Source organism: Pseudomonas sp. BAV 4579 (assembly GCF_009765395.1).
In the GTDB taxonomy this organism is placed as follows: Bacteria; Pseudomonadota; Gammaproteobacteria; order Pseudomonadales; family Pseudomonadaceae; genus Chryseomonas; species Chryseomonas aestiva.
Genome location: NZ_WHOV01000082.1, coordinates 1 through 55,855, shown reverse-complemented (window position 1 = coordinate 55,855; position 55,855 = coordinate 1). Strand labels below are relative to the sequence as shown.

General features: G+C 66.1%; 53 protein-coding genes (1 of these 53 cut by a window edge). 8 read left to right on the top strand and 45 right to left on the bottom strand.

The window, feature by feature from the left end; translation table 11 throughout:
• Positions 1-587: the 5' portion of an ABC transporter permease gene (locus tag GSQ95_RS16610; RefSeq protein WP_133861065.1), read on the bottom strand. The gene continues 154 nt to the left of window position 1, outside the view; 587 of the gene's 741 nt are visible here — the first part of the coding sequence; the start codon lies at positions 585-587; the stop codon falls past the left edge of the window.
• Positions 588-689: 102 nt separating this feature from the next.
• Positions 690-1,469, bottom strand: coding sequence for a transporter substrate-binding domain-containing protein (locus GSQ95_RS16605; protein ID WP_007158910.1), 780 nt, complete (start codon positions 1,467-1,469; stop codon positions 690-692).
• 500 nt (positions 1,470-1,969) lie between these two features.
• Here GSQ95_RS16605 and GSQ95_RS16600 point away from each other — a divergent pair, with 500 nt between their 5' ends.
• On the top strand, positions 1,970-2,440 hold the full coding sequence (locus GSQ95_RS16600) for a hypothetical protein (protein ID WP_158894163.1): 471 nt from the start codon (positions 1,970-1,972) through the stop codon (positions 2,438-2,440).
• Here the strand turns inward: GSQ95_RS16600 and GSQ95_RS16595 are convergent.
• From GSQ95_RS16595 to GSQ95_RS16465, 28 genes are all read right to left on the bottom strand, one after another.
• Positions 2,380-3,096, bottom strand: a complete 717-nt coding sequence (locus GSQ95_RS16595; protein ID WP_256664614.1) for an FUSC family protein — start codon at positions 3,094-3,096, stop codon at positions 2,380-2,382. The two genes, GSQ95_RS16600 and GSQ95_RS16595, sit on opposite strands and share 61 nt — an antisense overlap.
• The gene (locus GSQ95_RS26560) at positions 3,068-3,472 is read right to left on the bottom strand and encodes a hypothetical protein (protein WP_256664613.1); all 405 of its coding nucleotides are present in this window, start codon (positions 3,470-3,472) and stop codon (positions 3,068-3,070) included. The genes GSQ95_RS16595 and GSQ95_RS26560 overlap by 29 nt, the downstream gene beginning before the upstream one ends.
• Positions 3,473-3,474: 2 nt before the next feature.
• The gene (locus GSQ95_RS16590) at positions 3,475-5,196 is read right to left on the bottom strand and encodes an ATP-dependent DNA ligase (protein ID WP_158894165.1); all 1,722 of its coding nucleotides are present in this window, start codon (positions 5,194-5,196) and stop codon (positions 3,475-3,477) included.
• Positions 5,193-6,212, bottom strand: coding sequence for a ligase-associated DNA damage response exonuclease (locus GSQ95_RS16585; protein WP_158894167.1), 1,020 nt, complete (start codon positions 6,210-6,212; stop codon positions 5,193-5,195). Before GSQ95_RS16585 ends, GSQ95_RS16590 begins: the two co-directional genes overlap by 4 nt.
• Positions 6,213-6,272: 60 nt before the next feature.
• The gene (cobA, locus tag GSQ95_RS16580; RefSeq protein ID WP_158894169.1) at positions 6,273-7,019 is read right to left on the bottom strand and encodes a uroporphyrinogen-III C-methyltransferase; all 747 of its coding nucleotides are present in this window, start codon (positions 7,017-7,019) and stop codon (positions 6,273-6,275) included.
• 253 nt (positions 7,020-7,272) lie between these two features.
• Positions 7,273-8,943 carry a bifunctional protein-serine/threonine kinase/phosphatase gene (locus GSQ95_RS16575; RefSeq protein WP_158894171.1) on the bottom strand — a complete coding sequence of 557 codons (1,671 nt, stop codon included), beginning with the start codon at positions 8,941-8,943 and terminating at the stop codon, positions 7,273-7,275.
• A 73-nt stretch (positions 8,944-9,016) separates the two neighbouring features.
• Positions 9,017-11,050, bottom strand: a complete 2,034-nt coding sequence (locus GSQ95_RS16570) for a M13 family metallopeptidase (RefSeq protein WP_178118445.1) — start codon at positions 11,048-11,050, stop codon at positions 9,017-9,019.
• Positions 11,051-11,209: 159 nt separating this feature from the next.
• Positions 11,210-12,661, bottom strand: a complete 1,452-nt coding sequence (gene nuoN, locus GSQ95_RS16565; protein WP_158894174.1) for an NADH-quinone oxidoreductase subunit NuoN — start codon at positions 12,659-12,661, stop codon at positions 11,210-11,212.
• A 7-nt stretch (positions 12,662-12,668) separates the two neighbouring features.
• Positions 12,669-14,201, bottom strand: a complete 1,533-nt coding sequence (gene nuoM / locus GSQ95_RS16560) for an NADH-quinone oxidoreductase subunit M (RefSeq protein ID WP_158894177.1) — start codon at positions 14,199-14,201, stop codon at positions 12,669-12,671.
• Between the two features lie 27 nt (positions 14,202-14,228).
• The gene (gene nuoL, locus GSQ95_RS16555) at positions 14,229-16,076 is read right to left on the bottom strand and encodes an NADH-quinone oxidoreductase subunit L (protein WP_158894180.1); all 1,848 of its coding nucleotides are present in this window, start codon (positions 16,074-16,076) and stop codon (positions 14,229-14,231) included.
• The gene (gene nuoK, locus GSQ95_RS16550) at positions 16,073-16,381 is read right to left on the bottom strand and encodes an NADH-quinone oxidoreductase subunit NuoK (RefSeq protein WP_007158894.1); all 309 of its coding nucleotides are present in this window, start codon (positions 16,379-16,381) and stop codon (positions 16,073-16,075) included. The genes nuoL and nuoK overlap by 4 nt, the downstream gene beginning before the upstream one ends.
• 25 nt (positions 16,382-16,406) lie before the next feature.
• Positions 16,407-16,919, bottom strand: coding sequence for an NADH-quinone oxidoreductase subunit J (gene nuoJ / locus GSQ95_RS16545; protein ID WP_158894183.1), 513 nt, complete (start codon positions 16,917-16,919; stop codon positions 16,407-16,409).
• 9 nt (positions 16,920-16,928) lie between these two features.
• The gene (gene nuoI / locus GSQ95_RS16540) at positions 16,929-17,477 is read right to left on the bottom strand and encodes an NADH-quinone oxidoreductase subunit NuoI (RefSeq protein WP_017642306.1); all 549 of its coding nucleotides are present in this window, start codon (positions 17,475-17,477) and stop codon (positions 16,929-16,931) included.
• A gap of 10 nt (positions 17,478-17,487) precedes the next feature.
• Positions 17,488-18,498 carry an NADH-quinone oxidoreductase subunit NuoH gene (nuoH, locus tag GSQ95_RS16535; protein WP_133861053.1) on the bottom strand — a complete coding sequence of 337 codons (1,011 nt, stop codon included), beginning with the start codon at positions 18,496-18,498 and terminating at the stop codon, positions 17,488-17,490.
• A complete protein-coding gene (nuoG, locus tag GSQ95_RS16530; protein WP_158894186.1) occupies positions 18,495-21,212 on the bottom strand; it encodes an NADH-quinone oxidoreductase subunit NuoG in 2,718 nt (905 codons plus the stop codon). The genes nuoH and nuoG overlap by 4 nt, the downstream gene beginning before the upstream one ends.
• Positions 21,213-21,352: 140 nt before the next feature.
• Entirely contained in the window at positions 21,353-22,702 is a 1,350-nt protein-coding gene (gene nuoF, locus GSQ95_RS16525; protein WP_158894190.1) for an NADH-quinone oxidoreductase subunit NuoF, read from the bottom strand.
• On the bottom strand, positions 22,699-23,199 hold the full coding sequence (gene nuoE / locus GSQ95_RS16520; protein ID WP_017642310.1) for an NADH-quinone oxidoreductase subunit NuoE: 501 nt from the start codon (positions 23,197-23,199) through the stop codon (positions 22,699-22,701). The genes nuoF and nuoE overlap by 4 nt, the downstream gene beginning before the upstream one ends.
• Positions 23,200-23,201: 2 nt before the next feature.
• On the bottom strand, positions 23,202-24,986 hold the full coding sequence (gene nuoC / locus GSQ95_RS16515) for an NADH-quinone oxidoreductase subunit C/D (RefSeq protein ID WP_158894193.1): 1,785 nt from the start codon (positions 24,984-24,986) through the stop codon (positions 23,202-23,204).
• Positions 24,987-25,037: 51 nt separating this feature from the next.
• A complete protein-coding gene (locus GSQ95_RS16510) occupies positions 25,038-25,712 on the bottom strand; it encodes an NADH-quinone oxidoreductase subunit B family protein (protein ID WP_158894196.1) in 675 nt (224 codons plus the stop codon).
• A gap of 10 nt (positions 25,713-25,722) precedes the next feature.
• Positions 25,723-26,136, bottom strand: a complete 414-nt coding sequence (locus GSQ95_RS16505) for an NADH-quinone oxidoreductase subunit A (protein ID WP_007158885.1) — start codon at positions 26,134-26,136, stop codon at positions 25,723-25,725.
• Between the two features lie 257 nt (positions 26,137-26,393).
• Entirely contained in the window at positions 26,394-27,155 is a 762-nt protein-coding gene (locus GSQ95_RS16500) for a secretin N-terminal domain-containing protein (RefSeq protein ID WP_158894199.1), read from the bottom strand.
• Positions 27,152-27,682, bottom strand: a complete 531-nt coding sequence (locus GSQ95_RS16495; protein WP_158894202.1) for a hypothetical protein — start codon at positions 27,680-27,682, stop codon at positions 27,152-27,154. The genes GSQ95_RS16500 and GSQ95_RS16495 overlap by 4 nt, the downstream gene beginning before the upstream one ends.
• 12 nt (positions 27,683-27,694) lie before the next feature.
• Entirely contained in the window at positions 27,695-28,873 is a 1,179-nt protein-coding gene (locus tag GSQ95_RS16490; RefSeq protein ID WP_158894205.1) for a cupin domain-containing protein, read from the bottom strand.
• Positions 28,874-28,931: 58 nt separating this feature from the next.
• Positions 28,932-30,302 carry an adenylosuccinate lyase gene (purB, locus tag GSQ95_RS16485; protein WP_158894207.1) on the bottom strand — a complete coding sequence of 457 codons (1,371 nt, stop codon included), beginning with the start codon at positions 30,300-30,302 and terminating at the stop codon, positions 28,932-28,934.
• A gap of 86 nt (positions 30,303-30,388) precedes the next feature.
• Entirely contained in the window at positions 30,389-31,009 is a 621-nt protein-coding gene (gene hflD / locus GSQ95_RS16480) for a high frequency lysogenization protein HflD (protein ID WP_158894210.1), read from the bottom strand.
• Positions 31,006-32,115 (bottom strand): tRNA 2-thiouridine(34) synthase MnmA, encoded by a 1,110-nt coding sequence (mnmA, locus tag GSQ95_RS16475; RefSeq protein WP_158894213.1) that lies wholly within the window; start codon positions 32,113-32,115, stop codon positions 31,006-31,008. Before mnmA ends, hflD begins: the two co-directional genes overlap by 4 nt.
• A gap of 1 nt (position 32,116) precedes the next feature.
• Positions 32,117-32,569 carry an NUDIX hydrolase gene (locus GSQ95_RS16470; RefSeq protein WP_158894216.1) on the bottom strand — a complete coding sequence of 151 codons (453 nt, stop codon included), beginning with the start codon at positions 32,567-32,569 and terminating at the stop codon, positions 32,117-32,119.
• A gap of 128 nt (positions 32,570-32,697) precedes the next feature.
• On the bottom strand, positions 32,698-34,929 hold the full coding sequence (locus GSQ95_RS16465; protein ID WP_158894219.1) for an NADP-dependent isocitrate dehydrogenase: 2,232 nt from the start codon (positions 34,927-34,929) through the stop codon (positions 32,698-32,700).
• A 423-nt stretch (positions 34,930-35,352) separates the two neighbouring features.
• Here GSQ95_RS16465 and GSQ95_RS16460 point away from each other — a divergent pair, with 423 nt between their 5' ends.
• Positions 35,353-35,562 (top strand): hypothetical protein, encoded by a 210-nt coding sequence (locus tag GSQ95_RS16460; RefSeq protein ID WP_158894222.1) that lies wholly within the window; start codon positions 35,353-35,355, stop codon positions 35,560-35,562.
• A gap of 96 nt (positions 35,563-35,658) precedes the next feature.
• Here the strand turns inward: GSQ95_RS16460 and GSQ95_RS16455 are convergent, their stop codons facing one another.
• From GSQ95_RS16455 to queD, 3 genes are all read right to left on the bottom strand, one after another.
• The gene (locus GSQ95_RS16455) at positions 35,659-35,841 is read right to left on the bottom strand and encodes a hypothetical protein (protein WP_158894225.1); all 183 of its coding nucleotides are present in this window, start codon (positions 35,839-35,841) and stop codon (positions 35,659-35,661) included.
• Between the two features lie 141 nt (positions 35,842-35,982).
• Positions 35,983-37,449 (bottom strand): inorganic phosphate transporter, encoded by a 1,467-nt coding sequence (locus tag GSQ95_RS16450; protein ID WP_133861038.1) that lies wholly within the window; start codon positions 37,447-37,449, stop codon positions 35,983-35,985.
• Between the two features lie 82 nt (positions 37,450-37,531).
• Positions 37,532-37,888 carry a 6-carboxytetrahydropterin synthase QueD gene (queD, locus tag GSQ95_RS16445; RefSeq protein ID WP_158894228.1) on the bottom strand — a complete coding sequence of 119 codons (357 nt, stop codon included), beginning with the start codon at positions 37,886-37,888 and terminating at the stop codon, positions 37,532-37,534.
• A 172-nt stretch (positions 37,889-38,060) separates the two neighbouring features.
• Between queD and GSQ95_RS16440 the strand changes: the two genes are divergently transcribed.
• Positions 38,061-38,678: a hypothetical protein gene (locus tag GSQ95_RS16440; protein WP_158894231.1), complete on the top strand. Its 618-nt coding sequence runs from the start codon at positions 38,061-38,063 to the stop codon at positions 38,676-38,678.
• On the opposite strand, the gene GSQ95_RS16435 is transcribed toward GSQ95_RS16440, so the two are convergent.
• From GSQ95_RS16435 to GSQ95_RS16425, 3 genes are all read right to left on the bottom strand, one after another.
• Entirely contained in the window at positions 38,633-40,504 is a 1,872-nt protein-coding gene (locus GSQ95_RS16435; protein ID WP_158894233.1) for an ABC transporter ATP-binding protein, read from the bottom strand. The genes GSQ95_RS16440 and GSQ95_RS16435 overlap by 46 nt on opposite strands.
• Before the next feature lie 94 nt (positions 40,505-40,598).
• Positions 40,599-41,153, bottom strand: a complete 555-nt coding sequence (locus tag GSQ95_RS16430) for a peptidylprolyl isomerase (RefSeq protein WP_222613601.1) — start codon at positions 41,151-41,153, stop codon at positions 40,599-40,601.
• A gap of 62 nt (positions 41,154-41,215) precedes the next feature.
• Positions 41,216-42,106, bottom strand: coding sequence for a LysR family transcriptional regulator (locus GSQ95_RS16425; protein WP_158894236.1), 891 nt, complete (start codon positions 42,104-42,106; stop codon positions 41,216-41,218).
• Positions 42,107-42,278: 172 nt separating this feature from the next.
• On the opposite strand from GSQ95_RS16425, the gene GSQ95_RS16420 reads away from it, so the two are divergent.
• The 3 genes from GSQ95_RS16420 to rarD all read left to right on the top strand — a co-directional run bounded on the left by GSQ95_RS16420 (position 42,279) and on the right by rarD (position 44,700).
• Positions 42,279-42,869, top strand: coding sequence for a DUF3060 domain-containing protein (locus tag GSQ95_RS16420; RefSeq protein ID WP_158894239.1), 591 nt, complete (start codon positions 42,279-42,281; stop codon positions 42,867-42,869).
• Positions 42,870-42,943: 74 nt separating this feature from the next.
• The gene (locus GSQ95_RS16415; protein WP_158894242.1) at positions 42,944-43,795 is read left to right on the top strand and encodes an EamA family transporter; all 852 of its coding nucleotides are present in this window, start codon (positions 42,944-42,946) and stop codon (positions 43,793-43,795) included.
• Positions 43,792-44,700 carry an EamA family transporter RarD gene (gene rarD / locus GSQ95_RS16410; protein WP_158894244.1) on the top strand — a complete coding sequence of 303 codons (909 nt, stop codon included), beginning with the start codon at positions 43,792-43,794 and terminating at the stop codon, positions 44,698-44,700. Before GSQ95_RS16415 ends, rarD begins: the two co-directional genes overlap by 4 nt.
• Here rarD and GSQ95_RS16405 read toward each other — a convergent pair.
• Genes GSQ95_RS16405 through puuE form a run of 4 tightly spaced genes read right to left on the bottom strand, consistent with a single transcriptional unit; the run spans position 44,697 to position 47,642 of the window.
• On the bottom strand, positions 44,697-45,197 hold the full coding sequence (locus tag GSQ95_RS16405; protein WP_158894246.1) for an ureidoglycolate lyase: 501 nt from the start codon (positions 45,195-45,197) through the stop codon (positions 44,697-44,699). The two genes, rarD and GSQ95_RS16405, sit on opposite strands and share 4 nt — an antisense overlap.
• Positions 45,194-46,201: an allantoicase gene (gene alc, locus GSQ95_RS16400; protein ID WP_158894248.1), complete on the bottom strand. Its 1,008-nt coding sequence runs from the start codon at positions 46,199-46,201 to the stop codon at positions 45,194-45,196. Before alc ends, GSQ95_RS16405 begins: the two co-directional genes overlap by 4 nt.
• Positions 46,202-46,224: 23 nt before the next feature.
• Entirely contained in the window at positions 46,225-46,737 is a 513-nt protein-coding gene (uraD, locus tag GSQ95_RS16395) for a 2-oxo-4-hydroxy-4-carboxy-5-ureidoimidazoline decarboxylase (RefSeq protein ID WP_158973855.1), read from the bottom strand.
• The gene (puuE, locus tag GSQ95_RS16390) at positions 46,734-47,642 is read right to left on the bottom strand and encodes an allantoinase PuuE (RefSeq protein WP_158896593.1); all 909 of its coding nucleotides are present in this window, start codon (positions 47,640-47,642) and stop codon (positions 46,734-46,736) included. Before puuE ends, uraD begins: the two co-directional genes overlap by 4 nt.
• A 216-nt stretch (positions 47,643-47,858) precedes the next feature.
• On the opposite strand from puuE, the gene uraH reads away from it, so the two are divergent.
• Positions 47,859-48,230 (top strand): hydroxyisourate hydrolase, encoded by a 372-nt coding sequence (gene uraH / locus GSQ95_RS16385; protein WP_158896594.1) that lies wholly within the window; start codon positions 47,859-47,861, stop codon positions 48,228-48,230.
• Positions 48,231-48,299: 69 nt separating this feature from the next.
• Here the strand turns inward: uraH and GSQ95_RS16380 are convergent, their stop codons facing one another.
• Both GSQ95_RS16380 and GSQ95_RS16375 read right to left on the bottom strand, forming a co-directional pair.
• Positions 48,300-49,346: an SGNH/GDSL hydrolase family protein gene (locus tag GSQ95_RS16380; protein WP_158896595.1), complete on the bottom strand. Its 1,047-nt coding sequence runs from the start codon at positions 49,344-49,346 to the stop codon at positions 48,300-48,302.
• A 206-nt stretch (positions 49,347-49,552) separates the two neighbouring features.
• The gene (locus GSQ95_RS16375) at positions 49,553-49,876 is read right to left on the bottom strand and encodes a helix-turn-helix transcriptional regulator (protein WP_158896596.1); all 324 of its coding nucleotides are present in this window, start codon (positions 49,874-49,876) and stop codon (positions 49,553-49,555) included.
• 92 nt (positions 49,877-49,968) lie between these two features.
• On the opposite strand from GSQ95_RS16375, the gene GSQ95_RS16370 reads away from it, so the two are divergent.
• Positions 49,969-51,066 (top strand): NADH:flavin oxidoreductase/NADH oxidase, encoded by a 1,098-nt coding sequence (locus GSQ95_RS16370; protein ID WP_158896597.1) that lies wholly within the window; start codon positions 49,969-49,971, stop codon positions 51,064-51,066.
• 213 nt (positions 51,067-51,279) lie between these two features.
• Here the strand turns inward: GSQ95_RS16370 and guaD are convergent, their stop codons facing one another.
• From guaD to xdhB, 3 genes are read right to left on the bottom strand one after another with little or no spacing between them, the layout of a single operon-like run.
• On the bottom strand, positions 51,280-52,584 hold the full coding sequence (gene guaD / locus GSQ95_RS16365; RefSeq protein ID WP_158896598.1) for a guanine deaminase: 1,305 nt from the start codon (positions 52,582-52,584) through the stop codon (positions 51,280-51,282).
• Positions 52,585-52,608: 24 nt separating this feature from the next.
• Positions 52,609-53,433 (bottom strand): xanthine dehydrogenase accessory protein XdhC, encoded by an 825-nt coding sequence (xdhC, locus tag GSQ95_RS16360; RefSeq protein WP_158896599.1) that lies wholly within the window; start codon positions 53,431-53,433, stop codon positions 52,609-52,611.
• Positions 53,430-55,829: a xanthine dehydrogenase molybdopterin binding subunit gene (gene xdhB / locus GSQ95_RS16355; RefSeq protein WP_158896600.1), complete on the bottom strand. Its 2,400-nt coding sequence runs from the start codon at positions 55,827-55,829 to the stop codon at positions 53,430-53,432. Before xdhB ends, xdhC begins: the two co-directional genes overlap by 4 nt.
• Positions 55,830-55,855 lie beyond the last annotated feature (26 nt).

Genomic DNA, 55,855 nt, shown 5'->3' with positions numbered 1-55,855 from the left:
CGGACCAGATCGGCCAGGCCGATGATGGAGACCAGCGCGGTGGCCTTGAGCAGCACCTGCCAGTTGTTGCCGATGCCGGGCAGGGCGAATCTCATCATCTGCGGAAAGGTGATCAGGGTGAAGGTCTGCCAGCGGCTCAGCCCGTAGGCCAGGGCGGCCTCGCCCTGACCGCGCGGCACGGCGAGGATGGCGCCGCGAAAGGTCTCGGTGAAGTAGGCGCCGTAGATGAAGCCGAGGGTGGCGATACCGGCGGCCATGGGATCGATGTCGATGTAATCCCAGCCCATGTAGTCGGTGAGGGCGCCCAGCCAGTTCTGCAGGCTGTAGAAGATCAGCAGCATCAGCACCAGATCGGGCACGCCACGGATCAGGGTGGTGTAGCTCTGGGCAATGAAGCGCAGGGGCGCGAGGCGCGACAGCTTGGCCGAGGCGCCGAGCAGGCCGAGGATGACCGCCACGATCAGCGCGAAGCCGGCGAGCTTGAGGGTCGTCAGGGTGCCTTCCAGGATCAGCGGGCCGTAGCCGTGCAGGCTGAGCGTGCCCAGTCCGATGGACTGCAAGAAGGAGTCGAAGGAATTCTGCTGCATGCGTCTTGGGAAAATCGCCTGGTGAGGCCGCTGGCGCGGTGGGCGCCGGCGGTCATACGTAAAACGCCCCCGGTGGCACCGGAGGCGTTTGCCGAACCGACCTTACTTGGGATCGTAGAGGTTCAGGTCGCCGAAGTACTTCTTCTGGATCTTGTCGTAGGTGCCGTCGGCGTGGATGGCCGCGATACCCTTGTTGACGAAGGTCTTGAACTCATCGTTGCCCTTGCGGATACCGATGGCGGTATCGGCCGGCAGCAACTCGTCATGGATGGCGGTGTTGGTGTAGCCCTTGCCCTGGGGCGACTTCATGAAGCCACCTTCGGCCTGCAGCATGTCCTGCATGGCGACGTCGATACGACCGGACACCAGGTCGGCATAGACCTGATCCTGGTTCTGGTAGCTCTGGACGTTGACGCCGTTGGGCGCCAGCTTCTGCTTGGCGAAGGTTTCCTGGATGGTGCCCTGCTGCACGCCCACGGTCTTGCCCTTCAGGCTTTCCGCGGTGGCCTGCAGGTTGGCGCCTTCCTTGGTGACCATGGAGGAGGGGCCCGACCACAGCAGGTCGGAGAAGTCGATCTGTTCGGCACGCGCCGGGGTCTTGGTCAGCGAGGACAGGATGCCGTCGAACTTGCGCGCGCGCAGGCCGGGAATCAGGCCGTCGAAGTCACTCACCACCCACTTGCACTTCACCTCCAGCTTTTCGCAGATGGCGTTGCCCAGTTCGATGTCGAAGCCGACGAAGCTGCCATCGGCGGCTTGGGATTCGAAGGGCGGATAGGTGGTATCCACACCGAAGCGGATCTCTTTCCATTCCTTGGCCATCGCCGAACCGGCGGCCAGACACAGGGCGAGCGCAGAGAGAGTCAGCCAGCTTTTTTTCATGTCGGATCCTAGTGCGAATGTGGATGAAATCATGGCGCCAGTACGACGCCCGTGCCCTCGCGGGAGCAATAAGCTTACCAGTCGGCGAAGATCGTCCCAAATCTGTACGCGGTTGCCGCGTTGGTTACATCCTGTAGCAGCCGACCCCGCCGAGCGGCGCGCATTATGCACCGGAAAGGCGCGGCTTTCCTGCCCGGCGCGGACGAACGCACCGCTTTGGGTCTAAAAAATACGCCTGCGCCAAAGGTGGGCAGAAAGGTAGCAGAAGGTCCGCTTCGCTAAGACATCGTATCTGTTCGGTAGGAGTCACGGAGTGCAGCTGTGTGCAAAGGAAACGGGAGCGAAGCCAGATGAGCGGTGGCGAAAAGAAGATGACCCCCCGCAGGATTCCGGCGCCGAGCGGCTACCGATGCTGCCATGTCCGCGCGTGGGTAAGGGTAAGCGGCCTGCCCGGCTGCCATAAGGCACTGGGCTAGCCGGTGGCGCGGAGCCTGGGCAGGTTGCTGGCGCTGGTCCTCCTGGCCGCGCTCTATGGGGCGCTGCATGACCAGCTCAGCTACGGCCTGGGTCCGGATTACTTCGATTGCCTGAAATTTCCGCAATTCGGGCTGCTCGATAGCGAGCTGGCGCCCCGCTGGCGTGTGGCCCGGGTCGGCCTCCAGGCCGGCGCGGCGGCAGGACTGCCCCTGGGCCTGGCGCTGCTCTGGCTGGCGCGGGGACGTCCTGTCGGTGAACGCTATCTGTGGCGCGGCAGCGCGGCCGTGCTGCTCGGGGCGCTGGGTTGCGCCGTGCTGGGCCTGGGCCTGGGCCTGGGCTGGCTTGCCCTGGAGCTGGGCAGCGTCCTGCGGGTGCCGGACTGCGTGCTGGACCGCAGAGGATTCCTGCTGGCGGCCTGGATGCACGATGGCAGCTACCTGGGCGCCCTGTTGGCTTTGCTGGTGTTTGCCTGGCGCAACCGGCGGCGCCGCTGAAACCGCGCGAGGATTCGCGCGACGCCGGCTTCCAGCGCCAGAAAGAGCAGGGCGACCGTACCGCCGAGCAGGGTGCTGCCGATCCGCTCACGGGCGATGCTCGCCTCGGGGGCGCCGGCCAGGGCGACCATCAGCACCGTGGTGCCGGTGATGAACAGCGTCTGCAGCGAATAGCGACCGTCCTGCAGCAGATAGGCGCCCGCCGCACACAGCAGGCAGGCAGCGGCCAGGACGGCGGGCGTGTTGTCGAGCCAGATCACCGTGCCCGCCAGCAGGCAACCGGCCAGGGTGCCGCCCAGCCGACCCAGACCGCGCCGCCAGGTATCGCCCAGCCGCGGCTTGAGCACCAGCAGGGCGGTCATCGGCGCCCAGTAGCCGTGGCCGTAATCGAGCAGGCCGGTCAGGGTCTGGCAGAGGGCGACCACGGCGGCGGCATAGAAGCCGTAGCGGCCGAGCCGAAATCTGTCTTCGAACAGCACCACCACCTCCCTGAGATGGGCCTTGAGGGAACCGGTGCGCAGCCGCCATTGGGAGCGATAGAGGGCCTTTTGTACGAGGGCGAAGAACAGCAGTTGCAGCAGTCCGCCGCCGAGCACCAGGCCACCCCGCAGCAGGGCCTGGTGGAGATCACCGGGAAAGCCGCCGGCTACCAGCATGGCCACCGTCCACTGCTGGGTGATCCACCAGGGTCCATTGCCCACGGCGAACAGCCAGGCGCAGCAGGGCGCCTGCCAGGACCAGCGCCAGCAGCTGCTGACCCAGTAGGGAGCCGACCACGGCGGAAAAGGCCATGCCCAGCGCCGCCACCAGCATGGGCGCCAGGGGCTCGGCGGCAAAGCTCTTGTAGGCACCGAAGCCGACGGTGTAGGCGCCGCCCAGGGCCACCACGCAGGGGAGCCAGGCCCCGGTCCACCAGCCGGTGAGCAGGATCGCCGCCAGGGCCGGCAGGCAGGCGAGCGCCAGGGCCCAGCGCGCTTCCCGCGGCGCGCCCAGGGCGCCATCGGTCACCGGCGGCGCGGTCTGGCCGGCCATCGCTAGGCCAGCAGATTCTGCAGGATGTCGAGGGTGTCGGCTTCGGCCACCGGCTTGTCGTGGCGCCAGCGCAGCATCCGCGGGAAGCGCACGGCGACGCCGCTCTTGTGGCGCTTGGACAAGGCGATGCCCTCGAAACCCAGCTCGAATACCAGGGTCGGCTCGACGCTGCGTACCGGACCGAATTTCTCCACGGTGGTGCGCCGGACGATGGCGTCCACCTTGCGCATCTCTTCGTCGGTGAGGCCGGAGTAGGCCTTGGCGAAGGGCACCAGGGTGCGTTCGCTGCTCTCCGGCGGACCGTCCCAGACAGCGAAGGTGTAGTCGGAATAGAGACTGGCACGCCGCCCATGGCCGCGCTGGGCGTAGATGAGCACCGCATCCACCGAGAAGGGATCGACCTTCCATTTCCACCAGGTGCCCATGTCCTTGGTACGACCGACGCCATAGAGCGAATCCTGGGCCTTGAGCATCATGCCCTCGACGCCCAGGGTACGGGAGGCCTCGCGCTGGCGGGCGAGATCCTGCCAGTCTTTGCCGTGTAGCAGCGGCGAGGGGCGCAGCAGCGGACTGGCGCAGCGTGCCACCACCCGCTCCAGTTCGGCGCGACGCTCGCGTTGCGGCTGGCTGCGCAGGTCATGGCCCTGCCATTCCAGCAGGTCGTAGGCGAGCAGGATGACCGGTACGTCTTCGAGGATCTTCTTGCCCAGGGTCTTGCGTCCGATACGTTGCTGCAGCAGGACGAAGGGCTGCACGCCGAAGGGGATGGGCGCGGCCGGATCGCGGCCGTCCTGCTGCTCGCTCACCTCCTCGCTGCTGAGCAGGGCGTCGGGCGCGGCGTCTTCCTTCCAGACCACGATCTCGCCGTCGATGACGGTGCCATCGGGTAGCGATTCCGCGAGGGGATGCAGTTCGGGAAAGCGATCGGTGACCAGATCCTCACCCCGCGACCAGATCCACAGCCGACCGTCACGCTTGACCAGCTGGGCGCGGATGCCGTCCCACTTCCATTCCACCCGCCAGTCCTCGGCCGGGCCCAGTTGCGCCTCGAACTGCTCCACCGGCAGTTGCAGAGCGTGGGCGAGAAAGAAGGGATAGGGTTGACCACCACGCTGCGCATGTTCGTCCGGGCTTTCCGGAGCGACCAGGCGGGCATAGCCCTCGGCGGTGGGACGATGGGACAGATCGGTGTAGCCCACCAGGCGCTGGGCGACGCGCTTGGGGTCCAGGTCCGCCAGGGTGGCCAGGGCGCGGGTCACCAGCAGCTTGGACACACCGACGCGGAATTCGCCGGTGATCAGCTTGATGCAGACCATCAGGCTCTGCCGATCCAGCTGGTCCCAGAGTGGCGGCAGGCGCTCGGCCAGTTCCTCCGGTGGCAGGCCGCGCAGGGGCAGCAGGTACTCCTCCAGCCAGAAGGCCAGGCCCTCGGCATTGGCGGCATCGGCGGTGGGAATCAGCAATGCCATGGTTTCGGCCAGGTCGCCCACCGCCTGGTAGCTTTCTTCGAACAGCCACTCGGGCAGTCCGGAGAGGGCCATGGTCAACTCGCGAAGTTGCCGGGTCGGCACCAGCCGCCGTGGTCGTCCGCCGGCCAGGAAGTACACCGCCCAGGCGGCATCGGCGGCCGGGGCGCTGCCGAAGTAGTCCACCAGCGCCGCGAGCTTGGCATTGCTGGAGGTGGTGGCGTCGAGACGCCCATAGAGTTCGGCGAAGGCCTTCATGCCTGGGCCTCCGCGGCGACGGGGGTATCGTCTTCCTCACCGTATTCGGTGGTGAAGCCCTGGGCGTCCAGCCCCTGGTCGCGCAGGTAGCGCACCAGGGTGGCGACCGAGCCATGGGTGACCATCACGCGCTCGGCGCCGGTCTGCTCGATGGCCCACAGCAGGCCCGGCCAGTCGGCGTGGTCGGAGAGCACGAAGCCGCGATCCACCCCGCGCCGCCGGCGGGTGCCGCGCAGCATCATCCAGCCGCTGGCGAAGGCGTCGCTGTGCTCGCCGAAGCGGCGGATCCAGGTGCTGTCGCCGGCGGAGGGCGGGGCGATGATCAGCGCCTGGCGCAACGTGGGATCGCTCTTCTTGAAGTCGCCGGCGTAGTGGGTCTCGGGAATGCGAATGCCGGCTTCGCGATAGACCCGGTTGAGCGGCTCCACCGCGCCATGGGCGAGGATGGGACCGATCTCCGGATCCAGTCCGTGCAGCAGGCGTTGCGCCTTGCCGAAGGCGTAGCTGTAGAGCACGCTGGCCAGCCCCTGGGCCTGGTTGGCGCGCCACCAGGCGTTGACCTCGGCGAAGATCTCCGCCTGGGGGCGCCAGCGATAGATCGGCAGGCCAAAGGTGGATTCGGTGATGAAGGTGTGACAGCGCACCGGCTCGAAGGGGGTGCAGGTGCCATCGGGTTCGACCTTGTAGTCCCCCGAGGCCACCCAGACCTCGCCACGGTATTCCAGGCGCACCTGGGCCGAGCCCAGCACATGGCCGGCCGGGTGGAAGCTCAGCCTGACCCCGTGGTGATCGATGACCTCGCCGTATTCCAGGGTCTGGAGGTTGATGTCGGCACCCAGTCGGGCGCGCAGGATGCCGGCGCTGCCGGAGGTGGCGAGATAGTGGCCGTTGCCTACCCGGGCGTGGTCGCCGTGGCCATGGGTGATGACCGAACGCTCCACCGGATGCCAGGGATCGATGTAGAAGTCGCCGGGCGGGCAATAGAGGCCGTCCGGTCGGGCGATGACGAGGTCCATGGGCGCCGCTCTGCTGGGGAATACCCATAGGAACGGCGGCCGGGCTCCGGAGTTCGCCGCTCAGGCCCGGGCGGCGAAGCTCAAGGCCTGTTGCAGGGCGGCCTGGCCGACTACCTCGCCGATCACCAGGATCGCCGGGCTGCGCAGCTGGAAGAGGGCGGCGTCCACCTGCAGGTCCTGCAGGGTCGAGCGGCACTCGCGCTGGCTGGGCAGGGAGGCGTTCTCGATCATGGCCACCGGGGTGGTCAGCGCGAGACCGCCGTCCAGCAGGCCCTGCTGGATCTCGGCCAGGCGGGCCACGCCCATGTAGACCACCAGGGTGGTGCCGGTGGCGGCCAGGGCGGCCCAGTTGGGCGCCGTGTCGTCCTGGGTATGGGCGGTGACCAGGGTCACGCCACGGGCCACGCCTCTCAGGGTCAGGGAGATGCCGCAGGCGGTGGCACCGGCCAGGCCGGCGGTGATGCCGTTGACGATCTCGCTGGCGACGCCACGGGCGGCCAGCCATTCGGCCTCCTCGCCGGCGCGACCGAAGATGCAGGGATCGCCGCCCTTGAGCCGGGCCACGCAACGGCCCTGGCGGGCATAGCGCAGCATCAGTCGATGGATGAAGGCCTGGGGCGTGGAGCGGCAGCCGCCGCGCTTGCCGACGCGGATCACCCGGGCGGTAGGGCAGTGTTCGAGCACCGCCGGATTGACCAGGTCATCGATCATCACCACCTCGGCTTCCCCCAGGGCGCGCACCGCCTTGAGGGTCAGCAGCTCGGGATCGCCGGGGCCAGCACCGATCAACCAGACTTTCCCGCTCATGTAGTGACCTCTCGTTTCCAGGGTGGCGACTGTAACGCAAAAAAAAGGCGCCCCGCTGCAAGCAGCTGGGACGCCTTTGTCCGGAAGGGTCTTTCCTCGCCGTTGAAGAAAGACCTATGTGTAATGTGGAATTGCAGACTTCATGCCAAGGCGCGGATCCGTCCTTTCCACCGGTTTACCGCTGGAAAGGGGCGGCTGGCTGCCCCTTTTGGGCGCAGCGTGCTGCAAAGCAGGGCATGGCGCCGCGACGTCTTCAGTGCCGATAGAGCCAGAGCAGCACCAGTAGCAGATTCAGCAGCAGCGAGCAGGCGGCCACGCTCTGCCAGGTGTGCAGGGGATCGCGCTGCAGCAGCGGCAGCGGGCGGGCCAGGGGTTGGCGCTCGCCCTGCTCCAGCAGCAGCAGGGCTTCCTCGGCGGTTTCGAAGCGGTCGGCGGGGTCGACCGCCACGGCACGCTGCAGCCAGTCGTCGAGCCAGGCCGGTACATCCGGACGCCGGCGCAGGGCACTGGCCGGCGCACCGAAACGTGGCCGCTGGAAGGGCTCGACCTCGCCGTAGGGATAGCCACCGGTGAGCAGCTGATAGAGGGTCACCCCGGTCGCATAGAGATCCTGGGCCGGACTGGGCTCGGCGCCCTCGAAGGACTCCGGCGCCCGGTAGCTGGGCGTGCCCGGGCTGTCATGCAGATCCTCGGACAGCTGCGGACAGTAGGCCAGGCCGAAGTCCAGCAGGCGCAATTCGCCATCCTGGCCGCGATGCAGGTTGTCCGGCTTGATGTCGCGGTGGAGGATGTTGCGCCTGTGCAGCTGGCCGAGGGCCCGCAGCAGGCGGGAGGCGACGTCCAGCCAGTCGGCCAGGGCCAGGGGGCCTTCGCTGCGTAGCTGCTGCGCCAGGGTACGACCGGCATATTCCCGTTGCACGAAGTAGAGATGCGCCCGCCGCGGCAACGGATGGACCTCGACGAAGGCGCGTCCGGCGACCCGGCGCAGGAACCACTCCTCCATGAGCAGGGCATGACCGGCCAGGGTGTCGAATTGCAGCGCCGCGGGCAGGGTCTTGAGCAGCCAGGGACGACCACCCTCGTCCTTGACCCGGTAGAGCAGCGATTGCCGCGACTCGGCCAGACGCTCCACCACCGTCCAGCCTTCGAAGTGCTGGCCGGGCTTGAGCGCCGGCAACGGCGGCCAGGTATCGGCGCTGGCCAGGGTATCGGCCAGGGACACATCAGGCAGACGGTCGACCCGTACCAGCAGAACGCTGGCATTATCCTGGCCACCGGCATGCAGGGCGCCGGCCACCAGGGCCTGGGCGGTGGCGTCCAGGTCGGCGACGCCGTCGACCAGGATGCGCCTCATGCTGTCCTCGCCTAGCGCAGCCCAGACGCCATCGCTCACCAGGAGCAGGGTTTCGCCGGCTTCCAGCTCGCCTTCGCGAAAGTCCACCACCAGGTGGTTTTCCAGCCCCAGGGCGCGGGTCAGTACATGCTGCATGCCGGCCTGCTGCCAGACGTGGTCGACGGTGAGGCAGCTCAGCCGCTCGCCATGCCAGCGGTAGGCGCGGCAGTCGCCGACGTGGGCCAGGGTATAGCGCCGCCCGCGGATCACCAGGGCGGTGAGGGTGGTCAGCAGGGGCTGGCCATTGCCCGCAGCCTGCAACCAGCGATTCTGCGCCAGCAGCAGGCGTTCCAGGGCCTGGGCCACCGGCCAGGTCTCCGGCGTGGAATAGTAATCCTGGGCCAGAGCCTGGAGGGTGGCGCGCGCCGCCAGGCCACCGTCCGGACAGCCGCTGACACCATCGGCCAAGGCGAACAGATGCCCCTTGGTCGCCGCCAGCGCCGCGCTGGGCTGGACACTGCGCAAGGCGTCCTGGTTTTCCCTGCGCGGACCGGTCGCAGTGGCTTCGGCGAAGGCGAGTTCTAGAGGCATGGAAGGGGCGCCAGGGAGGAGAGGAGACCGGCGATGCAAAAGCGATACCCGACCACCGGGCGCCCCGGATCCCTCACCAGATTTCCACGCGTTTCTCGTCCGGCCGGACCATGGCATCACCCGCCTTGCAGCTGAACGCCTTGGCGAAGGACGGCATGTTGGACGGGGCGCCAAGGGCGCGGAATCTCATGGGCGCATGGGGATCGGTGTTGAGGAACAGGCGCGCCTGCTCTTCCCGGATCGAACCGCGCCAGACCCGCGCCCAGTTGAGGAAGAAGCGTTGCTGCTGGGTATAGCCATCGATCTTCCGGTTGGCTTCCTCCGGCTTCTTGGCCAGGGCCAGTTGCAGGGCGTCGTAGGCCGCATTGATGCCGCCGAGATCACCGATGTTCTCGCCCAGGGTGAGCTTGCCGTTGACGTGCAGCTCCGGATGATCCGGCAGCGGCTGGTAGTTGTCGAACTGCTCCACCAGTTTGCCGGTGCGGGCTTCGAAGGCCTGGCGATCGGCCGGGGTCCACCAGTCGACCTGGTTGCCGGCGCCATCGAACTTGCTGCCCTGGTCGTCGAAGCCATGGCTGGCCTCATGGCCGATCACCGCGCCGATACCGCCGTAGTTGATGGCGTCGTCGCCGTCCGGATAGAAGAACGGCGGCTGCAGGATGGCGGCGGGGAAGTTGATGGTGTTGTCGGTGGGGCTGTAGTAGGCATTCACCGTTTGTGGGTACATGCCCCATTCCTGGCGGTCGGTGGGCTTGCCGATCTTGTCCAGGTCATGGCGATAGTTGAAGCGCGAGGCGGCTTCCAGGTTGGCATAGAAGCCCTGCGGCTTGAGCGTCAGGCCGCTCCAGTCGCGCCAGCGCTCGGGATAGCCGATCTTGGGCAGGAAGCTGTCCCACTTGGCCAGCGCCTTCTGCTTGGTCTCCGGACTCATCCAGTCGAGCTGCTCGATGCGTGCCTTGAGCGCCAGCATCACGTTGTCCACCAGTTCCTGGGCCCGCGCCTTGGCCTGGGGCGAGAAATGCTCCTGCACATAGAGCTGGCCGAGACCTTCGCCCATGGCGCCGTTGACCGCGCGCAGCACCCGCTTCCAGCGTTCGCTCTGCTGCTGCTGGCCACTCAGGGTTTTCTGGTTGAAGTCGAAGCTTTCCTGCTGGAAGGGTTTGGACAGCAGCGGCGCGGCGTCGTCGATCACATGGGCACGCAGATAGGCCTGCCACTGCTCGACGGGAGTCTCGGCCAGCATCCGGTCGAATTCGGCGAAGAAGCCCGGCTGAGACAGCGAAAAGCCCTGCTGGCCGGTGACGCCCTGGCTGGCGAAGAAAGCCTGCCAGTCGAAGTGCGGCGTGACCTTGTTGGCTTCGGCGAAGCTCAGGTAGTGATACTGGTTCTCCGGATTGCGCAGCTCCACCGGCTTGACCGAGGCCCGCGCCAGGCGACTTTCGAAGGCCAGCACCAGTTCGGCCTGGGCGGCCGCCTTGGCCTTGGGCACTCCGGTCAGCACCAGCAACCGGGCGATGTGGCCGAGATAGGCCTGGCGCAGCTTGGCGTAGTCGGCTTCGGTGTAATAGTCGGGCGTGGGCAGGCCAAGGCCGCCCTGGTAGGCGTAGGCGATCTGCTGCTTGGCATTCTGGTAGTCGGCGCCGGAGCCGAAGGAGAATACCTGCATGTCGCCACGGGCGAAGCTCTGTTGCAGGTACTGCACGACATCGGCCGTGGTGCGCAACCCGTCGATGGCCGCCAGTTGCGCCTGGATCGGCCGATAGCCGGCGCGCTCGATGGCCGCCTCGTCCATGCCCGAGCGATACAGCCAGCCGACCTTCTGTTCCACCGAGCCTGCTTGCGCGCGGTCCGCCGTGCGGGCGGCGCGCTGCAGGATGGCGTGCTGGTCATGGAGCGATTTTTCCCCCAGGGCCATGAAGGAACCCCAGCGTGACTTGTCCGGCGGGATCGGATTGGCCGCGACCCATTTTTCATTGACGAAGGTGTCGAGGTCACTGCAGGCGGTGGCGGGGTCACCCAGTTCGGTGACATCGAAGACCGGGGCGGCGAAGGCCTGGCTGCCGAGCAGCAGGCCGATGGCGAGGGTGAGGGGTTTCAACGCAGGCATGGGAGAAAAGCGTCTCCAGGAAAGGACAGGGAAGCAGGGTGGGGCGTCGAGGGTAGCGGTCGGGGCGCGACCCTGCCAAGGGCGGCGACTTTTCAAACAAGCCGTGATCCCAGAAACGACGATCCCCGCCGAGGCGGGGATCGTGGGCGACGCTCTGGATCAGAACACTGTCAGCTGCGCCAGTTGCAGCAGCGGCTGCGGATAGACGCCAAGGATGAAGGTCGCGATGGAAATGGCGATCAGCATCACGCCACCGGCGCGCTGACCCCAGTTCATCGGCGCATCGTGGCGCTGCAGGCCCTGCTCGGTCAGGTACAGGGTGACCATCACGCGCAGGTAGTAGAACAGGCCGATGGCGCTGCCCAGCACGATGGCCGCGGTCTGCCACCACATGCCCGCTTCCACGCCCACGGTGATGACGTAGAACTTGCCGATGAAGCCGGCGGTGAGCGGGATGCCGGCCAGGGACAGCATCATCACCGTCAGCGCCGCGGTCAGGTACGGACGGCGCCAGAACAGGCCGCGGTACTCGAACAGGGCATCGGCGTCACGCTGGCCATTGCTCGGGCTGGACATCAGGGTCATCACGCCGAAGGCGCCCAGGCTGGTGAAGACATAGGTCACCAGGTAGACCGCCACGGCTTCCATCGACAGGCCTTCGCCCGAGGCCACTGCCACCAGCAGATAGCCGAAGTGGGAGATGGAGGAATAACCCAGCAGACGCTTGAGGTTGCTCTGCATCAGCGCCAGCAGGTTGCCCACCAGCATGGAGGCGATGGCGATGAAGGCGATGGCATCGTGCAGCCAGCCGTCTTCGGTGGCCATGGGCATGGTCTGGAACACCCGCACCAGCACGGCGAAGACGGCGACCTTGCTGGCGGTGGCCAGGAAGGCACCGACCGGCGCCGGGGAGCCCTCGTAGACGTCCGGGGTCCAGAGGTGGAAGGGCACCAGCGACAGCTTGAAGCCGAGACCGACGATCAGCATGCCGAGGCCGATTTCCATCAGCAGGCCGGTGCTCGCCGGGGCGTCCATCTGCATGCCGATGTCGGCGAAGTTCAGGCTGCCGGACTGGGCGTAGAGCAGGGCCATGCCGAACAGCAGGATCGCCGAGCCGGCGGCGGACAGCACCAGGTACTTCATGCCGGCTTCCAGCGAGCGGCGATTGAAGTAGCTGTAGGCCACCAGGCCGTAGACCGGTACCGAGAGCAGTTCCAGGCCGATGAACAGGCCGGCGACGTTTTGCGCCGCCACCAGCACCAGACCCCCGGTGGCGGAGATCAGCAGCAGCAGGTACAGCTCTTCGCGGTTGCCCGGATAGCCTTCCATATAGGCATGCGACAGGGTCATGCAGGCCAGGGTGGCGATCAGGATCAGCGCCATGTAGAAGCAGGTGAAGCCGTCGATGCGCAGCAGCGGGGTGACGTCGATGGCACCGACGCCGAGGGCCGGGATGCAGGACAGCAGGGCCAGGTTGAGACCGATCACGCCCAGGGTCGGGATGATGGTGTGATCCCGCCGCCAGGCGATGCCCAGCATCACCACCACGGCGGTGAAGCCGGTGATGATGATCGGCAGGAGGGCGATGAAGTGTTCGTAGGTAAAGGTCATGGCGCTCTTACCGGGCGGAAACGAGAGAGGAGAAGGCTTCGCCGAGCCACTGCTGGACACCGGCCATGCTCGCGGCCGAGGTATCCAGCACCGGCTGCGGATAGACGCCGAGCAGCACCAGCAGCACGCCAAGCAACAGCAGCATCGACAGTTCCCGTGCGTTCAGACCCGGCAGGGCGCCTTCGGCCTTGGCCGGACCGAAGTAGGCGCGGTGGATCATGATCAGCGAATAGACCGAGGCGAACACCAGGCCGAAGGTGGCGATGACGGTGATCATCGGCACCACCGGGAAGGCGCCCAGCAGGATCAGGAATTCGCCGACGAAGTTGCCGGTACCCGGCAGACCCAGCGAGGCCGAGGCGAAGAACAGACTCAGGGCCGGCAGGTAGGGCAGCCGTGCCCAGAGCCCGCCCATCTGGCGCATGTCACGGGTGTGCATGCGCTCATAGAGCTGGCCGCAGAGGATGAACAGACCGGCGGCGGAGAGGCCGTGGGCGATCATCTGCACCACCACGCCCTGCAGCGCCTGGGGGCTGCCGGAATAGATGCCGATCAGCACGAAGCCCATGTGCGAGACGCTGGAGTAGGCCACCAGGCGCTTGATGTCGGTCTGGGCGAACGACAGGATGGCGCTGTAGAAGATGCCGATGATACCCAGCCACATGGCGATCGGCGCGAATTCCGCCGAGGCGTTGGGAAACAGCGGGATGGCGAAGCGCAGCAGGCCGTAGGCGGCGGTCTTGAGCAGGATGCCGGCGAGGTCGACGGAACCGGCGGTCGGCGCCTGGGCGTGGGCATCGGGCAGCCAGGAGTGCAGCGGCACCACCGGCAGCTTCACCGCGAAGGCGATGAAGAAGCCCAGCATCAGCAGGTATTCCAGCTTGGGGTCCAGCTGCAGTTGCAGCAGGTCTTCGTAGTCGAAGGTCAGGACGCCCGTGGCACCGTAGTTCACCAGCACCAGGGCAACGATCGCCACCAGCATGATCAGGCCGCTGGCCTGGGTGAAGATGAAGAACTTGGTGGCAGCGGTGATGCGGCTCTTCTTGCCGTCCGCGGAGCTATGGCCCCACAGCGCGATCAGGAAGTACATCGGCACCAGCATCATTTCCCAGAAGAAGAAGAACAGGAACAGATCCAGGGCCAGGAACACCCCCACCACGCCGCCGATGATCCACAGCAGGTTGAGGTGGAAGAAGCCGACGTGGCGCTGTACTTCGCGCCAGGAGCAGGTCACCGCCAGCACACCGAGCAGACCGGTGAGCAGGATCATCAGCAGCGACAGGCCATCGAGGCCGAAGTGCAGGCTGATGCCGAAGCGCGGAATCCAGTTCATCTGGAATTCCGCGGTCCAGGCGGTTTCGGCGCCAGGGGCCGGAGCCAGGCTGTAGTCGCCGTGGGCCCACAGCCAGAGGCCGAGCACCAGCTCCAGCAGCATGGTGAACAGGGCGATCCAGCGGGGCACCAGCGGGCCGGTCTTTTCCGTGAGGAAACAGAGCAGGCCGCCGATGAAGGGGATCAGGATTAGCCAGGGCAGAAGCATGACGTGTACTTATCCTTAGTCAGGGGGTCAGGCCAGCAGCAGCGCGCCGAGCAACAGCACGGCGCCTCCCACGATGGAAGCCGCGTACCAGCGCAGACGGCCGTTCTCGGTGATGCTCAGTGCCAGGTTGCCGCCGCGCGCCAGCATCGGGATCAGGCCGATGGCCTGATCGAAGGGATCGCGACGCAGCAGGCGGGTCAGCAGCAGGTACGGCTTGACGAAGATCAGGTCGTACAGCCAGTCGAAGCCCCAGGCGTGGTACCACCAGGTCCCGAAGAAGCGCCCCGGCGCACTCTTGGCCAGACCGTTCACGAAGGAACGCTTGCCAAGGAAGAGCAGGGCGGCCAGCAGGATACCGGCGATGGCGATGGCCCCCGAGGTGATCTCCAGGGAGTGCTTGGCTTCGCCACCGGCGTGGCCGATGGATTCCGGCAGCACCCCGGCCAGCGGCGGCACGATCATCGCGCCGACAAAGGTCGAGAGCACCAGTAGTACCGCCAGCGGCAGGTTGTGGGCGATGCCGTGGCCGGCATGGGCCTCGGTGTGCGCCTCGCCATGGAAGGTGATGAAGATCAGGCGGAAGGTGTAGATCGAGGTCAGGAAGGCACCCGCCAGGCCTGCGTAGAGCAGGTAGGTATGACCGCTGGCCATGGCTTCCCAGAGGATCTCGTCCTTGGAATAGAAGCCGGCGGTCACCAGCGGCAGAGCCGCCAGGGCCGAACCACCCACCACGAAGCTGGCGTAGGCCAGGGGGATCTTCTTCCACAGGCCGCCCATCTTGAAGATGTTCTGCTCGTGGTGGCAGGCCAGGATCACCGAGCCCGAGGCGAGGAACAGCAGCGCCTTGAAGAAGGCGTGGATCATCAGGTGGAAGATCGCCGGCTGCCAGGCGCCGACACCCAGGGCCAGGAACATGTAGCCGATCTGGCTCATGGTCGAATAGGCCAGGATGCGCTTGATGTCGGTCTGCACCAGGGCGGCGAAGCCGGCCAGCACCAGGGTCACGGCACCGATGATGCCGACCAGGTGGAGGATTTCCGGCGCCAGCAGGAACAGGCCGTGGGTCCGGGCGATCAGGTAGACGCCCGCGGTCACCATGGTCGCCGCGTGGATCAGGGCGGAGACCGGGGTGGGGCCGGCCATGGCGTCCGCCAGCCAGGTCTGCAGCGGCAGCTGGGCCGACTTGCCGACGGCACCGCCGAGCAGCGCCAGGGTGGCCAGCACGATCAGCGGATCACCACTGGCGAAGACGTCCGGCGCCTTCTGCAGCAGCTCCTGGATGTCCAGCGTGCCCAGGGTCATGAACAGAATGAACAGACCGAAGGCCATGAAGACGTCGCCGACGCGGGTCACGATGAACGCCTTCAGCGCCGCGTTGCCGTTGGCGCGCTCGCTGTAGTAGAAGCCGATCAGCAGGTAGCTGCACAGGCCCACGCCTTCCCAACCGAAGTACAGCAGCAGCAGGTTGTCGCCGAGAACCAGCAGCAACATGCTGAAGATGAACAGGTTGGTGTAGGCGAAGAAGCGCGAATAGCCCTCTTCACCGCGCATGTACCAGGACGCGAACAGGTGGATCAGGAAGCCGACGCCGGTGACCACGCCGAGCATGGTCAGCGACAGGCCATCCAGATAGAGAGCCATGTTGGGCGCGAAGCCCTCCACGTTCATCCACTGCCAGAGGACGAGGGTCAGGTGACCGTCGGCGGGCGGTGCGACGTGGAAGTTCCAGCCGACCCAGGCGGCGACCAGCGCCGCCAGGCCCACCGAACCCACGCCGATCAGCGCGGAGAGATTCTCCGACAGCCGACCGCGGGAGAAGGCCAGCAGGAAATAGCCGACCAGGGGAAAGGCGAAGGTAAGGGGTAGCAGGTTCATCCGTGCATCTCGCTGGCGGCATCGACGTCGAGGGTGTGGAAGCGGCGATAGAGCTGCAGCAGGATCGCCAGGCCGATACTGGCCTCGGCGGCGGCCAGGCTCAGCACCAGGATGAACATCACCTGGCCGTCGGGGGCGCCCCAACGGCTACCCGCGACCACGAAGGCCAGGGCGGCGGCGTTCATCATGATTTCCAGACTCATGAGCACGAAGAGGATGTTGCGGCGGACCATCAGGCCCACCAGGCCAAGGGCGAACAGGGCGCCGGCGAGGGCCAGGCCGTGTTCCAGAGGTATGGCGTTCATTGGCTGTTCTCCAGTCCTTGGCGACTCACTCGCCGATCCCGTCTTTGACGTCGCTGCGACCCAGGTGATAGGCCGCGACCAGGGCACCCAGCAGCAGCATGGAGGCCAGTTCGACCGCCAGCAGATAGGGTCCGAACAGGCTGATGCCCACCGCTTTGGCTTCCACCGAGGTATGACCGATGGCAGCGCCGCCCGGGGTGCGCGCGAGCACCACCAGCAGTTCCACCAGCAGCGCACCGGCGAGGATCGACGGAGCTATCCAGATCTTGGGGGTCAGCCATTTGCGTTCCTGCTCGGCGACGACCGGCCCGAGGTTGAGCATCATCACCACGAAGACGAACAGCACCATGATGGCGCCGGCGTAGACGATGATCTCCAGGGCGCCGGCGAAGGGCGCGCCCAGGGCGAAGAGCACCATGGATACGGCCAGCAGCGAGATGATCAGGTACAGCAGCGCATGCACCGGGTTGGTGTTGGTGATCACCCGGAAGGTGGCCAGGACGGCCACCCCGGCGGAGAAATAGAAGGCGAATTCCACGACAGCTCCTTAGGGCAGCAGGCTCTTCACGTTGATCGGCTCTGCCTCGCTCTGCGCGGCACCCTTGGGCTTGCCCGCGATAGCCATGCCGGCCACGCGGTAGAAGTTGTATTCCGGATACTTGCCCGGACCCGAGATCAGCAGGTCCTGCTTCTCGTACACCAGCTCCTGGCGCTTGAATTCGGACATCTCGAAATCCGGGGTCAGCTGGATGGCGGTGGTGGGGCAGGCCTCCTCGCACATGCCGCAGAAGATGCAGCGCGAGAAGTTGATGCGGAAGAACTCCGGGTACCAGCGACCGTCTTCGGCCTCGGTCTTCTGCAGCGAGATGCAGCCGACCGGGCAGGCCACGGCGCACAGGTTGCACGCCACGCAGCGCTCCTGGCCGTCGGGGTCACGGGTGAGCACGATGCGGCCCCGGTAGCGCGGCGGCAGGTACACGGGTTCCTCGGGATATTGCAGGGTGTCGCGCTTGCGGAAGGCGTGGCCGAAGACCATCACGATGCTGCGCAACTGGGTGTAGGTGCCATGCAGGACGTGCAAAATTTCCTTGATCATGACGAATACCTCACTGGCCGATGGCCGGCGAGGCGCTATAGAGCACCACCGCGCCGGTCACCAGCAGGTTGATCAGGGTCAGGGGCAGGCAGAACTTCCAGCTGAAGGCCATTACCTGGTCGTAGCGTGGACGCGGAATGGACGCGCGCAGCAGGATGAAGATCATGATGAAGAAGGCGGTCTTCAGGGCGAACCAGAAAAACGACAGCCAGGGCAGGGTGTCCAGGAAGGGACCGTGCCAGCCGCCGAAGAACAGGGTCACCAGCAGCGCCGAGATCAGCACGATGCCGATGTACTCGCCGACGAAGAACATGCCCCACTTCATGCCCGCGTATTCGATGTGGTAACCGTCGGCGAGCTCCTGCTCGGCTTCCGGCTGATCGAAGGGGTGACGGTGGGTAACGGCGATGCCGGCGATGAAGAAGGTGCAGAAGCCGAAGAACTGGGGAATGATGAACCACCAGCCCTGGTGCTGCGCCTCGACGATATCCCTCATGTTGAAGGAGCCGGTGACCGCGACGATGCCCATCACCGACAGACCCATGAACACCTCGTAGGAGAGGGTCTGGGCCGAGGCGCGCATGGCGCCCAGCAGCGAGAACTTGTTGTTGCTCGCCCAGCCGGCGAAGAGCACCGCATAGACGTTGACGCCGGCCATGGCGAAGAAGAACAGCAGACCGACGTTCAGGTCCGCCACGCCCCAGGTGGGGGTGATCGGGATGACCGAGAAGGCCACCAGCAGCGAGCCCATGGCGATCACCGGCGCCAGGGCGAAGATCATCTTGTCGGCGAACGGGGGCGTCCAGTCCTCCTTGAAGAACATCTTCAGCATGTCGGCGCCCAGCTGGAAGGCGCCGAAGGGACCGACCCGGTTGGGACCGTGGCGGTCCTGCCAGAGGCCCAGCAGACGCCGTTCGACGAAGCTCAGCAGCGCCCCGCAGATGACCACCGCCAGGAGGATGACGATGGCCTTGAGGATGCCGATCACCACGGCGATGAGGGTGGGGGTGAGCCAGGTCATGCCGCGGCCTCCTGCAGTCCTTCCACGGTCAGGCCGGCGAAGTCCACCGGAATCCCTTCGAAGCCGGCGGGCAGACCGACCAGACCCGCCGACAGCTCGGGCTTGATCTGCAGCGGCAGGCGCAATTCCTGACCGGCGACCTGCAGGCGCAGCAGGGCGCCTTCGTTGACGCCCAGGCGGTCGGCATCGGCCTTGGCCAGCGCCACATAGGCGGCCGGGATGCGCTCGCGTACCGGTTCGGCACGCGAAGAGGTCTCTTCGCTACCGAACAGGTGGTACAGCGGCACGGCCTGGAAGCCGGACTCGGCACTGCGTACGGCAGCGGTCGGCACGGCGAACCAGCTCAGGCGATCGCCCTGGGACTCGATCAGACGCACGCCCGGATCGCCGGCGCGCAGGTGACCACCGACCTCGTCCTGGAACTTGTTCCAGGCCTGGGGCGAGTTCCAGCCCGGGGACCAGGCGAAGGGAATCTGCTGACGCGGTTCGACGCTGCCGGCATAGCCTTCCATGGAGAAGGCGAAAGCGGTGTCGGCATCCTGGGGCGCACGCGGCTCGTGCACGCTGAGGTTGGCGCGCATGGAGGTGCGGCCGCTGTAGCGATGCGGTTCGCGGGCGAGCTTGAGACCCTTCACCCGGAAGCTGGCGTTGGGCGCGGCATCGCGGATACCGTCCAGCTGCGGCGCGGCGGTGGCCACGGCGTCGGTGACGTGGTCCAGCTGGGTCCAGTCCACCGGACGGTTGTCCAGGGTGTTGCGCAGGGCGTGCAGCCAGCGCCAGCCCTCGCGGATCAGGCTGGAGGGATCGTAGTAGCTCGGCTCATAGACCTGGAAGAAGCGCTGGGCGCGACCTTCCTGGCTGACCAGGGTACCGTCACCTTCGGCGAAGCTGGCCGCCGGCAGCACCAGGTCGGCGCGCTGGGCGGTGGCGGTACGCTGATGATCCAGCACCACCAGCACCTGGGCGCGGGCCAGGGCCCGATCCACCTGCTGGGCAGGGGCGCGGCGATAGAGGTCGTTCTCCAGCACCACCAGGGCGTCGGCCTGGCCGTTTTCCAGGGCGGCGAAGGCGTCTTCGACGGACTCGCCGCCGTAGAGCGCCAGGCCCAGGCTGTTGGCTTCGGGCACCACCAGGCTCAGGGAGCCGGCCTTGCTCTTGGCGGCCAGCGCCTTGGCCAGGTTGGCGGCGGCTTCGATCAGCGCCGGTTCACCCAGGGAGGTACCGGATACCACCAGCGGGCGTTCGGCCGCCAGCAGGGTTTCGGCCAGCAGGCGGGCCTGCTCGGCGACTTCGTTGCTCAGGCCGTCGACGGCCGGGGCGCTGGCGTCGATGGCATGGGCCACGGCATGGCCGAAGCGGGCCAGTTCCAGCGGCGAACCATGCAGGCGGGCGTCGGCGACGTCGTCCAGGCGGGTGGCGGCGACGCTGGCGATGAACAGCGGATTGCGCTCGCTCTGACCGATGTTCTGCACGGCGGCGTTCAGCCAGGGCTGGATCTTCTGCGCCGCGGCCATGGCCTCGGGCTTGCCCTTGACCGACTGCCGCAGGGATAGCGCCAGGCGGGCCGCGGTCTGGGTCAGGTCCTCGCCGAGGACGAAGACGGCATCGTGCTTCTCCATGGCGCGCAGGGTGGGGACGGGCAGGGGGCTGTCCTTGAGCACCTGCAGCACCAGGCGCACGTTGGCCAGGTCGCGGGCGCTCATGCCGCTGGAGAAGTTCTCGGCGCCGACCAGCTCGCGCAGGGCGTGGTTGCTTTCCAGGCTGGCACGCGGCGAACCGATGCCGATCACCTTCTTGCCGCGCAGCAGCAGGGCGGCTCGATCCAGGGCGGCGTCGATGCCGGTCTCCAGGCTGCCGTCCTTCAGCAGGGCCTGGCGCGGACGATCCTTGCGATTGACATAGCCATAGCCGAAGCGGCCACGGTCGCAGAGGAAGTACTGGTTGACCGAGCCGTTGAAGCGGTTCTCGATGCGGCGCAGTTCGCCATAGCGCTCGCCGGGGCTGATGTTGCAGCCCGAGGAGCAGCCATGGCAGATGCTCGGGGCGAACTGCATGTCCCACTTGCGGTTGTAGCGCTCGGAGTGGGTCTTGTCGGTGAACACCCCGGTGGGGCAGACCTCGGTCAGGTTGCCGGAGAATTCGCTCTCCAGGGTACCGTCCTCGACGCGGCCGAAATAGACGTTGTCGTGGGCACCGTAGACGCCCAGGTCGGTACCGCCGGCGTAGTCCTTGTAGTAGCGCACGCAGCGATAGCAGGCGATGCAGCGGTTCATCTCGTGAGCGACGAACGGGCCGAGGTCCTGGTTCTGATGGGTACGCTTGGTGAAGCGATAACGGCGCTTGTTGTGGCCGGTCATCACCGTCATGTCCTGCAGGTGGCAGTGGCCGCCTTCTTCGCAGACCGGACAGTCGTGGGGATGGTTGGTCATCAGCCATTCGATGACCGAGCTGCGGAATTCCTTGGCTTCGGCGTCTTCGATGGAGATGTAGGTCTTGTCGCTGGACGGGGTCATGCAGGACATGACCAGGCGCCCGCGGGTGTCATTCTCGTCGGCGAACTGCTTCACCGCGCACTGGCGGCAGGCGCCGACGCTGCCCAGTGCCGGGTGCCAGCAGAAATAGGGGATGTCGAGCCCCAGGGACAGGCAGGCTTCGAGGAGGTTGTCCGCCCCGTCGACCTCGTACGTCTTGCCGTCTACATGGATAGTGGCCATAGGGTTTTCTTCTCACCCGCGCAAGGCGGGTCTGGCTAATGGGAAAACGTTCGCGCCGCCCTGGCGGTCGCCAGTGGCAGCGCCGGCCAGGTCGGGCCTGGCCAGAAAGCGATAGGTTCGGCCCCCGAGGGGGCCAAACCTCAGGTCACGGTCGCGGAAGCAGTCGGACGAGGTTCGCTGGGCGCCTTGCGCACACCGGCCTCGAACTCTTCGCGGAAATACTTGATGGCACTACCCAGGGGCTCGACGGCGCCCGGTGCATGGGCACAGAAGGTCTTGCCCGGGCCGAGGAAGTTGACCAACTGCAGCAGGGTATCGAGATCGCCCTGCTGGCCTTCGCCCTTCTCCAGGCTGCGCAGGAGCTTGACGCTCCAGGGCAGGCCGTCGCGACAAGGGGTGCACCAGCCGCAGGATTCCCGGGCGAAGAACTCTTCCATGTTGCGCAGCAGCGAGACCATGTTGACGCTGTCGTCCACGGCCAGGGCCAGGCCGGTGCCCATGCGGGTGCCGACCTTGCCGATGCCGCCGGCATACATCTGCGCCGAGAGGTGCTCGGGCAGCAGGAAGCCGGTACCGGCGCCACCGGGCTGCCAGCATTTCAGCGTGAAGCCGTCGCGCATGCCGCCGGCATAGTCTTCGAACAGCTCCTGGGCGGTGATGCCGAAGGGCAGTTCCCAGACGCCGGGATTCTTCACCTTGCCGGAGAAGCCCATGAGCTTGGTGCCCATGTCTTCGCTGCCTTCGCGGGCCAGGCTCTTGTACCAGTCCACGCCACCCGCGACGATGCCCGGCACGTTGCACAGGGTCTCGACGTTGTTGACGCAGGTGGGCTTGCCCCAGACGCCGACGGCGGCGGGGAAGGGCGGCTTGGAGCGCGGGTTGGCACGGCGGCCTTCCAGGGAGTTGATCAGCGCGGTCTCTTCGCCACAGATGTAGCGACCGGCGCCGGTGTGGACGAACAGCTCGAAGTCGAAGCCGCTGCCCAGGATGTTCTTGCCCAGCAGGCCGGCGGCCTTGGCTTCTTCCACGGCGCGCCGCAGGTTGGCGGCGGCATCGACGTATTCGCCACGCAGGAAGATATAGCCACGGTAGGCCTTGAGCGCCCGGGCGCTGATCAGCATGCCTTCCACCAGCAGGTGGGGCAGCTGCTCCAGGAGCAGGCGGTCCTTCCAGGTGTTGGGCTCCATCTCGTCCGCGTTGCACAGCAGGTAGCGGATATCGAGGGATTCGTCCTTGGGCATCAGGCCCCACTTCACGCCGGTGGGGAAGCCCGCACCGCCACGGCCCTTGAGGCCGGAGTCCTTGACTTCCTGGACGATGGCGTCGGGTGCCAGCGCGGTCAGCGCCTTGCGCGCCGCGGCGTAGCCGTCCTTCGCCTGGTATTCCTCCAACCAGACCGGGGCGCCGTCTTCACGCAGGCGCCAGGTCAGGGGATGGGTCTCGGGGGTACGGGCGATGCTGTTGGCAGGCCCGAAGGAGGTCAGTCTCATGCGTATCCCTCCAGCAGTTTGGCCACGCCCGCAGGTTGGACATCGCCATGGGTGTCGTCGTCGATCATCAGCGCCGGGGCCTTGTCGCAATTGCCCAGGCAGCAGACCGGCAGCAGGGTGAAGCGGCTGTCGGTGGTGGTCTGGCCCAGGCCGATGCCCAGCTGGCGCTGGATCTCGCCGACCACGGATTCGTGGCCGCCGATGTAGCAGGTCATGCTGTCGCACACGCGGATGATGTGGCGGCCGACCGGCACGCGGAAGATCTGGCTATAGAAGGTCGCCACGCCCTCGACGTCGCTGGCGGGAATGCCCAGTACTTCGCCGATGGCATAGATGGCGCCATCCGGCACCCAGCCACGTTCCTTCTGGACGATCTTCAGGGCTTCGATGGACGCCGCGCGCGGGTCCTCGTAGTGATGCATCTCGTGCTCGATGGCCGAGCGCTCAGTGTCGCTCAGGACGAAACGGTCGGTTTGGATCAGGGTTTCGGTGCTCATGCTCAGCGGTCCACGTCGGCCATGACGAAGTCGATACTGCCCAGGTAGGCAATCAGGTCGGACACCATGCTGCCGCGGATGACGGCCGGGATCTGCTGCAGGTGCGGGAAGCTCGGCGTCCGGATGCGGGTGCGGTAGCTCATGGTGCTGCCATCGCTCGTCAGGTAATAGCTGTTGGCGCCCTTGGTCGCCTCGATCATCTGGAAGGCTTCGCCGGCCGGCATCACCGGACCCCAGGACACTTGCAGGAAGTGGGTGATCAGGGTCTCGATGTGCTGCAGGGTACGTTCCTTGGGCGGCGGCGTGGTCAGCGGGTGATCCGCCTTGTACGGGCCTTCGGGCATGTGCTGCAGGCACTGCTCGATGATGCGCAGGCTCTGGCGCATCTCCTCGACGCGCAGCATGCCGCGGTCGTAGCAGTCGCCGTTGTGGGCGATGGGCACTTCGAATTCGAAGTTCTCGTAGCCGGAGTAGGGGCGGGCCTTGCGCAGGTCGAAATCGAGACCGGTGGCGCGCAGGTTGGGACCGGTGACACCCCACTCCAGGGCTTCCTTGGTGTTGTAGACGGCGACGTTCTTGGTCCGGCCGATGAGGATGCTGTTCTTCATCGCGGCCTTTTCGTACTCGTCCAGGCGCTTGGGCATCCAGTCGAGGAATTCGCGGACCAGCTTGTCCCAGCCACGCGGCAGGTCGTGGGCGACGCCACCGATACGGAACCAGGCCGGGTGCATGCGGAAGCCGGTGATGGCCTCGATGACCTTGTAGGCACGCTGACGGTCGGTGAAGGTAAAGAACACCGGGGTCATGGCACCGACGTCCTGGATATAGGTGCCCAGATACAGCAGGTGGCTGTTGATGCGGAAGAACTCGGCCATCATCACGCGGATGAAGTCGACCCGCGACGGCACCTTGATGCCGGCGAGCTTTTCCACCGAAAGGACGTAAGGCAGGTTGTTCATCACCCCGCCCAGATAATCGATCCGGTCGGTGTAGGGGATATAGCTGTGCCAGGACTGGCGCTCGGCCATCTTCTCGGCGCCCCGGTGGTGGTAGCCGATCTCCGGCACGCAGTCGACGATCTCTTCGCCGTCCAGCTGCAGGATGATGCGGAAGGCACCGTGGGCGGATGGGTGGTTCGGACCGAGGTTGAGGAACATGTAGTCGGAATTCTCCGCATGTTCCTTCATGCCCCATTCTTCGGGCTTGAATCTCAGGGTCTCCTGCTCGAGATCCTGCTTGGCGGCGTTCAGCGCATAGGGATCGAATTCGGTGGCCCGCGCCGGATAGTCCTTGCGCAGCGGATGCCCTTGCCAGTTGTCGGCCATCAGCATGCGCTTGGGCAGCGGGTGGCCGTCGAAATGGATGCCGTACATGTCCAGCACTTCCCGCTCGTACCAGTTGGCATTGGGGTAGATGCCGGTGGCGGTGGGCAGGCGCAGGTCATTGGCGGACAGGGCCACCTTGAGCATCACATCGCTGTTTCGGTCGATGGACAGCAGGTGGTAGAAGACGGTGAAGTCCGCGTTGGGCAGGCCGCGGCGGTGAGTCCGCAGGCGCTCGTCCACGCCATGCAGGTCATAGAGCATGACGTAGGGGCGGGGCAGGTTGCGCAGGAAGCGCAGTACTTCGATGATTCTTTCGCGCGCCACCCAGATCACCGGCATGCCGGTACGGGTGTCTTGCAGGGTCAGGGCGTCGGCGCCGAATTGGCCCTGGAGTTCGCCAACCACCGACGCATCGCCGGCAGGGGCGAGCGCAGAGGCGGACAGAGCGGTGTCTGCGGTCATGATGTTCCGTCGCTAATCGATCGTCGTCAGCGTGCAGGTCCCGAAGGGGACTTACACTTCGTCTGGGCTGCGCAGGTTGGTGACCTGGATGCGGCGCTCGCGGTTCTGCTCGCGCTGCGAAGGCATCTCGGCGCGATAGATACCCTGGTCGCCCACCACCCAGGAAAGGGGGCGGCGCTCTTCACCGATGGAGTCCTGCAGGAGCATCAGGCCCTGGAGGAAGGCTTCGGGGCGAGGCGGGCAGCCGGGCACATAGACGTCGACGGGCAGGAACTTGTCCACGCCCTGAACGACCGAGTAGATGTCGTACATACCGCCGGAGTTGGCGCAGGCGCCCATGGAGATCACCCACTTGGGTTCCAGCATCTGCTCGTACAGGCGCTGGATGACCGGGGCCATCTTCATGAAGGGCGTGCCGGCGATGACCATGAAGTCGGCTTGACGCGGCGATGCCCGGATGACTTCGGCGCCGAAGCGGGCGATGTCGTGGGGCGCCGTGAAGGCGGTGGTCATTTCCACGTAGCAGCAGGACAGGCCGAAGTTGTAGGGCCAGAGGGAATTCTTGCGCCCCCAATTGACCGCGCCCCGTAGGACATCCTCAAGTTTGCCCATGAAGATGCTGCGGTCGACCTGACTTTCCATAGGGTCGGCAACGGTTTCCCGTTGGCCGGCCGGATAGCGGTCTACTGCCGCATCGGGATCGATCCGGGTGAGATTGTATTGCATTGCCAAAGCCTCATTGTTTCGACTTCGCCTGCCGCTCGCGACGGCTCGCAGGCGCCCAATCGAGCGCTCCGATTCGCCACAGGTAGACAAGACCCGCCAACAGAATTGCTATGAAAATGGAGGCTTCCACGAAGCCGGCCCATCCCGATTCACGGATGGACACCGACCAGGCGAAGAGAAAGAGGGCTTCGACGTCGAAGATCACGAAGAGCATCGCGACCAGGTAGAACTTGGCAGAGAGACGGAGACGGGCACCCCCGGTGGGGACGATGCCGGACTCGAAGGGATCGTTCTTGCTACGGCCCACGGCTTTGCTGCCGAGCAGGCTCGAGACTCCGAGCATGAAGGCGATCAGACCAACCACGCCCAGGAGAAATACCGCGAAGCTCCAGTTGTGGGTGAGTAGGCTGATCGACTCAGACATGCTTTGAATCCTTAATTATTGGGTATCAGGCGCTATCAGTGCGACACGGTGTCGCAAGACAGACAGATTTTATGCTCTATCGATTCATTCTGTAAATTTAATGGTCCAAAAAGATTCTATTGGACTGCTTTGAATCAAACTAAACAGAACTTCAAGTTTATTTGAGAATGAATATAAGAATTATTCTCAATTAATTCGCTGTATCCTTGTGTCCTAGATTGCTGGCGGCTGCAGGAGTTCTACCGTTCGCCGATTTGCTAGTCGACGAGATCGGCGCGAATGCTCAACTGACGGTCGTCACGGCCCTCGGTCGAGTAGTGGCGGGTAAGGCCGCTCTGGTCGCCCTCGACCTGCTGGCGGAAGCCGCCGAGGTCCAACCACTGGCCCAGGGGGCCGCTGATACGGTTAGCGGCGCTCTGGGTCTGCACTGTGCCCGGACGCATGGCCGCGGCGCGATCATCGACGCTGTTGATGTCCAGATGCACCAGGTTGCCGCTCAGGCGGGCGGTGACCTGAAAGCCCCGTTCGAGGCGGCGGTAATCGGTCTGGGCGTAGCTCTGGCCATAGGGCGAGGTCTGGTAGGAGGTCACCGGCACGTCTGCACCGAAGCGGATGAAGGCGGGGTAGCCCTCGGTGACCTGGACGCGCTGGGCGCCATCCTCTTTCTGGTCGGTGCTGTCCTCGATGATGCGTACCTGGGGCGAACGCACATTACCGTTTACCGAATAACCCTGACCGGCACCCGAACTGCCGGCGCGGGTGGCCAGGGTGATAAGCAGGCGCCGTGGCTGGGTATCCAGCTGGGCCAGCAGATTCTTGATCTCGGCGAGCTTGGCCGACTCGGCGTTGACGATCAGCTGATTGCCGTAGACGTTGACCTTGGCTTCATTGCCGAGGACGGCTTGCAGGGTGGGCAGGAGATCGTCGGCGGTGCGGTACTGCAGGGGAATGACCTCGGTACGAGGCGTGGCCCAGGCGGTGGCCGTCAACAGCAGCAAGAGCGCCAGCAGACCTTTCACAGCACCATCCTCCGCAATTCCTGATCCGGCTGGCTGATCGCCCAAAGGCGATCGAAGAGCTGCTGCTGGACCTTGACGGCGGCGCGGTCGCCATAGCGGACGAAGCCGGTTGGAGCGCTGCCCGTGCGGCGCAGCAGGGCCTGGTCGTCGACGATCAGGCAGCTGCCTTCCGGTTGCTGATCGGCCGGTGGTCGCCGGATCAGCAGATTGCTGGTCAGGCGCTGCGCCAGGGCGATGAGTCTATGCCCCTGGCGTACGGCGTTGGCGCTGTCGTTGATCAGGATGCGCACCTGATGCCGCGGATGGCCCAGCAGCAAGCGCTTGATCGCCGCCTCGACGTCGAGGTTGTCGTAGAGGGGCGCTTCCAGATCGGGCGTCTGGAGGCACAGCTGGCGACTGGCTTGAGCGATGAGGCGGGCGCTGTGCTCACGCAGGGCGTCCAGGCCTTCGAGGCGCAGGGCGAGGTCCTGGCCGAGCTGGGGTTCGGGCAGGGCGCCCATGGTCAGATCGGCAAAGGACTCGTCCACGGCGGCTCCCTCTCACTCGTCGTCGTCTTCTCCGGCGAAGATCAGGCTGCCCTGCTGGAGCAGTTCGCGGATCAGGCGCATGGCATCGTCGTCCTGCAGCCAGGGCGCGAGATTGGCCTCGTGCAGGACCTCCGCCGAGCATAGCAGGTCGAGCAGCGGTTGCAGGCGCATGGGCAGCAGACGGCTCTGGCCGCTGGCAAAGACCATCACCTCGTCTTCCAGACGACTCCAGGCGATGCGGCCACTAGGGTTGCGCATCAGCAACGCGCCTTCGTCGAGTTCCTTGCGCAGCTGCTTGGCGCTGAGGTTTTCCCCGGCGACCCGCTCCGGATAGCGCGGCTCGGTCATGTGCTGGCCGAACCAGGCCAGCAGCAGGCGATCATCGCTCAGGTGGCTCTGCATCAGACCGCGCAGGCGCTTGATGGCGTCGGGCGGGATCTCCGCCGGATGCTCGCTGGCCGGCGCGCAACCGGCGTCGCTGTAGCGCTCGTCCTCGGGGATGAACTGGGCGAGGAAGTCGGTGAAGTGGGTGAGCACTTCGCCGGCACTGGGCGCGCGGAAGCCGATGGAGTAGGTCATGCATTCGTCTTCGGCGATGCCGTCGTGGGCCAGGCCCGGCGGCAGGTAGAGCATGTCACCCGGCTCCAGGACCCATTCGTCGGTCTGCTGGAAATCGGCGAGGATCTTCAGCTCCAGGCCGTCGATCAGCGGGCTGTCGGCGGTGCATTGCTGGCCGATGCGCCAGCGACGGCGGCCATGGCCCTGCAGCAGGAAGACGTCGTAGTGATCGTAGTGGGGGCCGACACCGCCACCGGGGGCGGCATAGCTGACCATGATGTCGTCGACGCGCCAGTTGGGCAGGAAGCGGAAGGATTCCAGCACCTCGGCCACCTCGGGCACGAACTGGTCGACCGATTGCACCAGCAGGGTCCAGTCCCGCTCGGGCAGGCCGGCGAAGGTGTCTTCCGGCAGCGGGCCGCGGCGCAGCTCCCAGGTCTGGTCCTGGCCGATGATCAGGCGGGATTCGATTTCTTCTTCCAGCGACAGGCCGGCCAGTTCGTCGGGCTCCAGGGGATTCTGAAAATCCGGGAGGGCCTGGCGGATCAGCAGGGGTTTCTGCTGCCAGTAGTCGCGGAGGAATTCACGGGCGGTCAGGCCGCCGAGCAGTTGCAGGGGTTGATCCGGGTTCATGCACACCTCGCGCAATGAAAAACGCCCGGCGAGGCCGGGCGTAGAAAAAGGATGATCTTCAGACCCGACGGGCCTGTTCGGCAGCGTTGCCGATATAGCCGGCCGGGGTCAGCTGGCGCAGTTCGGTCTTGGCGGCCTCGGGGATCTCCAGGCCGTCGATGAAATCCTGCAGGGCGCTGGCGCTGATGCCCTTGCCACGGGTCAGCTCCTTGAGCTTCTCGTAGGGATTGGCCACGCCATAGCGGCGCATCACGGTCTGCACCGGCTCGGCCAGGACTTCCCAGCAGGCGTCCAGGTCTTCGGCGATGCGGGCGGCGTTGAGTTCCAGCTTGCTGATGCCCTTGAGGGTGGCTTCGTAGGCGATCACGCCGTGGGCCAGACCGGTGCCCAGGTTGCGCAGCACGGTGGAGTCGGTCAGGTCGCGCTGCCAGCGGGAGATCGGCAGCTTGCTGGCCAGGTGCTGGAGGATGGCGTTGGCGATACCCAGGTTGCCTTCGGAGTTCTCGAAGTCGATGGGATTGACCTTGTGCGGCATGGTCGAGGAGCCGATCTCGCCGGCCACGGTCTTCTGCTTGAAGTAGCCGAGGGAGATGTAGCCCCAGATGTCCCGGTCGAAGTCGATCAGGATGGTGTTGAAACGGGCGATGGCGTCGAACAGCTCGGCGATGTAGTCGTGCGGCTCGATCTGGGTGGTGTAGGGGTTCAGGGTCAGGCCGAGGTCGCCTTCGATGAAGGTGCGTGCATTGGCTTCCCAGTCGACGTCCGGGTAGGCGGACAGGTGGGCGTTGTAGTTGCCCACGGCGCCGTTGATCTTGCCCAGCGGGCGGACGGCGGCGATCTGCTCGATCTGGCGCTCCAGGCGATAGACCACGTTGGCCAGTTCCTTGCCCAGGCTGGTGGGGGAGGCGGGCTGGCCATGGGTGCGCGAGAGCATGGGCACGTCGGCGAAGCGATGGGCCAGCGCACGGATCTCGCCGGAGATCTGGCGCATCAGCGGCAGTAGCACCTGGTCACGACCTTCGCGCAGCATCAGCGCATGGGACAGGTTGTTGATGTCCTCGGAGGTGCAGGCGAAGTGGATGAATTCGCTCACCGCAGCCAGTTCCGGCAGGTCGGCGACCTCTTCCTTGAGCAGGTACTCGATGGCCTTGACGTCGTGGTTGGTGGTGCGCTCGATGTCCTTGACCCGCTGCGCCTGCTCGACGCTGAAGTCGGTGGCCAGCTTGTCCAGCAGGGCATTGGCCTCGGCGGAGAAGGGGGCGACCTCGGGGATGCCGGCGTGGGCGGCCAGGCGCTGCAACCAGCGGACCTCGACCTGGGCGCGGAAACGGATCAGGCCGAATTCGCTGAAGATGGGGCGCAGGGCGGCGGTCTTGCCGGCGTAACGGCCGTCGATGGGCGATACGGCGGTGAGCGAGGAGAGCTGCATGGGCATTCTCTTGGTAGCAGGGAGAAAGGGGCGGAATTCTACACGCAAAGGCCGGGGCTGTAGTACCGCCGCCGGCCAGTCCGGGATCAGCTGTTGCGCAGGGGATAGAGGTTGTCGAGCAGCTTGCGGCGATTGAGCACCAACTGCCAGCGATGCCCCCCCAGCTGGCGCCACAGGCGGGCGGAACGGATGCCGGCCAGCAGCAGGGCGCGCACCCGCGAAGCGGTGGCGGACTGCTGCAGGTAGCGCATTTCGCCGTGCACCTGGATGCGCTGCTTGAAGGTGCTCAGGGTGTCCTCGTAGAGGCCACCGCAGGCGGCGATGACGTTTTCGTGGGCCACCCCGAAGTGTTCGACCTGGGACTGGATCTGGGTGAGGCGCCGGCCGATGAGGTCGAGCAGGTCGCCGCGCTTCTCCAGCTTGCGTTCCAGGGCGGTCATCGCCAGGGCATAGCGCAGGGGCTCGCGCTGCAAGCTGTTGGGATTGCGCTCCAGGGTGCTGGAGAGGGCGCCCAGGCCTTCGCGCAGGGGTGCGACGCTGCCGCCATAGACGTCCAGCGTACTGCCCGGATCCCGTACCAGCAGGCTGCCAAGCAGGCAGGCCAGGGGTTCTTCCGCGACCTGGCCGGTGCGCGCCAGCTGGTCGACCAACAGGGAGGCCTGGAAGACGCCGCCCAAGGCGATGAGTTGTTCCTGGGTACGATTCATGCGGCGGGCGCCTCGGCGCAGGCGGGTTGGTAGTGTTCGATCACGCCGCCGCCCAGGCAGACGTCGCCGTCGTAGAAGACCACCGACTGGCCGGGGGTCACGGCACGCTGGGGTTCGTCGAAGACCACCCGGTAGCCGGCGCCCTGGCGCTCGATCCGGCAGGGCTGGTGCTGCTGGCGATAGCGCACCTTGGCGGTGAGGCGGCGCGGCTGGGCGAGCTCCAGGTCGTTGACCCAGAACATCTCGCCGACGGTCAGGGCCTCGGCGAACAGCCAGGGGTGAGCGTTGCCCTGGCCGACGATCAGCACGTTGCGGGTCAGGTCCTTGCTCAGCACGTACCAGGGATCGTCACCGGCGTCCTTCATGCCGCCGATGCCCAGGCCCTGGCGCTGGCCGATGGTGTGGTACATCAGGCCGTGGTGGCGGCCGATGACCTCGCCGGTGGTGGTCTCGATGTCGCCCGGCTGGGCCGGCAGGTACTGCTTGAGGAAGTCGCTGAAGCGGCGCTCGCCAATAAAGCAGATGCCGGTGGAGTCCTTCTTGCGCGCGGTGGCCAGGCCATGCAGCTCGGCGATGGCGCGGACCTCGGGCTTTTCCAGTTCGCCCACCGGGAAGAGGGTGCGCGCCAGCTGCTCGCCGCCCACGGCGTGGAGGAAATAGCTCTGGTCCTTGTTGGCATCCAGGCCCTTGAGCAGCAGGGTCTGGCCGTCGACATCGCGACGACGCACGTAATGGCCGGTGGCGATCAGCTCGGCGCCCAGGGCCAGGGCGTAGTCGAGGAAGGCCTTGAACTTGATCTCGCGGTTGCAGAGGATGTCCGGATTCGGCGTCCGGCCGGCCTTGTATTCGGCGAGGAAGTGCTCGAAGACGTGGTCCCAGTACTCGGCGGCGAAGTTGGCCGTGTGCAGCTTGATGCCGATGCGGTCGCAGACCGCCTGGGCGTCGGCCAGGTCTTCCTTGGCAGTGCAGTACTCGGTGCCGTCATCCTCGTCCCAGTTCTTCATGAACAGGCCCTCGACCTGATAGCCCTGCTCCTTGAGCAAGAGGGCCGAGACCGAGGAATCCACTCCGCCGGACATGCCGACGATGACGCGGGTGCCGTTCACTTCAAAAACCTCTCATATCTACGATCATCGACAGGGGATAGCGGTGGCCGTCCAGGTATTTCTCGATGGCGTCCAGGACCAGGGGGCTGCGCAGTCGTGCCTGTTCGGCACGGATCTCGTCGAGCGTCAGCCATACCGCGCGGGTGATGTCGGCGTCCAGGGCGCGCCCGGGCTCGTGGGCCAGGGGGCGGGCATGGAAGGCCGTGCGGTAGTAGGTAGCGCCATTGGCTGGCGCCACATAGAGGCCGATGCCGATCACGCCCTGGATCTCCACCTGCCAGGCGGTTTCTTCCAGGGTCTCGCGGTGCGCCGCCTCGATCAGGCTCTCGCCCGGCTCAAGGTGCCCGGCCGGCTGGTTGAGCACCAGGCGACCCTGCTTCTCTTCTTCCACCAGCAGGAAGCGACCGGCGTCTTCCACCACGGTGGCCACGGTGACGTGGGCGTGCCAATCCATCTCGGACTCCGCTATCGGTAATCGCGCAGTATACGCCTTAAGCTTTGCCGGTCCCAAATGCAGCGAACCCCGGCCAGGGCCGGGGTTCGCTGAATCAACCTGTCAGGCTGCGGGCGCAGCCCTCAGGTTCAGCCCTTGAGCTGGGCCAGGGCGGCGTTGAGCGTGGCGCTCGGACGCATGGCCTGGCGGGTCTTGGCCTGGTCGGGGTGGTAGTAGCCACCGATGTCCACGGCCTGGCCCTGGACGCCGTTCAGCTCGGCGACCACCTTGGCTTCGTCGGCGGTCAGCGACTTGGCCACTGGCGCGAACTGGGCCTTGAGCTCGGCGTCTTCGCTCTGCTCGGCCAGGGCCTGGATCCAGTACAGCGCCAGGTAGAAGTGGCTGCCGCGGTTATCCAGTTCACCCGTCTTGCGCGACGGCGACTTGTTGCTGTCGAGGAACTGGCCGTTGGCCTGGTCCAGGGTCTTGGCGAGGATCTTGGCCTTGGCGTTACCGGTGGTTTCGCCCAGGTGGTTCAGGGATTCGGCCAGGGCCAGGAATTCGCCCAGGGAGTCCCAGCGCAGGTGGTTTTCCTGCACCAACTGCTGGACGTGCTTGGGCGCGGAGCCGCCGGCACCGGTCTCGAACAGGCCGCCGCCGTTCATCAGCGGGACGATGGACAGCATCTTGGCGCTGGTACCCAGTTCCATGATGGGGAAGAGGTCGGTCAGGTAGTCGCGCAGGACGTTGCCGGTCACCGAGATGGTGTCCTCGCCCTTGCGGATGCGCTCCAGGGACACGCGAGTGGCTTCCTCGGGCGACAGGACGCGGATGTCCAGGCCGTTGGTGTCATGGTCCTTGAGGTAGCGCTCGACCTTGGCGATGACCTGAGCATCGTGGGCGCGATTCTGGTCCAGCCAGAAGATCGCCGGGGTGCCGCTGGCGCGGGCACGGTTGACGGCGAGCTTGACCCAGTCCTGGATCGGCGCGTCCTTGGTCTGACACATGCGCCAGATGTCACCGGCCTCGACCGGATGCTCGAAGACCACCTTGCCCTGGTCGTCGGTCACGCGCACGGTGCCGTCGGTGGGGATCTGGAAGGTCTTGTCGTGGGAACCGTATTCCTCGGCCTTCTGCGCCATCAGGCCGACGTTGGGCACGCTGCCCATGGTGCTGGGATTGAAGGCGCCGTGCTGCTTGCAGTCCTCGATCACCACCTGGTACAAGCCGGCATAGCAGCGGTCGGGGATGATGGCCTTGGTGTCCTGCAGATTGCCCTCGGTGTTCCACATCTTGCCGGAGTCACGAATCATGGCCGGCATGGAGGCGTCGACGATGACATCGCTCGGTACGTGCAGGTTGGTGATGCCCTTGTCGGAGTTGACCATGGCCAGCGCCGGACGCTGGGCGTACTGGGCATCGAAATCCGCCTTGATGGCAGCCTGGGTGGCTTCCGGCAGGCTGGACAGGCGGGCGTAGAGGTCGCCGATGCCGTTGTTGCGATCGAAGCCGGCTTCTTTCAGGGCGGCCTCGTGCTTGGCCAGCACGTCCTTGTAGAACTCGCCGACGATGATGCCGAACATGATGGGGTCGGAGACCTTCATCATGGTGGCCTTCAGGTGCACCGAGAACAGCACGCCCTTGGCCTTGGCGTCTTCGATCTGGGCGGCGATGAAGCTCTGCAGGGCCTTGCGGCTCATGGTCGAGGCATCGACGATCTCGCCGGCCTTGACCGCGGTCTTCTCTTTCAGGACCTTGCTGTTGCCGTCCTTGCCGATCAGTTCGATCTTCAGGCTGCCGGCGTTCTCGATGGTGGCCGAGCGCTCGCTGCCATAGAAGTCATGGGCGTCCATGTGGGCGACGTGGGACTTGGAGTCGGCGCTCCAGGAACCCATGCGATGGGGGTGCTTGCGGGCGTAGTTCTTGACCGACAGCGGCGCGCGGCGGTCGGAGTTGCCTTCGCGCAGGACCGGGTTCACGGCACTGCCCTTGACCTTGTCGTAACGCGCCTTGACGTCCTTTTCCTGGTCGTTCTTGGGCTCGTCCGGATAGTCCGGCAGGGCGTAACCCTGACCCTGCAGTTCCTTGATCGCGGTCTTGAGCTGCGGTACCGAGGCGCTGATGTTGGGCAGCTTGATGATGTTGGCTTCGGGAGTGGTGGCCAGTTCGCCGAGTTCGGCGAGGTGGTCGGAGATGCGCTGCTCTTCCTTCAGGTACTCGGGGAAGAGGGCGATGATGCGGCCGGCAAGGGAGATGTCACGGGTTTCGAGGGCGACGCCGGAAGAGGCGGTGATGGCCTCGACGATGGGGAGCAGCGAATAGGTCGCCAGGGCGGGCGCTTCGTCGGTCAGGGTGTAGATGATCTTCGACGTGGTGGACATGTCTTGCTTTAACTCCTCTTTATCACAGCTGTGGCGCGAAGCCGGGCGAGCGAGGATCGACCCTTGAGTCGATAGACGCCCCAAGAAGGCGTTATCGGGCCGCGCGACAGGCGCGGCGGCGATGGACGTGCGATGCGACAAAGCGTCGCTGCGGAAATTGCGGGATCGGCCGATACAGCCAGCGGAACCGGCAGGGCCTGCAGCGACCCGTCAGTCGGCGGAGTATACCAGCGCGGCGCCTGGCGTGCATTCGCACCGCCGCGGCTTGGCTGTGGGGAAATGTTGCCGGCACGATGGATTCGGCAGAAGCGAACGGTCGCACCGAGGATTCAGGTCGAGCGGCTTGACCATTCGACGACTGGCGCTGCACGGCCGTTGCTTAAGGGACTAAACTATTGCCCCTCTTAATTTGATGAGGTCGTTATGAAAACCAAGGACAATACGTCCAAGAGTCGTTCCTGGGCCATCGTCGGGCTGGAAACGCTCGTCATCGTCGCCCTGTCGCTGTACGTCGCCTTTGGCGCCGGGCTGTTTATCAAGCATCACTGCTGGGACACCCTCACCCCGCAGCAGCAAGACCAGATCCTCGAGCAGATGAGCCGCAGCGCTCAGGAAAATACCCTGCTCACCTGATTCGCGTCCGTTCGAATCCCTTCCTTCCAAACAATAATAATCTTCCTTTTTCCCCGCGCACTGCCCAGGTGTCGAGGTGGCCTCGTCACGTCTGCGCTAGCAGACCAGGTGCTTGCCTGGACTCACGGGGGAGGTGGGCGTGGTCGTGGGCAGCGCCCAGGGTGCGGACGTCGCCACGGGTCTGGCGCGGCGTGCCAGACGCAGCATGGCCCAGAGTATGGCCAGCGCCAGGGCCAGCCAGCCAAGTACCAGGAGAAGGATGTAGGTCGCAGGAGTCATTGACGTACACCGTACGGCTGTCTCGGAAAGGTGTCTCTGCTGGGACACATTTCAGTAGACTCGTCAATAGCTATCCTGTTCGGGCTTTCCCGACGAGGGGTCCGACCGGACGCCGCTCGCGCGGGGCCCGGTCGGTACGGGTCACAGGAACAGGTGCGCCAGCCAGAACAGGCCGGCGGAGAGGGCCATGGAGGCCGGCAGGGTCAGGACCCAGGCCATGAGGATGTTGCGCACCGTGCTGCCCTGCAGGCCGCTGCGGTTGGCGACCATGGTGCCGGCCACGCCCGAGGACAGCACGTGGGTGGTGGAGACGGGCAGGGCGAAGACGTTGGCCATGCCGATGGCGGCCACGGCCGTCACCTGGGCGCTGACGCCCTGCGCATAGGTCATGCCCTGGCGTCCGATCTTCTCGCCCACGGTGAGCACCACGCGGCGCCAGCCGACCATGGTGCCGATGCCCAGCGCCAGGGCGACCGCGATGATGACCCAGAAGGGCGCGTATTCGGTGGTGCTGGTGAGGTCCTTGCGCAGGCGGCTGAGGTCGTCGCGATCGCGCGCGGTCAGCACCGGCAGCTTGCTCACCTTCTTGGCGGTATCGTCCAGGCACAGCAGGTAGCGGCGTACCTGCTGGCGATGGTCGTCGCTCATGGCGCGGTAGTCGGTGATGCCTTCCAGATCGGCCAGCAGTGCCTGCAGGGTCGGCACGGTCATGTGCGGGGCGCAGCGGAATTCCTGGGGCAGGTCGCGATTGCCGGGCACTTCGGCGAGGAAGTCCTTGAGGTTGTCGCCCTGGCGCTCGTAGAACTGGCCCAGGTGGATGGCCGCGTCGCGGGTGCGCTCGATCTGGTAGGTGGTGCTGTCCAGGTCCAGCACGAACTTGGCCGGGACGATGCCGATCAGCACCAGCATGATCAGGCCGATGCCTTTCTGGCCGTCGTTGGAGCCGTGCACGAAGCTCATGCCCATGGCCGAGAGGACCAGCATCAGGCGATTCCAGAAGGGCGGGTGCTTCTTGGCATCCACTTCGCGGCGCTGTTCCGGGGTCTTGTGCATCTTCGAAAGCGGCCGCCAGCGCTTGAGGGCGAGCAGCAGCAGGCCGGCGACGGCGAAGCCGGCCAGCGGCGAGAAGATCAGCGACAGGCCGATGTCGATCGCCTTCTGCCAGTTCACGCCTTCGCTCACCGGCAGGCCGGTCAGCAGGGCGTTGGTCACGCCGACACCGAGGATGGAGCCGATCAGGGTATGGGAGCTGGAGGCAGGGATGCCGAAGTACCAGGTGCCCAGGTTCCAGGTGATGGCCGCGGCGAGCAGCGAAAACACCATGGCCAGACCATGGCCGGTGTTGACGTTGATCAGCAGTTCGACCGGCAGCAGGTGGACGATGGCGTAGGCGACGCCGACCCCGCCGAGCAGCACACCGAGGAAATTGAAGATGCCGGAGAAGAACACCGCGAGATGCGGCGGCATCGCCTTGGTGTAGATCACCGTGGCGACGGCGTTGGCGGTGTCGTGAAAGCCGTTGATGAATTCAAAGGCCAGCACAAAGGCCAGGGCCAGGACGAGGCTGATGGCGACCCAGGCGTGGAGTCCGCTGAAAAGTTCGAACATGGGGATACGTCGACAGTTGGCAGGCGCGAATTATGGCAGAAAAATGACTGCCGCCATCGCCGCCTTGAATGGGAGGGGCGAATTAGTCGCCGCGGTAGATGCAGCCGCAGGTGCAGGTCTCGTGGACGCGAACCTGGCTGAGCTCGGGTAGCAGAGGCTTGAGCTGTTGCCAGATCCAGCGCGCGAGCACTTCGCTGGTGGGATTCTCGAGGCCCGGGATGTCGTTCAGATAATGATGGTCGAGACGCTCGTACAGAGGTTTGAAGACGGCCTTGATGTCGGCGAAATCCCGCACCCAGCCGGTATGAGGATCGATAGCGCCCTCGAGGTGCAGGCCTACCTTGAAGGAATGCCCATGGAGACGACCGCACTTGTGCCCGGCCGGCACGTTGGGCAGGAAGTGTGCGGCTTCGAAAACGAATTCTTTGAAAATTTCCACGATAACCACTCGCGTTGGGCCACGGTGTGTGGCGGCTGCGGGGCGGCAGTCTATCAGCTCGACAGCGGCTTGCCGAACCCCCGGCCTCAGGCGTCGGGACCGGCGGAATTCCGATTTGCCTTTGCCGGCGGGCTTAGGCAGTCTCCCGGTCTTTGCCCGGACGAGAATCCCTATGCGTAACAGCAATCCCCGTACCTTCTGGGTGCTCCTTGGCCTGGCCGCGGCCTTCGGTCTCGTTGGTCTGATCGGCAATCAGGTGGGCTGGGAGCGCGTGGAGATCGGCTACCGGACGGTACCGTCGCCCAGCGGCCTAGAGATCGGCGTGGCGGGGCAGGTCATCACCGGCCTGCCGTCGCTGTGCATCGCCCTGGCGCTGGTCACGGTGGTGACGGCGCTGATCATCCGCGGTGGCCGCCGCTTTCGTTCGCGCCTGCCGCTGCCGGTGACGGCCGGCATCCTCTGGGTGCTGCTGGCGGGCCTGCTGGTGCTCTTCTATCCCAGCACCCTGGCGTTCCAGTGGGAGAATCATCGCAGCGCCGCGGATATCGACTTCTATGTGCTGCAGGAGCGCCAGGGTCCGTTCCAGGGTACGGCGCAGAAGAGCCAGCGTCTCGGCTACTACCAGGACTGCGGCAAGACCGGGCAGGCCGCCTGCCCGGTGTTCGAGTGCGTGGTGGAGAAGCGCAGCTGGCTGGGCGGCCTGCAGAAGATCGAAGGCTTCTACCCGGGGCTGGACCAGGAGCGTCAGCTGGAGCTGCTGCGCACCCGCTGCCTGCCCGGCACGCCGTGACCGACGAAACCGCCGGTCTGGTGGCGCCATAGGCGGGCATAAAGACCGTTATAGGCGATCAGCTCGTCGTGGGAACCCATCTCGACGATCTGGCCGCGCTCCATGACTACCAGGCGATCCATGCGTGAGATGGTCGACAGCCGGTGGGCGATGGCGATCACCGTCTTGCCTTCCATCAGGGTTTCCAGGCTTTCCTGGATCGCCGCTTCCACCTCGGAGTCGAGGGCGGAGGTGGCTTCGTCCAGCAGCAGGATCGGCGCGTCCTTGAGCAGGGTGCGGGCGATGGCGATGCGCTGGCGCTGACCGCCGGAGAGCTTGACGCCGCGTTCGCCGACCTGGGCATCCAGCCCGGTACGGCCATGAGCGTCGGTGATGCGGGCGATGAAGTCGTCGGCCTTGGCCTTGCGCAGAGCGGCGTGCAGCTCTTCATCAGTGGCTTCGGGACGACCGTAGAGCAGATTCTCGCGGATCGAGCGGTGCAGCAGCGAGGTGTCCTGGGTGACCACGCCGATCTGGCACCTCAGGCTTTCCTGGGTGACCTGGGCGATATCCTGGCTGTCGACCAGGATGCGACCGCCTTCCAGGTCATAGAGGCGCAAGAGCACGTTGATCAGCGTCGACTTGCCGGCGCCCGAAGGGCCGACCAGGCCGATCTTCTCGCCCGGAGCGACATCGAGGGTCAGGCCTTCGATGATGCCGGCGCCCTTGCCGTAGTGGAAGGCGATGTCCTCGAACAGCACCGCGCCGCGGGTCACCTGCAACGGCTTGGCGTCCGGGGCGTCGCCAACCTGGCGCGGCTTGGCGATGGTACTCATGCCGTCCTGCACCATGCCGATGTTCTCGAAGATGCCGTTGACCACCCACATGATCCAGCCGGACATGCTGTTGATGCGGATCACCAGGCCGGTAGCCAGGGCGATGGCCCCGACGGAGATGACGCCCTGATGCCAGAGCCAGAGGGCCAGGCCCGTGGTGCCGGCGATGAGGAAGCCGCTGAGGATGGCGATGGTCACGCCCATGGCGGTGATCAGGCGAGCGGCGCTCTCGGCCTTTTCGGTCTGCTCTTCCATGGCCTGGCGGGCGTATTGCTCCTCCTGGGCCGAGTGGGAGAACAGCTTGAGGGTGGAGATGTTGGTGTAGCCGTCGACGATGCGCCCGGAGAGCTGCGAGCGGGCTTCGGAGGCGATGGCGGAACGCTCCTTGGTCTGGGGCACGAAATACCAGAGGGCGATGACATAGCCGATGATCCAGAGGATCAGCGGGACCATCAGCCAGACGTCGGCCTGGGCGAACAGGATCAGCGAGGTGACGGCGAAGATCAGCACGTGCCAGATGGCGTCCACCGCCTGCACCGCCGAATCGCGCAGAGAGACACCGGTCTGCATGATGCGGCTGGAAATGCGCCCGGCGAAGTCGCTGTGGAAGAAGCCCAGGCTCTGCTTGAGCACATAGCGATGGTTCTGCCAGCGGATCAGGGTGGTGAGGCTGGGGGTGATGGTCTGGTGCACCAGCAGGTCGTGCAGGCTGATGAACAGGGGCCGGATGACCAGGGTGACCACCGCCATCCAGATCAGGGTCCCACCGTGCTCCTGGAAGAACACCGTGCTGTTGGGCGCGCTGCCCGCGAGGTCGACGATCTGGCCGATGAAGTTGAACAGGGCGACTTCGACGAGGGCGCCGATCAGCCCCACTGCCAGCAGCAGGGCGAAGGCCGGCCAGGCTTGCTTGAGAAAGTGGAGATAGAAGGCGCCGATCCCAGTGGGCGGCATTTCATCGGGGGCTTCCCGAAACGCGTCGATGATGCGTTCGAAGCGGCGAAAGATCATGCGGGGTCCTTGTGGGGGGAGACGGCGTCTCGCACTGGGGCCTCGCCTGGTTAACCGGACGACCGCCAGCGGATCGTCCGGCAGGACGGGTCGGCTACAGCCGTTTGGCAGCGAGAATCATCACCGGTTCACGGGGAATGTCGCGCAGCATGCCCTGGCGGGTGGTCTGGACCCCGGCGATCTGGTCGACGACTTCCATGCCGCGCACGACCTTGCCGAATACCGCGTAGCCGAAGTCGCGCGAGCCGTGGTCCAGGAAGGCATTGTTCTCGACGTTGATGAAGAACTGACTGGTGGCGGAGTTGACGTCCGAGGTCCGTGCCATGGCCAGGGTGCCGCGCAGATTCTTCAGGCCGTTGTCGGCTTCGTTCTTGATCGGCGCCTTGGTGCGCTTTTCCTGCATGTCGCGGGTGTAGCCACCGCCCTGGATCATGAAGCCGGGGATGACGCGGTGGAACAGGGTGCCCTTGTAGAAGCCGCTGTCGACGTAGCCCAGGAAGTTCTCGGTGCTGACGGGTGCCTTGGCCGCATCCAGCTCGACCTCGATGTCGCCCTTGTTGGTGCTGATGAGCACGTGCGGATTGTCCGCGGCCCAGGTGGTGGAGGCGACGAACAGGGCGCAGGCGGCAAGCAGGGCTTTGAACATGATGGATCCTTGAGTGGCAGAGACGACTGGCGAACGATAGCAACCCGGCTGGCACCCCGCCACGGTCAGCGTGGCAGGGCATGCTTGCGCAGCAGGTTCATGAGGATCTGCGACGCCGGGCCCAGCTCGTGCTGGCGGGTCTTGTAGAGCTGGAAGGGATGGAAGCGCTGGGCGCCCTGTTCCAGCGGCAGCGGCTTGAGCAGGCCGGCGTCGAGATCGGTCTGGATGGCGTCCCGCGGCAGCCAGGCGAAGCCCAGGCCGTCGCGCAGGAAGGTGGCGGCGGTGCTGATGCTGCCCACCGTCCAGCGCTGTTCGGCGGCCAGCCAGCCGGCATCCCGTGGCTGGGCGCGGCCACTGTCACGGATGACGATCTGCAGCTGCTCTTCCAGATCGGCGGTCACCAGGGTGCGCTGCAACAGATGCAGCGGATGCTCGGGATGGGCGACGGCGACGAACTCCACATTGCCCAGGGAGGCACCCAGGTGGGCGGTGATCACCAGGCCGGTGATCGCCAGGTCCGCCGAGCCGTCGAGCAGGGCCTCCTCCACCCCGGACAGGACCTCTTCGCGCAGCCGTATGCGGCAACCACGACTCTGGGGCATGAATTCGCGCAGGCAGAGCAGCAGCGGACGGGTCGGGTAGGCGGCGTCCACCACCAGGCGCACCTCGGATTCCCAGCCCTGTTCCATGTGGTAGGCCAGCTCCTCCAGCTGGCTGGCCTGCTGCACCAGGCGCCGTGAACGGCGCAGGAGCACGGCGCCGGCATCGGTCAGCACGGCGCGGCGACCTTCCAGGCGCAACAGCGGTACGCCGAGCTGCTCCTGCATGCGGGCGACGGTATAGCTGACCGACGACTGGGAGCGATGCAGCACCTCGGCGGCCTGGGCGTAGCCGCCGTGGTCCACCACCGCCTGCAGGGTTCGCCACTGATCGAGGGAAACGCGAGGAGTCTTCATCGAGCGCTCTGGAGCCACGAAAGGGCGCATGTTAGTGCCTAGGGTGGCAATGGCAAAACGCGGCGTCCATCACGGCATGAAAAAATTCCGCCCGCAGGAGCAAATGTCTCGTCGGCGCCACCCTCCAAGCCAGCCGATGGGTTTCCCACTCTAGGCAAGACAAGGAGTCTCCATGTCGTCATTCAAGGCGTTGCTGGGTTGCTGTCTGGTCATCGCGCCGCTGCTGGTCCAGGCCGAGGAATCCCGCGCGGTGGCGGCCGAGCCGATCGATATCGACGGCATGAACATCAGTCGCACCCTCGATTGCGAAGGCCGGGACGTGTCCCTGTCCGGCGAAGGCAATACCCTGACGTTGAAAGGTCAGTGCGGCACGGTGACCGTCTACGGCAGTCATCATCGGCTGGTGCTCGACGGCGCCCAGGCGCTGACCATCCATGGCCTGGGCAGCGTCACAACGGTCAAGGGCGCGGTGGCCAGCCTGAGCATCGGCGGTGGCTACCAGCAGGTGCAGGCCAACGTGCGCGGCAGCGACGGCCTGGCCAAGGTCGATGCCTATGGCTATGGCGCCAAGGCCCGCCTGACCCTGCTCAGCCAGGCCGACATCGCCGTGGGCGGTTCCAACCAGCAGGTCTACTGGTCGCGCGCCGCGGGCGTGGCCGAACCCAAGACCCTGGTCTCGGGCAGCGACAATGTGCTGCAGGCCAATCAGTCGGTAGCGGCGCTCAGCGGCGGCGAGCCCTCCGGCCTCAACGCCACCCGCTAGCCGGCGACGAGCCGGGGGTTTCCCTCCGGCGGCGGGCACGTTAAGGTCGCGCACCTTTTTCGTGCGTCGCCGCCATGCCTTATCTCCTGCTCGTCACCCTCATCTGGGCGTTTTCCTTCAGCCTGATCGGCGAGTACCTCGCCGGTCGGGTCGACAGCGACTTCGCCGTGCTGGTCCGCGTGGCCATCGCCTTCGCGCTGTTCCTGCCGTTCACCCGCTGGCGCGGAGTGCCGGGACGCTTTGCCCTGGGGCTGATGGCGGCGGGCGCGCTGCAGTTCGGCATCACCTATCTGTGCCTGTACCGCAGCTTCGCGGTGTTGACGGTGCCCGAGGTGCTGCTGTTCACCGTGCTCACGCCGATCTACGTGACCCTGCTGGACGATGCCTGGCAGCGGCGCTTGCGCCTCTGGTCGCTGCTGGCAGCGGTGGTGGCGGTGGGCGGCGCGGCGCTGATCCGTTTCCAGCCACTGACCGGTGACTACCTGCTGGGTTTTCTGCTGCTGCAGGTGGCCAACCTGACCTTTGCCGCCGGCCAGGTGCTGTGCAAGCACCTGGGCCATGCCTATGCCGGACAGGGCGCCCTGCATCGCTACTTCGGGCTGTTCTTTCTCGGTGCCCTGCTGGTGGCGGCGCTGTCTTTTCTGCTGTTCGGCAATCCGGCGCGGCTGCCCAGCACGGGCCTGCAATGGGGCGTGCTGGTGTGGATGGGCGTGTTTGCCACGGCGCTCGGCCTGTACTGGTGGACGCTGGGTTCGTTGCGGGTCAACGGCGGCACCCTGGCGATCATGAACGAGGCCCATGTGCCGGCCGGTCTGCTGGTCAGCCTGCTGATCTGGCAGCATCCGGCCGATCTGCCCAGGCTGTTGCTGGGCGGCGGGATCATCCTGCTGTCACTGTTCATCAATCGTCTGGGGCGCCCGTCATGACTGTGCTGTCCGGCAAGGGCCTGGGCCTTTCGGTGCTGTCGTCGGTGCTGTTCGCGCTGATGCCGGTGTACTTCGCCTGGCTGGCGCCGCTGGATGGCCTGCAGGTCGTGGCCCTGCGGGTGGTCTGGTCGTTGCCTATGGTGCTGCTGCTGGTGGTGGTGCTGCGGGAGGGCAGGGCCCTGTGGGCTACGCTCAAACGGCTGGTGCGCGAGCCCCGCCTGTGCCTGGCCATCCCGGCGGCGGCGCTGCTGATGGGCATCCAGTGGTGGGTGTTCGTCTGGGCGACCATGAATGGCGAGGCCATGGCCATGTCGCTGGGCTACTTCCTGCTGCCCCTGGCCATCGTGCTGACCGGACGCCTGGTCTATGGCGAGCGCCTGCGACCGCTGCAGCAGGTAGCGGTGGTCTGCGCGCTGCTGGGGGTGGTCAACGAGGTCTGGGTGACCGGGGCGCTGTCCTGGGTCAGCCTGCTGCCGGTGGTGGGTTATCCGCCGTATTTCGTCCTACGCCGCTGGATGGCGGTGGATGCGCTGTCGGGCTTCGTGCTGGAGATGTGCTGTCTGCTGCCCTTCCCGCTGCTCGCCCTGCACTGGTTCTCGCCCGGCGCCATCCTGCAGCAGACGCCCTGGCTGTGGGCGCTCCTGCCGGGCCTGGGCCTGCTCAGCGCCATCGCCTTCGCCGCCATGCTGGCGTCCAGTCGCATGCTGCCGCTGAGTCTGTTCGGCATCCTCAGCTATGTGGAGCCGGCGCTGCTGGTGTTCGTCGCCCTCTATGTGCTCGGCGAGCAGCTGCCGGCGGGTGCGATCTGGACCTATGGTCCCATCTGGTTGGCGGTGGCCTGGGTCTGCCTGGACAGTGCGCGCCTGCTGCGCAAGCAACTCAGGCGCGCGCCGGTGGCGCCCTAGAGCGCAAGGATCGGGCATTCCTGAGCGGCGAAAAAGAACTCGTCGCAGTTGGGCAGGCTGCCGGCGCGATCGACGATAAGGAATTCATCTTCGTCGCGCAGGGCCAGCACCGGATGGTGCCAGACGCCGGCGTGGTAGTTGATGCCCTGCTGGCCATCGGCGCGAAAGACGCGGATGGCGCGGGCATCCGGCTCCGCTGCGGGTGGCGCCACTACCACCAGAAAGGGCTCGCCGCGCAGCGGCACGAAGGCCTGGCTGCCGTGGGGATGGCGTTCGAGCATGGCGATGGTCAGCGGATAGTCCAGGCGCCGGGCGCGAAAGATGCTGATGATCGCCGCGCCGTCCGCCGGTCCCGTCGCGACCCGGGCCAGGGCGTGGTATCTCCGGGTCGAGCCGTTGTTGATCGGATACCAGTCCCGGCCCGCCGTCTCTATGACCTCGCCGAAGGGCGCGAAGCTCTCGGCGGTCAGCGGCTCGATGCGCAGTGGCCGACTCATGCCTGGCCCCGTGCCACCTTGCCGAACAGTCGCAGCCGGCTGACACCGCCGTCCGGGAAGATGTTCAGGCGCACGTGCGTGATGGGGCCAAGGTCGCGGACCTGCTCCCGGAAGCTGTGCTCCTGGTGCATCTGCAGCTTTTGCGGCGGCAGCAGCTCCTTCCAGAACAGACTCTGGGTCTCGATCTGGCCATCGGTACCTCCGCGGACGAAGGCGCCCTGGATCTGGCAGCTGTCCGGGTAGTTGCCCTTGAAGTGCAGGGTGTCCACCAGGATCTCCTCGACGGTGCCGGCATGGCCCAGGGCGATGATCACCCAGTCATTGCCGGGGGTGCGACGGCGCGCGGTTTCCCAGCCATCGGCCATGCTGTCGGCGCGACCGGGGTTGAGGATGTTGCTCATGCGGCCGTAGTGCTCGTCGTTGCAGGCGAGGGCACGCCCGCCATTGAGGGCGGCGGCCAGGTCCAGCACCTCGTCTTCGGCCTGGGCCGACCAGTCGCGATGGGGAATGCCATAGACGCGCAGGCGCGCCACACCGCCGTCCGGAAAGATGTTCAGCCGCAGGTGGGTCCAGGGGCGGTCATCGGCGATGGCATGGTGGTGGTGGCTATTGCCCTGCATCTCGATGGCCGGCAGCACCTCGGTCCAGGCAGCGTCTTCGGCCGGATCGCCCTCGGCGCAGAAGCAGGCTTCCAGGGAAGCGGAGGGCGGATAGTTGCCGGTGAACCAGCGGGTGTCGATGTCGACGCCCTTGATCGAGCCGGGCACGCCCAGGCGGATCACCGCGTGATCGTAGCCTTCGAACCTCTTGCGTCGCGATTCCCAGCCGTCCATCCATTTGCCGTTGTCGTCGTAGACGCCTTCCTTCCACTCGGGCTCGTGGGGCTGGAGCATGCGGTCGGTGGCGGCGAACCAGTCGTCGGTGACGCTGATGACGCGAGTGCCGAGACGGGCGTCGGCGAGGTTGAGGTACTTCTCGAAGGGCGCGGCGTAGGTGCGTTTCATGGAGTGCTCTTGTCGGGGAAGGGTCAGAGGGTCTGCAGGCGGAAGAGGGCGATGCGATCGATCTCGGCCAGGGCGCGCTGGAATTCCTGCTCCGGGCTGTTGGGCAGGCGCTCTTCGAAGGCCGCCAGGATCAGATGCCGGTTGCTGCCCTTCACCGCCATGATGAAGGGGAAGCCGAATTTGGCGCGGTAGGCGTCGTTGTGGCGGGTAAAGCGCTCGAGCTCGTCCGGGGTGCATTGATCGAGGCCGGCACCGGCCTGTTCGTCACTGCTGGCGGCGGTCAGCTCGCCGGCCAGAGCGGCGCGCCCGGCGAGATCCGGGTGGGCCTGGATCAGTGCCAGTTGCTCGGCATGGCTGGCCCGGGCGACCTTGGCGGCGAGGCGCTGATGCAAGGCGTCGACGCTGTCCGGCAGCGGCTGGCCCTCGTCGAAGGCGCGCTCGGCGACCCAGGCGGAGTGCTCGTAGATGCCGCCGAAGGCCGCGACGAAGGCGGCGCGATCCAGCTGGCTGGGCGTGACGGTGTGGAAGGTGCTCATACCGGCGGATGCTCCCTGTGCCAGTGACGGGCGATGTCCACCCGGCGGGCGAACCAGACGCGCTCGTGGCTCTGGGCGTATTCGAGGAAGCGCTTGAGCCCCACCAGGCGACCGGGCCGACCGATCAGCCGGCAGTGCAGGCCGATGGAGAGCATCTTTGGCGCGGTGGCGCCTTCCGCGTAGAGGGTGTCGAAGGCGTCCTTGAGGTACTGGAAGAATTGCTCGGCGGTATGGAAGCCCTGGACCTGGGTGAATCTCATGTCATTGGTATCCAGGGTGTAGGGGATCACCAGGTGCGGCTTGCCGGTGGGCGTATCGGGCTCCCAATAGGGCAGGTCGTCGTCGTAGGTGTCGCTGTCGTAGAGAAAGCCGCCTTCCTCCATGACCAGGCGCCGGGTGTTGGGCCCGGTGCGACCGGTGTACCAGCCCAGCGGGCGTTCGCCGGTCAACCGGGTGAGGATCTCGATGGCGCGCTGCAGATGGGCGCGCTCCTCGGCTTCGTCCAGGTACTGGTAGTCGATCCAGCGATAGCCGTGGCTGCAGATCTCGTGGCCGGCCTGGACCATGGCGCGGATGACCTCGGGGTGGCGCTCGGCGGCCATGGCCACGGCAAAGATGGTCAGGGGTACCTGATGCTTAGCGAACAATTCCAGGATGCGCCAGACGCCGGCGCGACTGCCGTATTCGTAGAGCGACTCCATGGACATGTTGCGTACGCCCTGCAGCGGCTGGGCGGCGACCATCTCGGAGAGAAAGGCCTCGGACTCCTTGTCGCCGTGCAGGATGTTGCGTTCGCCACCCTCTTCGTAGTTGAGCACGAAGGACAGGGCGATGCGGGCGTCACCCGGCCAGCGCGGGTGGGGCGGCTGGGCACCGTAGCCGATGAGATCGCGGGGATAGGTCATGGGAAGGGCATCCTGGCAGTCGAGATGTTTTGTATACAATGTTTGGCGGCCTTTGCCGAGTCCCAGCAAGAATCCTGCCTAACTGGTCTGACCGGTCTGAAGTCTTTTCTGTGCCGGAGGGCGATGATCCCTTCGCTAGGGCGGGGCGAAGAGCTGTATACAATCGATGGGTAGAAAACTGCTAGGCTGGATCATCCCCCTTGCAGGAGTTCTTCCATGTCCGTTTCATCCCCTGGCGGTTACCTGACGACCCATGTGCTGGACACCACCGGCGGCTGCCCCGGCGCGGACATCGCCGTCCGCCTGTACCGCCTGGATGGGGGGTCGCGGCAGGCGCTGGGTGAAGTGCGGACCAATGCCGATGGCCGCGGCGATGCACCGTTGTTGCAGGGCGAAGCCTTCACGGCGGGCATCTACGAGCTGGAGTTCGCGGTGGGTGACTACTATCGGCGACTAGGGACGACGCTGGAGGAGCCGGCATTTCTCGACACCGTGGTCCTGCGCTTCGGCATCGCCGATGAGGCGGCGCACTACCATGTGCCGCTACTGGTTTCGCCCTACAGCTATTCGACCTATCGCGGCAGTTAGGGAAGACTGCTCTGCGGCGGTGCGCACAGGGGTGAGCCGGCACCAGCCTGGAGCGTGGATCCGCTCAGGCTAATGGAAGCTCGGCTCGCTGCTCAGCCGGGTGCTGGCCAGCAGCGGTCGGTCCGGCACGGCGCTGTCCGGCCAGGTCTGGGCGATGCGTTCCAGCACCACCTGGGCCAGCATGCTGTGGGTACGGCTGGCGAAATGGCCCCGGGCGCCGAAGATATAGGCCTGGTCAGCGCCCGGTTCGACGTAGCTGTCCGGATCGCAGAATTCGCGACCGGGCAGGCAGGCGTCGCCTTCGGCATGAGTGAATCCATAGTTGCCGTAGTGGGCGAAGACCTCTTCCATCACCCGGTAGGCATCCACCAGCAGCAGGCGGTCTCCGGCCGGCAGGTTGGCCTGCAGGGCGTCGTTGTAGAGCTTCACCAGATCGTGATTACGCTGCGCCACCTGTTCGGTCCAGGGCTCCAGATAGGGCGCCTTGCCGTAGTCGGTGTTGTTGAGCACCACCAGCCGCTGGGCACCCAGGCTCAGCAGGTAGCGCAGCAACTTGACCTCGTTCAGGGCCGTATAGCGGATCCGGGCCTCGACCTGCGCGCGTATCTCCGGGGGCAGCGGGGCATCGGCCATCAGCGCGGCCTTGAGCGTCTTGTCGTAGAAGGGGCCGATGATGTCATTGCCGCCGATCTGCACCAGCACCAGGTCCTGCTGGCGGAAGCGGCCATGCTGCATCTCGAAGTTGCGGATCTGCTGGGAGAAGGCCAGCGGCGCCTCGTTGTGGTCGAAGCCTGGCTCGGTGAAGCTGCCGGTCACGGCGCCGCCCTCGGCGTAGCAGAGGCCGTCGGGATCGCTCGGACCCTCGTGACCATAGCCTTCCACCTGACGATTGGGGCCCAATTCGACGCCGTAGGCGTCGGCGATTTCCTGGGGGTAGGTGCGCCCCGGATTGGTTGCGTAGATGTGGCCGAAGGTGCCGCAGTCCATCAGGCTGTCGCCAAAGGCGATGACCCTCTGGATGCCCCGCGCCTCGGCGATGGGCTCAGGGCTGGGTACGAGGGCGAGCAGCGTGGCGACACCTGCGAGTGCGGTCGCCAATCCCCAGTGCTTGCCCATCGTCTACCTCCCGGCAGCGTCCAGCGTCGGTGCTGCCTTTATCTTGTGCAACCTTCATACCGGGAAGAGCGGAAAAGCAAGGCCGGAGTTCCCGGCGCCCGGACCAGGCGAAGCGGCAGCCGACGACCAGCACGGGATAGCAAGGGGATGGGCGAGTCCAAGGTTTTGCAGCCATGGCAACCGTGGCTATATGCGCAGCGGCTCAGCTAGTCCGGCTTGATCACGGGATCGGAGGACTGCGCCAGGATGGCTGCCATCAGCCCGGGGAAACGCTGATCCAGGTCGTCGCGCCGCAACTGGTTCATGTGCGTGGTACCGGCATTGTGGGTATGCACCAGGCCGGCGTCGCGCAGCACCCGAAAGTGATGCGACATGCTGGATTTCGGACGACCCCCGTCGAGTTCGCCGCAGGTGGCCTCGGCAACCCGCGCCAGGTAGCGGACGATGTCCAGACGCACGGGATCGCTGAGCGCATGGAACAGGCGCTCAAGGGAAAATTCGTCGGGACTGGGATGTTTGAAAGGGCGCATGCGCTAATCATACACCGGGGGTTGGCGATTATGTTATGTTCGACTAATATCGAAATAACGAAACAGCATCCGCCTCATTGGAGACCGCTCAGATGTCCGCATTGTTCCAACCCTTTACCCTCAAGGACGTGACGCTGCGCAACCGCATCGCCATCCCGCCCATGTGCCAGTACAGCGCCGTCGACGGCATGATCAATGACTGGCACCAGGTGCACTATGCCGGCCTAGCCCGCGGTGGTGCGGGCCTGGTGGTCGTCGAGGCCACAGCGGTCTCGCCGGAAGGCCGGATCACCCCCGGTTGCACCGGCATCTGGTCGGACGCGCACGTCCAGGCCTTCGTGCCGGTGGTCCAGGCGATCAAGGCCGCCGGTTCGGTACCGGGCATCCAGATCGCCCACGCCGGTCGCAAGGCCAGCGCCAACCGCCCCTGGGAAGGCGATGACCACATCGCCGCCGACGACGCCCGTGGCTGGGACACCATCGCGCCGTCCGCGGTGGCCTTTGGCGCCAATCTGCCCAAGGTGCCCAAGGCCATGACCCTGGACGACATCGCCCGGGTTCGCCAGGACTTCGTCGATGCCGCCAAGCGTGCCTATGAGGCCGGCTTCGAGTGGCTGGAACTGCACTTCGCCCACGGCTACCTGGCCCAGAGCTTCTTCTCGGTGCATTCCAACCAGCGCGACGACCAGTACGGTGGCGACCTCGCCGGCCGCAGCCGCTTCCTGCTGGAAACCCTGGCCGCGGTGCGCCAGGTCTGGCCGGAGCACCTGCCGCTGACCGCGCGTTTCGGCGTGATCGAATACGACGGTCGCGACGAAGAGACCCTGGCCGGATCCATCGAGCTGGCCCAGGGCTTCAAGCGCGAAGGCCTCGACCTGCTGAGCGTCAGCATCGGCTTCTCCACCCCGACCGCCAATATTCCCTGGGGACCGGGTCTGCTGGCACCCGTCACCGAACAGGTACGCAAGGCCACCGGCCTCAAGGTGGCCTCGGCCTGGAACATCGACACCCCGGCGCTGGCCAACCAGGTGGTGGCCGATGGGCAGCTGGATCTGGTGATGGTGGGTCGCGCCCACCTGGCCGATCCGCACTGGCCCTACTATGCGGCCAAGGCGCTGGGCGTCGACCAGCCGTCCTGGGTGCTGCCGGCGCCCTACGCCCACTGGCTGGAGCGCTATCGCAGCAGTTGAGTCGGCCTAGGCTGAAGATGAAAACCGCCCCTCGAGGCGGTTTTTTGTGGGTATGGGGTGGGGGTGGGTTTTGTTGGGCTTCGCTGTGCTCAGCCCAACCTACGGTAATGGTTAGGTGGAGCTGAGGCGGCTCTATCGCCGGAGCCCAACAGTGCCGTTTTGCTCCACCCGTGGAAAACGCTGCGCGGTTTTCCAGGCTACGGGGTGACGGTATCAGGCGTCGCGGCTGTGTACCCGGCGACCGGCGGCATGGGTTTCCCGTATCACCCGGTCGTCGCCCAGGGTGGTGAGGACGAAGAGGGTTTCTTCCAGGCTCTTGGACTGTTGCAGGCGGTAGTCGAGCAGCGGGGTGGCCTTGAGGTCGAGCACCACGAAATCGGCGTCGTGGCCGGGGGCCAGGCTGCCGATGCGCTCGTCCAGGCGCAGGGCGCGGGCGCCGCCCAGGGTGGCCAGGTAGAGCGATTTGAAGGGATGCAGGCGATGGCCGCGCAGTTGCTGCACCTTGTAGGCTTCGCCAAGGGTCTGCAGCAGCGAGAAGCTGGTGCCGGCGCCAACGTCAGTACCCAGGCCGACGTTGACCTTGAAGGCTTCCATCCGCTCGAGATCGAACAGGCCGCTACCGAGGAAGAGGTTGGAGGTGGGGCAGTGCGCCACCGCTGACCCGGTGTCGTGCAGGCGCTGGCACTCGGCGTCGCAGAGGTGGATGCCGTGGGCGAACACCGAGCGCGGACCGAGCAGCTGGAAGTGATCGTAGACGTCCAGGTAGTGGCGGCGCTCCGGGAACAGTGCCTTCACCCAGTCGATCTCCTTGAGATTCTCGGAGAGGTGGGTGTGCAGGTAGACGTCCGGGTGCTCGGCCAGCAGGCGGCCGGCGGCTGCCAGCTGTTCCGGGGTGCTGGTGGGGGCGAAGCGCGGGGTGACGGCATAGTGCAGGCGGCCCTTGCCGTGCCAGCGCTGGATCAGCGCCTTGCTGTCGGCATAGGCGGAGTCGGCGGTGTCCTGCAGATAGTCCGGGGCATTGCGATCCATCAGCACCTTGCCGGCGATCATGCGCAGGTCGAGGCGTTCGGCGACCTGGAAAAAGGCGTCCACCGACTGCGGATGGACACTGCCGAACACCAGGGCGGTGGTGGTGCCGTTGCGCAGCAGTTCACCGACGAAGACCTCGGCCACCTCGGCGGCCTTGGCCGGATCGACGAAGGCGCCCTCGGTGGGAAAGGTGTAGGTGTCCAGCCAGTCCAGTAGTTGCTCGGCATAGCTGGCGATCATGCCGGTCTGCGGATAGTGGATATGGGTGTCGATGAAGCCGGGGGTGATCAGGGTGTCGGGATGCTCGATGACCTGGGTGCCGGCGGGCAGGGTGGGCAGCAGCTCGGCGGCCGGGCCCATGGCCTGGATGCGGCCGTCTGCGACCAGCAGCAGGCCGTCGGCGTGGTATTCGTAGGAGGCGTCCAGCCCCACCTCGGCCGGGTCGGCGAGGCTGTGGAGCAGGGCGGCGCGATGGGCGATGGCGGTCATAACGATCTCGGATGAAGGATGGAGCTACTTGGGGGTAGCGGTGACCAGGCGCAGGGGCAGATCCGCCTGCTCGGCCTGGCGACCGTAGTGGGCGATGACCTCGCCGGCCACGGCGATGGCGATCTCCAGCGGCAACTTGCCCTGGACCTCGGGCAGGCCCAGCGGGCAGCGCACCGTGGCCAGGCGGTCGGCGCCGTGGCCGCGCGCCGCGAGCCGGTGGCGGAACTTGGCCCACTTTGTCCGGGAGCCGATCAGACCGAAATAGCCATGGTCGCCGCGGGCGAGGATGGCAGCGGTCAACTCCAGGTCCAGGGGGTGATTATGGGTCATGACGATGTAGTAGGCACCCGCCGGCATCCGGGCGACCTCGTCGACCGGCTCGTCGGTCAGGCGCTTTTCCACGCCGGCGGGCAGGACGGCAGGAAATTCCTGGGCGCGCGAATCCACCCAGCGCACCGCGCAAGGCAGCCCGGCCAGCAGCGGCACCAGGGCGCGGGCGACATGGCCGGCGCCAAAGACGATCACCGGGACGTCCTGTGCCAGCTGAGGTTCGAACAGCAGGGTAGTGACACCCCCGCAGCACTGGCCGAGGCTGGCGGCCAGGGAGAAACGCTCCAGACGCGGCTGGCGGGTACCGGCGGCGAGCATTTCCCGGGCGATCTCCACCGCGCGGTATTCCAGGTGGCCGCCGCCGATGGTCAGATGCTGCTCTTCCCGGCCCACCAGCATCTTGGTGCCGGCCTCGCGGGGCGTGGAGCCCTGCTCGTCGGCCACGGTGATCAGCACGCAGGGCTCGCCCCGCGCTTCGAAATCAGCCAGCAAGGCCAGCCAGCCACGTTTGCTGTTCATGCGGACTCCTCCGTGGCGGGGACCGGGGCGGCCTGGGACTCGGCAGCCAGGCGGCGCATGCGCTCCACGCCCCAGAGCACCCGTTCCGGGGTGGCCGGCGCGTCCAGCGCCGGGTGGAAGCGGTAATCCGCCACGCTGGCCACGGCGTCCTGCAGGGCGCACCACACCGAGATGCCGAGCATGAAGGGCGGTTCGCCCACGGCCTTGGAGTGGAACACCGTGGCCTCGGGATTCTGGCGATTCTCCACCAGCCGCACCCGCAGATCCGGTGGCACATCGCTCACCGCCGGGATCTTGTAGGTGGAGGGGCCGGCGGTGAGCAGCTTGCCGGCATCGTTCCACACCAGTTCTTCCATGGTCAGCCAACCCAGACCCTGGACGAAGCCGCCTTCCACCTGGCCGATGTCGATGGCCGGATTCAGGGAGGCGCCGACGTCATGGAGGATGTCGGTGCGCAGCAGGCGGTATTCGCCGGTGAGGGTGTCGATCAGCACCTCGGAGCAGGCGGCGCCGAAGGCGTAGTAGTAGAAGGGCCGCCCGCGGGCCTGGTCGCGGTCGTAGTGGATCTTGGGTGTGCGGTAGTAGCCGGTGCTGGACAGCGATACCTGGCCAACATAAGCCAGCTGGATCAGTTCCTCGAAGCTCAGCAGCCGGTCGCGCACCCTGACGTGGCCGTTGCGGAAGTCGACCTCTTCGGGTCCAACGTGGAAGTGGCGGCTGGCGAAGTCGATCAGCCGATCCTTGATGGTCTGGGCGGCGTTCTGCGCGGCCTTGCCGTTGAGGTCGGTGCCGCTGGAAGCCGCGGTGGGCGAGGTGTTGGGCACCTTGTCGGTGTTGGTGGCGGTGATCTGGATGCGGGCTATGTCGACCTGGAAGACCTCGGCCACCACCTGGGCGACCTTGGTGTTGAGCCCCTGGCCCATCTCGGTGCCGCCATGGTTCAGGTGGATGCTGCCATCGGTGTAGACGTTGACCAGGGCGCCGCCCTGGTTGAGAAAGGAAGAGGTGAAGGAGATACCGAATTTCACCGGAGTCAGCGCCAGGCCCTTCTTCAGTACCGGACTGCCCTGGTTGAAGGCGCGAATGGCTTCGCGCCGCGCCTGGTAGTCACTGCTGGCCGCCAGGTTCGTGGTCATCTCGTCGAGCAGGTTGTCTTCCACCACCTGGTGATAGTGGGTGAGGTTGCGCGTCTCCTTGCCATAGTAGTTGCGCCGCCGCACCTCCAGCGGGTCGAGGCCGCGATGGCGGGCGATGGCGTCCATGACGTTCTCGATGGCCAGCATGCCCTGGGGGCCGCCGAAGCCGCGGTAGGCGGTGTTGGACGCCAGGTGGGTCTTGCATCTGTGGCCGGTGATCTGGGCGTTGCCGAGGAAATAGGCATTGTCGGCATGGAACATGGCGCGATCGATGATGGCGTTGGACAGGTCGGGCGAATAGCCGCAGTTGCCCGCCAGTTCGAAGCGGATGCCCAGCAGCCGGCCGTCTTCGTCGAAGCCGACGTCGTAGTCGACATGGAAGGGATGGCGTTTGCCGGTCATGTGCATGTCTTCGAAGCGCGGCAGGCGCATCTTCACCGGGCGCCCGGTGAGATGGGCGAACACCGCGCAGAGCGCCGCCGGCATGCCGGCCTGGCTTTCCTTGCCACCGAAGCCGCCGCCCATGCGCCTCATGTCGACGGTGATCCTGTTCATCGACACCCCCAGCACCTCGGCCACCTGCTTCTGCACCTCGGTGGGATTCTGGGTGGAGGAATAGACCAGCATGCCGCCGTCTTCGGTGGGCATCACCGAGGCCACCTGGGTTTCCAGGTAGAAGTGCTCCTGGCCGCCAATGGCCAGTTCGCCCTGCAGGCGATGGGGCGCGGCGGCCAGGGCGGCGGCCGCGTCACCGATCCGGTGGCTGTGGCTGGGCGAGATGAAGTGCTCGCGGCGCAGCGCTTCCTTGACGTCGAGGACGGCCTCCAGCGGCTCGTATTCGACGCGGGCGGCCTGGGCGGCGCGGCGGGCGGCGTCGAGGCTGGTCGCGGCCACCGCCAGCACCGGCTGGCCCAGGTACAGCACCTCGCCATCGGCCAGCAGCGGATCGCCGGGCAGGACGGCGCCGATGTCGAGCTGGCCGGGTACGTCGGCGGCGGTGATGGCCAGGGCCACACCGGGGATCTGGTAGCAGGGCGCGAGATCGATGTGTTTGATCCGCGCGTGGGCGTGCTCGCTCATCCGCGCATAGACGTGCAGCTGGTTGGGAAACTCCAGGCGATCGTCGATGTACAGGGCCTCGCCGCTGACATGCTTGTCGGCGCTCTCGTGCTTGAGCGGCTTGCCGACGCCGGTGGCCAGGCCGGCGGCGAAGGCCGCGGCCATTTCCTCGGGGGTACGGGCGGGCAGGGTGCTAGACATGGGCGGTGACCCTCGTGGCGAGCGTG

Coding starts and splice junctions, on each gene's coding strand:
- GSQ95_RS16605 (WP_007158910.1), bottom strand. CDS start 1,469: ATGAAAAAAAGCTGGCTGACTCTCTCTGCGCTCGCCCTGTGTCTGGCC.
- GSQ95_RS16595 (WP_256664614.1), bottom strand. CDS start 3,096: ATGCTGGTAGCCGGCGGCTTTCCCGGTGATCTCCACCAGGCCCTGCTG.
- GSQ95_RS26560 (WP_256664613.1), bottom strand. CDS start 3,472: ATGGCCGGCCAGACCGCGCCGCCGGTGACCGATGGCGCCCTGGGCGCG.
- GSQ95_RS16590 (WP_158894165.1), bottom strand. CDS start 5,196: ATGAAGGCCTTCGCCGAACTCTATGGGCGTCTCGACGCCACCACCTCC.
- GSQ95_RS16585 (WP_158894167.1), bottom strand. CDS start 6,212: ATGGACCTCGTCATCGCCCGACCGGACGGCCTCTATTGCCCGCCCGGC.
- cobA (WP_158894169.1), bottom strand. CDS start 7,019: ATGAGCGGGAAAGTCTGGTTGATCGGTGCTGGCCCCGGCGATCCCGAG.
- GSQ95_RS16575 (WP_158894171.1), bottom strand. CDS start 8,943: ATGCCTCTAGAACTCGCCTTCGCCGAAGCCACTGCGACCGGTCCGCGC.
- GSQ95_RS16570 (WP_178118445.1), bottom strand. CDS start 11,050: ATGCCTGCGTTGAAACCCCTCACCCTCGCCATCGGCCTGCTGCTCGGC.
- nuoN (WP_158894174.1), bottom strand. CDS start 12,661: ATGACCTTTACCTACGAACACTTCATCGCCCTCCTGCCGATCATCATC.
- nuoM (WP_158894177.1), bottom strand. CDS start 14,201: ATGCTTCTGCCCTGGCTAATCCTGATCCCCTTCATCGGCGGCCTGCTC.
- nuoL (WP_158894180.1), bottom strand. CDS start 16,076: ATGAACCTGCTACCCCTTACCTTCGCCTTTCCCCTGGTCGGCTATTTC.
- nuoK (WP_007158894.1), bottom strand. CDS start 16,381: ATGAACGCCATACCTCTGGAACACGGCCTGGCCCTCGCCGGCGCCCTG.
- nuoI (WP_017642306.1), bottom strand. CDS start 17,477: ATGATCAAGGAAATTTTGCACGTCCTGCATGGCACCTACACCCAGTTG.
- nuoH (WP_133861053.1), bottom strand. CDS start 18,498: ATGACCTGGCTCACCCCCACCCTCATCGCCGTGGTGATCGGCATCCTC.
- nuoG (WP_158894186.1), bottom strand. CDS start 21,212: ATGGCCACTATCCATGTAGACGGCAAGACGTACGAGGTCGACGGGGCG.
- nuoF (WP_158894190.1), bottom strand. CDS start 22,702: ATGAGACTGACCTCCTTCGGGCCTGCCAACAGCATCGCCCGTACCCCC.
- nuoE (WP_017642310.1), bottom strand. CDS start 23,199: ATGAGCACCGAAACCCTGATCCAAACCGACCGTTTCGTCCTGAGCGAC.
- nuoC (WP_158894193.1), bottom strand. CDS start 24,986: ATGACCGCAGACACCGCTCTGTCCGCCTCTGCGCTCGCCCCTGCCGGC.
- GSQ95_RS16510 (WP_158894196.1), bottom strand. CDS start 25,712: ATGCAATACAATCTCACCCGGATCGATCCCGATGCGGCAGTAGACCGC.
- GSQ95_RS16505 (WP_007158885.1), bottom strand. CDS start 26,136: ATGTCTGAGTCGATCAGCCTACTCACCCACAACTGGAGCTTCGCGGTA.
- GSQ95_RS16490 (WP_158894205.1), bottom strand. CDS start 28,873: ATGAACCCGGATCAACCCCTGCAACTGCTCGGCGGCCTGACCGCCCGT.
- purB (WP_158894207.1), bottom strand. CDS start 30,302: ATGCAGCTCTCCTCGCTCACCGCCGTATCGCCCATCGACGGCCGTTAC.
- hflD (WP_158894210.1), bottom strand. CDS start 31,009: ATGAATCGTACCCAGGAACAACTCATCGCCTTGGGCGGCGTCTTCCAG.
- GSQ95_RS16470 (WP_158894216.1), bottom strand. CDS start 32,569: ATGGATTGGCACGCCCACGTCACCGTGGCCACCGTGGTGGAAGACGCC.
- GSQ95_RS16465 (WP_158894219.1), bottom strand. CDS start 34,929: ATGTCCACCACGTCGAAGATCATCTACACCCTGACCGACGAAGCGCCC.
- GSQ95_RS16460 (WP_158894222.1), top strand. CDS start 35,353: ATGAAAACCAAGGACAATACGTCCAAGAGTCGTTCCTGGGCCATCGTC.
- GSQ95_RS16455 (WP_158894225.1), bottom strand. CDS start 35,841: ATGACTCCTGCGACCTACATCCTTCTCCTGGTACTTGGCTGGCTGGCC.
- GSQ95_RS16450 (WP_133861038.1), bottom strand. CDS start 37,449: ATGTTCGAACTTTTCAGCGGACTCCACGCCTGGGTCGCCATCAGCCTC.
- GSQ95_RS16440 (WP_158894231.1), top strand. CDS start 38,061: ATGCGTAACAGCAATCCCCGTACCTTCTGGGTGCTCCTTGGCCTGGCC.
- GSQ95_RS16435 (WP_158894233.1), bottom strand. CDS start 40,504: ATGATCTTTCGCCGCTTCGAACGCATCATCGACGCGTTTCGGGAAGCC.
- GSQ95_RS16425 (WP_158894236.1), bottom strand. CDS start 42,106: ATGAAGACTCCTCGCGTTTCCCTCGATCAGTGGCGAACCCTGCAGGCG.
- GSQ95_RS16420 (WP_158894239.1), top strand. CDS start 42,279: ATGTCGTCATTCAAGGCGTTGCTGGGTTGCTGTCTGGTCATCGCGCCG.
- GSQ95_RS16415 (WP_158894242.1), top strand. CDS start 42,944: ATGCCTTATCTCCTGCTCGTCACCCTCATCTGGGCGTTTTCCTTCAGC.
- rarD (WP_158894244.1), top strand. CDS start 43,792: ATGACTGTGCTGTCCGGCAAGGGCCTGGGCCTTTCGGTGCTGTCGTCG.
- GSQ95_RS16405 (WP_158894246.1), bottom strand. CDS start 45,197: ATGAGTCGGCCACTGCGCATCGAGCCGCTGACCGCCGAGAGCTTCGCG.
- alc (WP_158894248.1), bottom strand. CDS start 46,201: ATGAAACGCACCTACGCCGCGCCCTTCGAGAAGTACCTCAACCTCGCC.
- uraD (WP_158973855.1), bottom strand. CDS start 46,737: ATGAGCACCTTCCACACCGTCACGCCCAGCCAGCTGGATCGCGCCGCC.
- puuE (WP_158896593.1), bottom strand. CDS start 47,642: ATGACCTATCCCCGCGATCTCATCGGCTACGGTGCCCAGCCGCCCCAC.
- uraH (WP_158896594.1), top strand. CDS start 47,859: ATGTCCGTTTCATCCCCTGGCGGTTACCTGACGACCCATGTGCTGGAC.
- GSQ95_RS16380 (WP_158896595.1), bottom strand. CDS start 49,346: ATGGGCAAGCACTGGGGATTGGCGACCGCACTCGCAGGTGTCGCCACG.
- GSQ95_RS16375 (WP_158896596.1), bottom strand. CDS start 49,876: ATGCGCCCTTTCAAACATCCCAGTCCCGACGAATTTTCCCTTGAGCGC.
- GSQ95_RS16370 (WP_158896597.1), top strand. CDS start 49,969: ATGTCCGCATTGTTCCAACCCTTTACCCTCAAGGACGTGACGCTGCGC.
- guaD (WP_158896598.1), bottom strand. CDS start 52,584: ATGACCGCCATCGCCCATCGCGCCGCCCTGCTCCACAGCCTCGCCGAC.
- xdhC (WP_158896599.1), bottom strand. CDS start 53,433: ATGAACAGCAAACGTGGCTGGCTGGCCTTGCTGGCTGATTTCGAAGCG.
- xdhB (WP_158896600.1), bottom strand. CDS start 55,829: ATGTCTAGCACCCTGCCCGCCCGTACCCCCGAGGAAATGGCCGCGGCC.